55 protein-coding genes, 2 tRNA genes and 1 pseudogene (2 of these 58 cut by a window edge) are annotated in these 56,137 nt (G+C 72.3%); 37 read left to right on the top strand and 21 right to left on the bottom strand.

Translation table 11 applies throughout. From position 1 onward, the window contains the following. Positions 1-20 carry the start of an IS481 family transposase gene (locus tag J8M51_RS26795; RefSeq protein WP_107473673.1) on the bottom strand. It extends 937 nt beyond the left edge of the window, so only the first 20 of its 957 coding nucleotides appear in the window; its start codon is at positions 18-20; its stop codon lies off the left edge, out of view. 211 nt (positions 21-231) lie between these two features. Between J8M51_RS26795 and J8M51_RS26800 the strand changes: the two genes are divergently transcribed. Both J8M51_RS26800 and J8M51_RS26805 read left to right on the top strand, forming a co-directional pair. Next, complete coding sequence (locus tag J8M51_RS26800) at positions 232-948, top strand: DUF6250 domain-containing protein (protein WP_086755147.1); 717 nt, start codon at positions 232-234, stop codon at positions 946-948. Between the two features lie 143 nt (positions 949-1,091). Next, positions 1,092-1,877 (top strand): SGNH/GDSL hydrolase family protein, encoded by a 786-nt coding sequence (locus tag J8M51_RS26805; protein ID WP_086755146.1) that lies wholly within the window; start codon positions 1,092-1,094, stop codon positions 1,875-1,877. A gap of 123 nt (positions 1,878-2,000) precedes the next feature. On the opposite strand, the gene J8M51_RS26810 is transcribed toward J8M51_RS26805, so the two are convergent. After that, positions 2,001-2,621, bottom strand: a complete 621-nt coding sequence (locus tag J8M51_RS26810) for a TetR/AcrR family transcriptional regulator (protein WP_179203042.1) — start codon at positions 2,619-2,621, stop codon at positions 2,001-2,003. A gap of 284 nt (positions 2,622-2,905) precedes the next feature. Next, positions 2,906-4,087: a Glu/Leu/Phe/Val dehydrogenase dimerization domain-containing protein gene (locus J8M51_RS26815; RefSeq protein ID WP_267299532.1), complete on the bottom strand. Its 1,182-nt coding sequence runs from the start codon at positions 4,085-4,087 to the stop codon at positions 2,906-2,908. 215 nt (positions 4,088-4,302) lie between these two features. On the opposite strand from J8M51_RS26815, the gene J8M51_RS26820 reads away from it, so the two are divergent. The 11 genes and pseudogenes from J8M51_RS26820 (at position 4,303) to J8M51_RS26870 (ending at position 14,531) form a co-directional block, all read left to right on the top strand. Next, positions 4,303-5,478, top strand: coding sequence for an MBL fold metallo-hydrolase (locus tag J8M51_RS26820; RefSeq protein WP_179203040.1), 1,176 nt, complete (start codon positions 4,303-4,305; stop codon positions 5,476-5,478). Positions 5,479-5,936: 458 nt separating this feature from the next. Further along, positions 5,937-8,261 (top strand): sensor histidine kinase, encoded by a 2,325-nt coding sequence (locus J8M51_RS26825; RefSeq protein ID WP_267299533.1) that lies wholly within the window; start codon positions 5,937-5,939, stop codon positions 8,259-8,261. Positions 8,262-8,371: 110 nt separating this feature from the next. Beyond that, positions 8,372-8,803 carry a roadblock/LC7 domain-containing protein gene (locus J8M51_RS26830; protein WP_086764998.1) on the top strand — a complete coding sequence of 144 codons (432 nt, stop codon included), beginning with the start codon at positions 8,372-8,374 and terminating at the stop codon, positions 8,801-8,803. 2 nt (positions 8,804-8,805) lie between these two features. Continuing rightward, positions 8,806-9,177 carry a DUF742 domain-containing protein gene (locus tag J8M51_RS26835; RefSeq protein WP_086748613.1) on the top strand — a complete coding sequence of 124 codons (372 nt, stop codon included), beginning with the start codon at positions 8,806-8,808 and terminating at the stop codon, positions 9,175-9,177. Beyond that, positions 9,155-9,754 carry a GTP-binding protein gene (locus tag J8M51_RS26840; protein WP_216590651.1) on the top strand — a complete coding sequence of 200 codons (600 nt, stop codon included), beginning with the start codon at positions 9,155-9,157 and terminating at the stop codon, positions 9,752-9,754. Before J8M51_RS26835 ends, J8M51_RS26840 begins: the two co-directional genes overlap by 23 nt. Further along, positions 9,751-10,308 carry a GAF domain-containing protein gene (locus J8M51_RS26845; RefSeq protein WP_086764481.1) on the top strand — a complete coding sequence of 186 codons (558 nt, stop codon included), beginning with the start codon at positions 9,751-9,753 and terminating at the stop codon, positions 10,306-10,308. The genes J8M51_RS26840 and J8M51_RS26845 overlap by 4 nt, the downstream gene beginning before the upstream one ends. Positions 10,309-10,535: 227 nt before the next feature. After that, a complete protein-coding gene (gene tdh / locus J8M51_RS26850; RefSeq protein ID WP_086764484.1) occupies positions 10,536-11,564 on the top strand; it encodes an L-threonine 3-dehydrogenase in 1,029 nt (342 codons plus the stop codon). A 191-nt stretch (positions 11,565-11,755) separates the two neighbouring features. Next, positions 11,756-12,955, top strand: coding sequence for a glycine C-acetyltransferase (locus J8M51_RS26855; protein ID WP_086764487.1), 1,200 nt, complete (start codon positions 11,756-11,758; stop codon positions 12,953-12,955). Between the two features lie 57 nt (positions 12,956-13,012). Next, complete coding sequence (locus J8M51_RS26860) at positions 13,013-13,912, top strand: LysR family transcriptional regulator (protein ID WP_216590653.1); 900 nt, start codon at positions 13,013-13,015, stop codon at positions 13,910-13,912. Beyond that, positions 13,906-14,001 (top strand): annotated as a pseudogene (locus J8M51_RS26865) (helix-turn-helix domain-containing protein); the annotation flags it as partial. The gene J8M51_RS26860 and the pseudogene J8M51_RS26865, both read left to right, overlap by 7 nt. A gap of 170 nt (positions 14,002-14,171) precedes the next feature. Then, a complete protein-coding gene (locus J8M51_RS26870) occupies positions 14,172-14,531 on the top strand; it encodes an MmcQ/YjbR family DNA-binding protein (protein ID WP_216590654.1) in 360 nt (119 codons plus the stop codon). Between the two features lie 40 nt (positions 14,532-14,571). Here the strand turns inward: J8M51_RS26870 and J8M51_RS26875 are convergent, their stop codons facing one another. After that, complete coding sequence (locus tag J8M51_RS26875; RefSeq protein WP_086764319.1) at positions 14,572-15,477, bottom strand: transketolase family protein; 906 nt, start codon at positions 15,475-15,477, stop codon at positions 14,572-14,574. Between the two features lie 78 nt (positions 15,478-15,555). Continuing rightward, positions 15,556-16,257: a thiamine pyrophosphate-dependent enzyme gene (locus tag J8M51_RS26880; protein ID WP_086764321.1), complete on the bottom strand. Its 702-nt coding sequence runs from the start codon at positions 16,255-16,257 to the stop codon at positions 15,556-15,558. A 152-nt stretch (positions 16,258-16,409) separates the two neighbouring features. Between J8M51_RS26880 and J8M51_RS26885 the strand changes: the two genes are divergently transcribed. Then, positions 16,410-16,483 (top strand) — tRNA-Pro (locus J8M51_RS26885). Positions 16,484-16,620: 137 nt separating this feature from the next. Here the strand turns inward: J8M51_RS26885 and J8M51_RS26890 are convergent. Continuing rightward, positions 16,621-17,607: an alpha/beta fold hydrolase gene (locus tag J8M51_RS26890; RefSeq protein WP_216590656.1), complete on the bottom strand. Its 987-nt coding sequence runs from the start codon at positions 17,605-17,607 to the stop codon at positions 16,621-16,623. 248 nt (positions 17,608-17,855) lie between these two features. Further along, positions 17,856-18,233 (bottom strand): MerR family transcriptional regulator, encoded by a 378-nt coding sequence (locus tag J8M51_RS26895; RefSeq protein WP_086758338.1) that lies wholly within the window; start codon positions 18,231-18,233, stop codon positions 17,856-17,858. 75 nt (positions 18,234-18,308) lie between these two features. Between J8M51_RS26895 and J8M51_RS26900 the strand changes: the two genes are divergently transcribed. Together J8M51_RS26900 and J8M51_RS26905 are read left to right on the top strand one after the other, a co-directional pair. Further along, on the top strand, positions 18,309-19,037 hold the full coding sequence (locus tag J8M51_RS26900) for an SDR family oxidoreductase (RefSeq protein WP_086758336.1): 729 nt from the start codon (positions 18,309-18,311) through the stop codon (positions 19,035-19,037). Positions 19,038-19,304: 267 nt separating this feature from the next. Then, positions 19,305-20,774 (top strand): tetratricopeptide repeat protein, encoded by a 1,470-nt coding sequence (locus J8M51_RS26905; RefSeq protein ID WP_086758334.1) that lies wholly within the window; start codon positions 19,305-19,307, stop codon positions 20,772-20,774. Between the two features lie 30 nt (positions 20,775-20,804). Here the strand turns inward: J8M51_RS26905 and J8M51_RS26910 are convergent, their stop codons facing one another. From J8M51_RS26910 to J8M51_RS26940, 7 genes are all read right to left on the bottom strand, one after another. Continuing rightward, positions 20,805-21,332, bottom strand: a complete 528-nt coding sequence (locus tag J8M51_RS26910; RefSeq protein ID WP_179203222.1) for an NUDIX hydrolase family protein — start codon at positions 21,330-21,332, stop codon at positions 20,805-20,807. Between the two features lie 142 nt (positions 21,333-21,474). After that, complete coding sequence (locus J8M51_RS26915; protein WP_086758330.1) at positions 21,475-22,158, bottom strand: GntR family transcriptional regulator; 684 nt, start codon at positions 22,156-22,158, stop codon at positions 21,475-21,477. A gap of 10 nt (positions 22,159-22,168) precedes the next feature. After that, a complete protein-coding gene (locus J8M51_RS26920; protein ID WP_086758328.1) occupies positions 22,169-23,170 on the bottom strand; it encodes a proline racemase family protein in 1,002 nt (333 codons plus the stop codon). Between the two features lie 26 nt (positions 23,171-23,196). Next, positions 23,197-24,093, bottom strand: coding sequence for a dihydrodipicolinate synthase family protein (locus tag J8M51_RS26925; RefSeq protein ID WP_086758326.1), 897 nt, complete (start codon positions 24,091-24,093; stop codon positions 23,197-23,199). A 65-nt stretch (positions 24,094-24,158) separates the two neighbouring features. Further along, entirely contained in the window at positions 24,159-25,622 is a 1,464-nt protein-coding gene (locus J8M51_RS26930; protein ID WP_086758324.1) for an FAD/NAD(P)-dependent oxidoreductase, read from the bottom strand. Continuing rightward, on the bottom strand, positions 25,612-25,911 hold the full coding sequence (locus tag J8M51_RS26935) for a (2Fe-2S)-binding protein (RefSeq protein ID WP_086758322.1): 300 nt from the start codon (positions 25,909-25,911) through the stop codon (positions 25,612-25,614). The genes J8M51_RS26930 and J8M51_RS26935 overlap by 11 nt, the downstream gene beginning before the upstream one ends. Beyond that, positions 25,908-27,077 carry an NAD(P)/FAD-dependent oxidoreductase gene (locus J8M51_RS26940; RefSeq protein ID WP_086758320.1) on the bottom strand — a complete coding sequence of 390 codons (1,170 nt, stop codon included), beginning with the start codon at positions 27,075-27,077 and terminating at the stop codon, positions 25,908-25,910. The genes J8M51_RS26935 and J8M51_RS26940 overlap by 4 nt, the downstream gene beginning before the upstream one ends. Before the next feature lie 165 nt (positions 27,078-27,242). Here J8M51_RS26940 and J8M51_RS26945 point away from each other — a divergent pair, with 165 nt between their 5' ends. Then, entirely contained in the window at positions 27,243-28,196 is a 954-nt protein-coding gene (locus J8M51_RS26945; protein ID WP_267299534.1) for a formylglycine-generating enzyme family protein, read from the top strand. Between the two features lie 86 nt (positions 28,197-28,282). On the opposite strand, the gene J8M51_RS26950 is transcribed toward J8M51_RS26945, so the two are convergent. Further along, complete coding sequence (locus J8M51_RS26950; protein WP_267299535.1) at positions 28,283-28,588, bottom strand: hypothetical protein; 306 nt, start codon at positions 28,586-28,588, stop codon at positions 28,283-28,285. A 315-nt stretch (positions 28,589-28,903) separates the two neighbouring features. Between J8M51_RS26950 and J8M51_RS26955 the strand changes: the two genes are divergently transcribed. The 17 genes from J8M51_RS26955 to J8M51_RS27030 all read left to right on the top strand — a co-directional run bounded on the left by J8M51_RS26955 (position 28,904) and on the right by J8M51_RS27030 (position 46,697). Then, positions 28,904-30,784 carry a glycoside hydrolase family 15 protein gene (locus J8M51_RS26955; RefSeq protein WP_267299536.1) on the top strand — a complete coding sequence of 627 codons (1,881 nt, stop codon included), beginning with the start codon at positions 28,904-28,906 and terminating at the stop codon, positions 30,782-30,784. Positions 30,785-30,787: 3 nt separating this feature from the next. Further along, positions 30,788-31,258, top strand: a complete 471-nt coding sequence (locus J8M51_RS26960) for a potassium channel family protein (protein ID WP_086758432.1) — start codon at positions 30,788-30,790, stop codon at positions 31,256-31,258. 344 nt (positions 31,259-31,602) lie between these two features. After that, positions 31,603-32,517, top strand: coding sequence for a glutathione S-transferase C-terminal domain-containing protein (locus J8M51_RS26965; protein WP_086758430.1), 915 nt, complete (start codon positions 31,603-31,605; stop codon positions 32,515-32,517). A gap of 458 nt (positions 32,518-32,975) precedes the next feature. Further along, positions 32,976-33,959 (top strand): amino acid ABC transporter permease, encoded by a 984-nt coding sequence (locus J8M51_RS26970; RefSeq protein ID WP_086758429.1) that lies wholly within the window; start codon positions 32,976-32,978, stop codon positions 33,957-33,959. Beyond that, positions 33,956-34,759, top strand: a complete 804-nt coding sequence (locus J8M51_RS26975) for an amino acid ABC transporter ATP-binding protein (RefSeq protein WP_267299537.1) — start codon at positions 33,956-33,958, stop codon at positions 34,757-34,759. The genes J8M51_RS26970 and J8M51_RS26975 overlap by 4 nt, the downstream gene beginning before the upstream one ends. 88 nt (positions 34,760-34,847) lie before the next feature. Continuing rightward, entirely contained in the window at positions 34,848-35,882 is a 1,035-nt protein-coding gene (locus J8M51_RS26980; protein WP_086751997.1) for an ABC transporter substrate-binding protein, read from the top strand. 70 nt (positions 35,883-35,952) lie between these two features. Further along, positions 35,953-36,699, top strand: a complete 747-nt coding sequence (locus J8M51_RS26985) for a GNAT family N-acetyltransferase (RefSeq protein WP_086751999.1) — start codon at positions 35,953-35,955, stop codon at positions 36,697-36,699. Positions 36,700-36,764: 65 nt separating this feature from the next. After that, on the top strand, positions 36,765-36,842 hold the full coding sequence (locus J8M51_RS46150; protein ID WP_317852991.1) for a putative leader peptide: 78 nt from the start codon (positions 36,765-36,767) through the stop codon (positions 36,840-36,842). 151 nt (positions 36,843-36,993) lie between these two features. Next, a complete protein-coding gene (locus tag J8M51_RS26990; RefSeq protein WP_398857414.1) occupies positions 36,994-38,205 on the top strand; it encodes an LLM class flavin-dependent oxidoreductase in 1,212 nt (403 codons plus the stop codon). Between the two features lie 21 nt (positions 38,206-38,226). Then, positions 38,227-39,573, top strand: a complete 1,347-nt coding sequence (locus tag J8M51_RS26995; protein ID WP_086752003.1) for an NtaA/DmoA family FMN-dependent monooxygenase — start codon at positions 38,227-38,229, stop codon at positions 39,571-39,573. A gap of 114 nt (positions 39,574-39,687) precedes the next feature. Next, the gene (locus J8M51_RS27000) at positions 39,688-40,326 is read left to right on the top strand and encodes a helix-turn-helix domain-containing protein (protein ID WP_086752005.1); all 639 of its coding nucleotides are present in this window, start codon (positions 39,688-39,690) and stop codon (positions 40,324-40,326) included. 33 nt (positions 40,327-40,359) lie between these two features. Beyond that, positions 40,360-41,712, top strand: coding sequence for a M24 family metallopeptidase (locus J8M51_RS27005; RefSeq protein WP_086752007.1), 1,353 nt, complete (start codon positions 40,360-40,362; stop codon positions 41,710-41,712). 68 nt (positions 41,713-41,780) lie between these two features. After that, on the top strand, positions 41,781-42,749 hold the full coding sequence (locus J8M51_RS27010; RefSeq protein WP_086752028.1) for a thiamine pyrophosphate-dependent dehydrogenase E1 component subunit alpha: 969 nt from the start codon (positions 41,781-41,783) through the stop codon (positions 42,747-42,749). Next, entirely contained in the window at positions 42,737-43,717 is a 981-nt protein-coding gene (locus J8M51_RS27015) for an alpha-ketoacid dehydrogenase subunit beta (protein WP_086752009.1), read from the top strand. The genes J8M51_RS27010 and J8M51_RS27015 overlap by 13 nt, the downstream gene beginning before the upstream one ends. A 54-nt stretch (positions 43,718-43,771) precedes the next feature. Next, positions 43,772-45,133, top strand: a complete 1,362-nt coding sequence (locus tag J8M51_RS27020) for an amidohydrolase family protein (protein WP_086752011.1) — start codon at positions 43,772-43,774, stop codon at positions 45,131-45,133. Then, complete coding sequence (locus J8M51_RS27025) at positions 45,130-46,017, top strand: cupin domain-containing protein (RefSeq protein ID WP_086752014.1); 888 nt, start codon at positions 45,130-45,132, stop codon at positions 46,015-46,017. The genes J8M51_RS27020 and J8M51_RS27025 overlap by 4 nt, the downstream gene beginning before the upstream one ends. Then, positions 46,014-46,697, top strand: coding sequence for an SDR family NAD(P)-dependent oxidoreductase (locus tag J8M51_RS27030; protein WP_086752016.1), 684 nt, complete (start codon positions 46,014-46,016; stop codon positions 46,695-46,697). Before J8M51_RS27025 ends, J8M51_RS27030 begins: the two co-directional genes overlap by 4 nt. A 21-nt stretch (positions 46,698-46,718) precedes the next feature. On the opposite strand, the gene J8M51_RS27035 is transcribed toward J8M51_RS27030, so the two are convergent. The 3 genes from J8M51_RS27035 to J8M51_RS27045 form a co-directional block, all read right to left on the bottom strand. Continuing rightward, the gene (locus J8M51_RS27035; RefSeq protein ID WP_086752018.1) at positions 46,719-47,204 is read right to left on the bottom strand and encodes a Dps family protein; all 486 of its coding nucleotides are present in this window, start codon (positions 47,202-47,204) and stop codon (positions 46,719-46,721) included. Continuing rightward, the gene (locus J8M51_RS27040; protein WP_086752020.1) at positions 47,204-47,509 is read right to left on the bottom strand and encodes a WhiB family transcriptional regulator; all 306 of its coding nucleotides are present in this window, start codon (positions 47,507-47,509) and stop codon (positions 47,204-47,206) included. The genes J8M51_RS27035 and J8M51_RS27040 overlap by 1 nt, the downstream gene beginning before the upstream one ends. 75 nt (positions 47,510-47,584) lie before the next feature. Next, complete coding sequence (locus J8M51_RS27045) at positions 47,585-48,394, bottom strand: alpha/beta hydrolase (RefSeq protein WP_086752022.1); 810 nt, start codon at positions 48,392-48,394, stop codon at positions 47,585-47,587. A gap of 241 nt (positions 48,395-48,635) precedes the next feature. Between J8M51_RS27045 and J8M51_RS27050 the strand changes: the two genes are divergently transcribed. Then, positions 48,636-49,409, top strand: coding sequence for a sulfite exporter TauE/SafE family protein (locus J8M51_RS27050; RefSeq protein WP_086752024.1), 774 nt, complete (start codon positions 48,636-48,638; stop codon positions 49,407-49,409). 27 nt (positions 49,410-49,436) lie between these two features. Here the strand turns inward: J8M51_RS27050 and J8M51_RS27055 are convergent, their stop codons facing one another. Both J8M51_RS27055 and J8M51_RS27060 read right to left on the bottom strand, forming a co-directional pair. Beyond that, positions 49,437-51,536: an MDR family MFS transporter gene (locus J8M51_RS27055; RefSeq protein WP_086752026.1), complete on the bottom strand. Its 2,100-nt coding sequence runs from the start codon at positions 51,534-51,536 to the stop codon at positions 49,437-49,439. A 257-nt stretch (positions 51,537-51,793) separates the two neighbouring features. Further along, positions 51,794-52,312 (bottom strand): DUF309 domain-containing protein, encoded by a 519-nt coding sequence (locus J8M51_RS27060; protein ID WP_267299538.1) that lies wholly within the window; start codon positions 52,310-52,312, stop codon positions 51,794-51,796. Positions 52,313-52,411: 99 nt separating this feature from the next. Here J8M51_RS27060 and J8M51_RS27065 point away from each other — a divergent pair. Together J8M51_RS27065 and J8M51_RS27070 are read left to right on the top strand one after the other, a co-directional pair. Continuing rightward, a tRNA-Pro gene (locus J8M51_RS27065) sits at positions 52,412-52,485 on the top strand. Between the two features lie 156 nt (positions 52,486-52,641). Beyond that, positions 52,642-55,131 carry a SpoIIE family protein phosphatase gene (locus J8M51_RS27070; RefSeq protein ID WP_086752395.1) on the top strand — a complete coding sequence of 830 codons (2,490 nt, stop codon included), beginning with the start codon at positions 52,642-52,644 and terminating at the stop codon, positions 55,129-55,131. A 16-nt stretch (positions 55,132-55,147) separates the two neighbouring features. On the opposite strand, the gene J8M51_RS27075 is transcribed toward J8M51_RS27070, so the two are convergent. Beyond that, positions 55,148-56,137 carry the 3' portion of a branched-chain amino acid ABC transporter permease gene (locus tag J8M51_RS27075; RefSeq protein WP_086752393.1) on the bottom strand. The gene runs 27 nt beyond the window's last position, so the window shows 990 of its 1,017 coding nt (coding positions 28-1,017); its start codon lies beyond the right edge, outside the window; it ends in the stop codon at positions 55,148-55,150.

Consider the following 56,137-nt stretch of genomic DNA (forward strand, 5'->3'; position numbering starts at 1 on the left):
CGGGCATTACGGTGGGACACGAAGACCTCCGAGCGGTGTGTTCCTAGACAGCTCCACCACATCGGAGGTCTTCGCCATGTTCAAGACCCGCCAGTGTCAACAACGCTCATGCTCAATACACCTAGCGGCGTGTTGCGGTCCTGTGGCATGGCCGATCGCGGTCTCGACAGCACCGTCCGGCACGGGGACAGTGATCCTTGTAAGCGCTTTCTGTCCGCGCGAAGGAGCCTCATGACCACCCGCAGAGCTTTCGGAACCCTCGCCGCCGGCGCCGCCCTCGCGGCGCTCGCCCCGGCGGGCCCCGCGTCCGCGCACACGCCCCGGCGGCGCGGCCGGCTGATCGCCGCCGACGACTTCCGGCACGGGCTCCGGCAGTGGGCCGTGGAACTGGAGAGAGGCGGCACCGTCACGGCCGCGCGGGGCGTGCTGGAGGTGGATGTACCGGCCGGGGCCACGGTCTGGTTCAGGCGGAGGCTGGAGGGGCCGTACGTCGTCGAGTACACGGCCACGCCGGTCTCGGCGGGCGGGGTCAACGACCGGGTCTCCGATCTCAACAACTTCTGGAACGCCGTCGACGTGCGCTCACCCGGTGATCTCTTCGCCACTCCGCGCGGCGGCGCACTCGCCGAGTACGACTTTCTGAAGACCTATTACGTCGGGTACGGGGCCAACACCAACACGACGACGCGGCTGCGCCGGTACGTGGGGGAGGCGGGTGTGCGGCCACTGATCCACGACTACACCGAGCCGCTGCTCGTCGCGAACGAACCGCATCATGTCCGGATCGTCTCCGACGGGTCGACGGTGCGGTGGTGGAACAACGGGCGGCTCGTGTTCGACTACGTCGACCCCGCGCCGTACACGGGTGGGCACTTCGCCTTCCGGACCACCTGGAGCCACTTCCGGATCGAGGACTTCAGGGTGTGGAGGCCGGCCGGGCGGCACTGACCGACCTGGTGTATTCCGGGTTGACCAACACTTGACGCGTGGTCTATCTCACCGTCCGTCAAGCCCTTATTACGGTCGCGTAGGTCACATCGGAAGGTGAATCATGGGCCGATGTGGCAGACGATTCGAATGACAGCGGAACGATGATCGGGTCGTACGTGGCGCTGGGGGACAGCTTCACCGAGGGCGTCGGCGACCCCGGGCCCGATGGACGGTTCGTCGGCTGGGCCGACCGGTTCGCGGTGCTCCTCGCGGACCGGCTCCCCGAAGGCGACTTCGACTACAGCAACCTGGCCGTGCGGGGGAAGCTCCTCGACCAGATCGTGGAGGACCAGGTACCGCGGGCGCTGGAACTCGCGCCGGACCTCATCTCCTTCTGCGCGGGCGGCAACGACATCATCCGGCCCGGCACCGATCCCGACGAGGTCGCCGAGCGGTTCGAGCGGGCCGTGGTCCGGCTCACCTCCGCCGTCGGCACGGTCATGGTGACCACCGGGTTCGACACCCGTGACGTACCGGTGCTGAAGCATCTGCGGGGCAAGATCGCCACGTACAACCTGCATGTACGGGCCATCGCCGACCGGTACGGCTGCCCCGTGCTGGACCTGTGGTCGCTGAAGACGGTCCAGGACCGGCGGGCCTGGGACCTGGACCGGCTGCATCTGTCGCCGGAGGGGCACACCCGGGTCGCGCTGCGGGCCGGACAGGTGCTCGGCGTCGACATTCCCGCCGATCCCGATCAGCCGTGGCCGCCGCTGCCGCCGCGCGGCACGCTGGAGATGCGGCGGGACAACATCCAGTGGGCGCGGGAGTTTCTGGTGCCGTGGATCGGGCGGCGGCTGCGCGGGGAGTCGTCCGGGGACCATGTGTCGGCGAAGGGGCATCTGTCGCCGGACGACATCAAGATGCGGATCGAGGCGGTGGCCTGAGGGCAGCTCACACGGCGGGCGGTGCGTCTCCGCCGTGGAGCCGCCCCTTGCCGGGGGCCTTCCGTGCGTCGTGGTCGCGCGCGTGGTTCCCCGTGTCCCTCACTGGGCGGGCCCTGGCTTCGCTCAGCGCGTCGACGCCGTCAACGTCTCCCGGGTCAGGCCCAGTTCGCGGGCCAGGGCCTCGTCGGCCCAGTCCTGGGCGCGGCTTCGGGAGACGGCTCCGTCGTAGGCGGTCAACTGGACGGCCAGGCCGTCCAGGAGGGCGGTGAGACGGAGGGCCGTGGCCGCGGGATCGGGGCAGTGGAACTCGCCGGCGGCCACACCGGCTTCGATGACCTCGGTGAGGGCGGCCTTCCACTGCCGGTCCAGGTCGCGGGTGACCTCACGCAGGGCCGGTTCGCGCAGGGCCGCCGCCCAGCCCTCGATCCACAGGCGCCAGCCCTTGGCCTGACCGGTCGGGGCGTACCAGCGGACCGCCGTGCGGAGCCGGCGCAGGGCCGTGGTGCGGCGGCCCAGGAGTTTGCGGAGGTGGGCGAGGTCGGCCTCGGCGGCGTGGCGGAACGCCTCGGCCACCAGCCGCTCCTTGGTCGAGAAGTGGTACAGCACCAAGGCGTTGCTCACCCCGAGGACGGCGGCCACGTCGGCGATCCGTACCGCCGCCACGCCCCGCGCCTCGATCTGCTCGATGGCGGCCCGGAGCAGCTCCGTACGCCGCTCGGCCACACTCAACCGCACCCTGCCCACGCGGCAACCCTACCGAGGCCCAGGGACGGTCGCCGCCGCGATCCGGCCACCTAGGTCGTGTCCGCAAAGTCCCGTCGTCCGTCCGGAGGGCGGGTCCCGCGGCGTCTGGTGCGTGCGCTCGGCGTGCCGGGCGGAAGCCCTCGTACTGGATGTACTTGGGTTTTCGCCCGGTGCGGTGGTGGGGCCCCTCCCGCTCGGGCGCAGCCGGGAGCGGGGGAGCGTGCCAGGCGTCGCGGGGCAGGCGGGACTTTGCGGACACGACCTAGGGCCGTGGCGGCGGCCGGTCAGCGGTGCCAGCCGAAGCGGTCCGTGATCGTCGGCAGGCGGTCCGCGGCGATCGCGTGGGCGGCGGCCCGGGGCGTCGTGCCGTCGCTCTCGGCCCGGGTGAGCATCAGGTCGACGAGGGCGCGCATGGAGCGGCGGGTGTGGGCGAACGCCTCCTCCGCGGTGGGGCCGATGTCGCCGAACAGGGTCCACCACCACCAGGCGTTCGTCCCGGAGTTGACCACGACGTCCGGCAGGACGGTGACCCCGCGCGCGGTGAGCGCCTCCTCGGCCGCGGGGAGCACGGGCATGTTGGCCGCCTCGACGATCAGCCGGGCGGTGACACGGTGGTGGTTGGTGGTGTCGATGGCGTACGAGACGGCCGCGGGGACCAGCACGTCGGCCCCGGTGGTCAGCCAGGCGTCGGCGGACGCCTCCTGGTCGTCCGGGCGGAGCGCACCGCGGTCGATCGTGCCGTGCGGGTCGCGGGCGGCGAGCAGGGTCTCGACGTCCAGCCCCGCCGGGTTGGTGATCGTGCCCTTGATGTCGGCGACGGCGACGACCGTGAGGCCGGCGCGGGCGAGGAAACGGGCGGTCGCCCCGCCCATGGTGCCCAGGCCCTGTACCGCGACCCGCGTCCCGGCGTACGGCGTGCCGGTCCGGTCCAGGGCCGTGAGGACGGACTCGGCGACCCCGCGGCCGCCGACGAGTTCGTCCAGGCCGATCCCGTCCACCTGGACCGCGAAGGCGTCCGCGAGGCGCCGCCGGGCCGCCCCCTCGTCGTCGAGCAGGGGGTACACCGCCTGGATCGTCGACACGAGCCCCGCCTCGGCCGCCGCGCGGTCGATCAGGTCCTGGGTGAGGCCGAGGTCCTCGCCGGTGGTCCAGAGGCTCTCGATGTACGGGCGCATCGCGCGCAGGTAGCGGACGAGGACGCCGTACGCCTCCGGGTCCCGGGGGTCGCAGTCGATGCCGCCCTTGGCGCCCCCGAGCGGGACGTACCGGCCCTCGGGCTCGTAGTGCAGCGCCTCTTTCATGGTCATGCCACGGGCGAGCCCGGCGACCTCGTCGAGCGTGCAGCCGGGACGCATCCGCAGCCCACCGCTGGCGACCCCGCGCACCAGCCGGTCCACCACGAGAAAGCCCCGCCGGCCGGTGACGTGGTCGGTCCAGGCGAGGGAGAGGAAGGGGGGCGTGGTCATGGGGCTCCTCGGTACGGCGCGGCGAGGCGGGCGGGGGCGGAGTAAGGCGGGGAAGGCGAGGGAGAGGGGGACGTGGATCCGGGTGCGGTCGGCGGGAACAAAGGCGGCTACTGAATAGTTGGTCAGTATTGCATCGCATGGGGACGGGTCGGACCCGGCGCTGTCACAGGGGCGGCCCATAATGGGATGCCTGAGCGAATTCACCTGGAGGTGCCGTGTCCGGTTCCGGATCCCGTTCTCTCAGCTCGGGGCTGCGCGCCGCGCGGCCGGCCGCGTTCGGCGCGGACCCGAGCGGTGCCCGGCTGGAGCGGATCCGCAGATCCCCGCATTTCGCGAACGGGGTCTTCGTGAATCCCGAGGGCGCCAGGATCCGGCCCTCCGGCAATGCCGCGATGGAGATGGCGAAGAGCTACTTCCGCAAGGACGAGCGGGTGCGGCGGGCCCCGGCGGGCCTGATCCCCGTCCACTCCACGACCCTCGCCGACCTTGCCCGGCCCCCGGCGAGCGGGCTGCGGATCACATGGATGGGTCACTCCAGTGTGCTCGCCGAGATCGACGGGCACCGGGTGCTCTTCGATCCGGTCTGGGGCGAGCGCTGCTCGCCGTTCGCCTTCGCCGGTCCCAAGCGGCTGCACCCCGTGCCGGTGCCGCTGGCCGCGCTCGGCCCGGTCGACGTGGTCGTCATCTCGCACGACCACTACGACCATCTGGACATGCCGTCGATCAAGGAGCTGGCCGGTACGGACACGGTCTTCGCCGTGCCGCTCGGCGTCGGCGCCCATCTGGAGCACTGGGGCGTCTCCGCGGACCGTATCCGCGAGCTGGACTGGCACGAGACCACCAAGATCGGCGGCCTCACCCTGACCGCGACCCCCGCCCGGCACTTCTGCGGCCGGGGCCTGCGCAACACCCAGCACACGCTGTGGGCCTCCTGGGTCGTCGCCGGTGACGAACACCGGATCTACCACAGCGGCGACACCGGGTACTTCGAGGGCTTCAAGGACATCGGCGCCGCGCACGGCCCGTTCGACATCACCATGATCCAGGTCGGCGCCTATTCGGAGTTCTGGCCCGACATCCACATGACGCCCGACGAGGGGCTGCAGACCCATCTCGACCTCCAGGGCGAGCCCGGCGGCGTGATGATGCCGATCCACTGGGCCACGTTCAATCTCGCGATGCACGCCTGGGCAGAGCCGGGCGAGCGCATGATGTGGGCCACGCACGGCGCGGGGGTCACCATGGCCGCGCCGCGGCCGGGGGCGCCGTTCGAGCCGGGGAGCACACCACCGGTCGACCCGTGGTGGCGGGCGGTGTCCCAGCAGCCGGTCGGCGGCTGGGCAGCCTGGCCGCCCGTGGGGGAGCGCCTGGACCTGGTGGCCGAGGGCTGAGCAGCCGGGGACCCGGAAGCCGAGGGTTGAGAAGCCGGGAGTCGGGGGCCGGGAGTCGGGGGTCGGACGCCGGAGGACGGTCGGGAATTCTCCCGACAGGGTGATTTTTCGATTGACGTCGAGGGCCGGGGAGCAATGCGCTCCCCGGCCCTCGACGTATGTTCTCGCCCTTTTCTGACCGCCTCTGATCGAAATTCAGGCGTAGAGAGAATTCGTCAGGAACAAGCGTCCGAAGAATTATCGGACTGTCGCACGAAGCCTCATACCAGAGCGGGACGCATTGCGGAGGTATTTGTCAACTGCGCACCGCACATGACGCGTTGGCGACTACTGTGAGTTGCCGTCGGGCGACGCTGTGCCGAATTCTTCGACTCTCGCGACCGACACGCGATGGCGCATGCCCAAGTCGCCCAGACGCGGCACCCCCCACGCCCAGACGGACCAGTTCGAGGACGCTGATGTCTCACCTTCGCGCACCGGCCGCCCGCGCAGACCGCCGTGAGGGCGGGCGGCACGGGCGATCGGCCCCCCGCGCCGTCCCCTCGCTGCCCGAGTCACTGCCCGAGATCCACATACGGCCACAGCTGGTGCGTCTCGCGGTCCTGCCCCCCACCGCGGTCGCCCTCAGCGCCTGCGCCGCCGTCCTGTTCACCTTCCGCGCCGGCGGCGCCCGCCCCAGCCTCACCCTGTGGGCGGTGCTCGCCGGAGCCACCGCGGTCGCCCTCGCCGGGATCGCGATCGCCGCCGTGGCCGCCACCCGCACCGCCAGGTCCGTCCGGGAACGCCTGGGTGCCCTGCGGCAGGCCAGCACCAGGAGCGCGGACGACCTGCGCGACCTCGTCGACGCGCTCCGGCGCGGCGACCAGCCGCCCGCGCGCGGCCCCCGCGTCAAACCCGCCGCGGGCGCCGACGACTTCGAACTGCTCACCGCCGACCTGACCCGGGCACACGACAGCGCCGTCACCGCCGTCGTCCAGGCCTCCCAGCTCTCCAGCCAGGCCGGCAGCGAACAGAAGCTCGAAGTCTTCGTGAATCTGGCGCGCCGGCTCCAGTCCCTCGTCCAGCGCGAGATCACCATCCTGGACGACCTCGAGAACGAGATCGAGGACCCCGATCTCCTCAAGGGCCTCTTCCACGTCGACCACCTCGCGACCCGCATCCGCCGCCACGCCGAGAACCTCGCCGTCCTCGGCGGCGCCGTCTCCCGCCGCCAGTGGAGCAACCCCGTCTCCATGACCGAGGTGCTGCGCTCCGCGATCGCCGAGGTCGAGCAGTACTCCCGGGTCAAGCTGGTGCCCCCGGTCGACGGCACCCTGCGCGGGCACGCCGTCGCCGACGTCATCCACCTCCTCGCCGAACTCGTCGAGAACGCCACGGTGTTCTCCGCCCCGCACACCCAGGTCCTGCTCCGGGCCAACCTCGTCACCTCCGGGCTGGCCGTCGAGGTGGAGGACCGGGGTCTCGGCATGCCCGTCACCGAGCAGAACAAGATGAACGCCCTGCTCGCCGACCCCGACCAGGTCAACGTCGCCAGCCTCCTCCAGGACGGCCGCATCGGCCTCTTCGTGGTCTCCCAGCTGGCCCGCCGCCACGGCATCCAGGTCCGGCTGCAGACCAACATCTACGGCGGGGTCCAGGCCGCGTTCGTCGTCCCGCAGGGCCTGCTGGGGGCCGAGCCGGGCGACCTGCCGCAGCACCAGCCGCACACCGGGCAGAGCATCGGCGTACGCCACCCGGACGCGCCGCGTCACGCGCAGCCCGTCACACCCCTGCGGGCCCCGGGCACCGGCACCGGCCCCGCCGACCGTGCGGCCACCGACCGGTCCGGCCGTACCACCGCGGGCCGATCCGCTCCCGCGCAGCCCGGCCGCCCGGCGCCCGTGCGGCCCCTGCGCCCCGAGTCCGGCCACCGCTCCACCCCGAACCCGACCCGCGCCTCCGTGCCCCGGCAGCAGGGCCCCGGCCGGAGTGACGACCGGCAGAGCCCGGGCAGAGGCGGCTCCGGGCCGACCCCGCTGCCGGTGCGCGGCGCCCGGGACGAGCGGCCCAACCCGGCCGAGGCCGTGCCCGGCATCCGCCCCGACGACCGGCGGACCGTCGCCGACCACGCCGGGACGCCCCCGACGCCCCGCGTCGGCGGCGCCGTCCGCGGCACCATGGGCAAGCCCCAGCTGCCCCGACGCCGCGCCCAGCAGCACATCGTGCCCCAGCTCCGCGGCGGCCCCGTGCCCACGCCCCGCCAGGACCCCGACCACTACGTCGGCCACGATCCCGGGCTCATGGCCGCCTTCCAGCGCGGTATCGGGCTCGCCGAGGCCCGTCAGCTGGAGGGCTCCGACTGGGACACCTCGTCGCTCGACACGGCCTCGCTCGACCCCGCCCCGCTCGACCCGACCCCGCCCGGCATCACGTCGATCGACACGGCCGGCACGGCGTCCGCGGACCTGACACCCCCGGCACCCGACGCCGCGTCCCGCATCGACACGGGACAGCTGAACACAGGACCGCTGAACACAGGACCGCTGAACGCAGCACCGCTGAACACCGGACCGCCGCACACGGGACCGTCGAACACGGGATCACCGAACGCGGACCGGCCGAGCGCGGGACGCGCCGACGCCCTCCGCATGGAGCTGGCCCACATGGACGCCCCCCACAAGGACGCCGCCCAGCCCCGGGCCGGACACCCCAGGGGCATCGCCCCCATAGCCGTACCGCCGTCGGCCCTCGACGCGGTACAGGACCTCACGCCCCGGCAGGACGGGAGCACACCGGCCGGATGACCACTCCCCACGGCACGACCACCCCATGGACCACCCCCCGCCCCACCCCCACCACGGTCCCCACCCCCTCCGCTCCCGCAGACCAACGCACCCCAAGGAGTCGATCCACCATGGCGAGCGATGCGCCGACCAGCCAGGTATCCGATCTCGACTGGCTGATGAGCGGCCTCGTCCAGCGCGTACCGCACACCACGAGCGCGGTGCTGCTCTCCTGCGACGGGCTGGTGAAGTCGGTCCACGGCCTCGATCCGGACAGCGCCGACCACATGGCGGCCCTGGCCTCCGGGCTGTACTCCCTCGGACGCAGCGCGGGCGTCCGGTTCGGCGACGGCGGAGACGTCCGCCAGGTCGTCGTCGAACTCGCCTCGACCCTGCTGTTCGTCTCCACCGCGGGCTCCGGCACCTGCCTCGCCGTGCTCGCCGGCCGCGAGGCGGACGCCGCCGTCCTCGGCTACGAGATGGCCATGCTGGTCAAGAGCGTCCGCCCCTACCTGGTCACCCAGCCCCGGCAAGCCGCCGAACCCTCCGCGATGAGGCCTTGAACGTGCCCGCGGCCGGCGACGGACCTCTGTACGACGACGCCGCCGGGCGTCTGGTGCGCCCCTACACCGTCATCAACGGCCGGACCCGGCCGACCACCGCGCTGGATCTCCTCTCACAGGTGATGGCCACCGGGGCGACCCCCCTCGGCTATCTGGGCCCCGAGCACGCAACCGCACTCGACCTGTGCCGGGCACCCGTCTCGGTCGCCGAGGTCGCCGCTCACCTGAAGCTGCCGGCGGCGGTCACGAAGGTGCTGCTGTCCGACCTCGTCGACTGCGGGGCCCTCACCACCAAGCCCCCGGTTTTCCACCACAACCCGACAGACCGGTCTCTTCTGGAGGCAGTGCTCGATGGACTACGACGACAGCTCTGACCCCTTTCCCACCGCACTCAAAATCCTGGTGGCGGGCGGGTTCGGGGTCGGCAAGACGACCTTCGTCGGCGCGGTGAGCGAGATCGCGCCGCTGAGCACGGAGGAACTGCTCACCACAGTGAGCGAGGCCACCGACAATCTCGAAGGCATCGAGAACAAGGTCGAGACGACCGTCGCGATGGACTTCGGCCGCATCACCCTCGACCCGCGCCATGTGCTCTATCTGTTCGGAACCCCCGGACAGCAGCGGTTCTGGTTCATGTGGGACGAACTCTCCGAGGGCGCCCTCGGCGCGGTCATCCTCGCCGACACCCGGCGCCTGGAGGACTGTTTCGCCGCGGTCGACTTCTTCGAGCAGCGCGGCCTCGGTTTCATCGTCGCCATCAACGAGTTCGACGGCTCCTACCGCTACGACGCCGACGAGGTCCGCGCGGCCCTCGACCTCGACCCCGAGGTCCCCGTCGTCTGCTGCGACGCCCGTATCTCCAGCTCGGGCGTGCAGACCCTGCTCACCCTCGTACGGCACCTCCTCGCCCACACCCCGGCCCAGCTGCCCAGCCACGGAGCCCACACGTGACGTACGACCCGCCGCGTCCGGTCGGCCGGCTGCTGCTCACCCCCGAGGACCCGGGCGCCCCCGAACGCGTGGCGCGGCTGCGGCTGCTGGGGCTCGGTGAGTTCGCGGAACCGTCCTTCGACGCCTTCGCGGACCGCCTCGCCGAGGTCGCCGCGGTGCCGTACGCGATGGTCAACTTCATCGACGAGAGCCGGCAGTTCTTCGTCGGGCTGCATGTGTCGGCGGAGCCCACCGCGACCACCACCGTGCTCGGGGTGGACCGGCACCTCGCCCGTGACCACGGCTTCTGTCCCTATGTGGTGGTCCGCCGCAAGGGGCTCGTACTCGAAGACGTGCGCGAATACCCGAAGTTCGCCGGGAACCCCGTGGTCGACGACCACGGCATCCGCTCCTACCTCGGCGCCCCGCTCCTCGACCGTACCGGCATCGCCCTCGGCACCGTCTGTGTCATGGACGTCCAGCCACGCCCCTGGCGCCGGGCCGGTCTGGAGACCATCAAGTCCATGGCCGCGGAACTCGCCGCCCGGATCGAGGGGCGGGAGGCGTTCCCGTGACACCGGGGCGCCCGGCACTTCATGGCGGATCGACGGCCGGCGGTGGGGCCGTTCCGCAGGGGGCGCCCGGCGGGGTGTGAAGGAAAGCTGCGGCGGAGCTTAAGAAAACCTCGATGGACCCGGGGCGCCGCCGTACGGCAGATTGATCGGCGATCCCACCCCTCTCCCCGGTACGGGCCCGTTCGTCATGCCCGGCGCCGGGGGCGCACCCCACAGGAGCCGTAGCGTTGAAGGCGCTGGTCAAGGAGAAGGCGGAGCCCGGGCTGTGGCTCGTCGACGTCCCGGAGCCCGAGATCGGCCCCGGCGACGTACTGATCAAGGTCCTGCGGACCGGGATCTGCGGCACCGACCTGCACATACGGTCGTGGGACGGCTGGGCCCGGCAGAGCATCCGGACCCCGCTCGTGGCCGGTCACGAGTTCGTCGGCGAGGTCGTGGAGACCGGCCGTGCCGTCGCCGACATCCGGGCCGGGGACCTGGTCAGCGGCGAGGGCCATCTGGTGTGCGGGAAGTGCCGCAACTGCCTCGCCGGCCGCCGTCATCTGTGCCGCGCCACCATCGGCCTCGGCGTCGGACGCGACGGCGCCTTCGCGGAGTACGTCGCCCTGCCCGCGACCAATGTCTGGGTGCACCGGGTCCCCGTCGACCTCGACGTGGCCGCGATCTTCGACCCGTTCGGCAACGCCGTGCACACCGCGCTGTCCTTCCCGCTGGTCGGTGAGGACGTACTGATCACCGGCGCGGGGCCCATCGGTCTGATGGCGGCGGCGGTGGCCCGGCACGCGGGGGCCCGCAATGTCGTGATCACCGATGTGAGCGAGGAGCGGCTGGCCCTGGCCCGCAAGATCGGTGTCAGTCTCGCGCTGAACGTGGCGGAGTCCCGGATCGCCGACGGGCAGCGGGAACTGGGCCTGCGGGAGGGCTTCGACATCGGCCTGGAGATGTCCGGCAACCCCGCCGCGATGCGCGACATGATCGCCAACATGACACACGGCGGCCGGATCGCCATGCTCGGGCTGCCGTCCGAGGAGTTCGCCGTCGACTGGTCCCGGATCGTCACCTCCATGATCACCGTCAAGGGCATCTACGGCCGCGAGATGTTCGAGACCTGGTACGCGATGACGGTGCTCCTGGAGGGCGGCCTCGACCTCGCCCCCGTCATCACCGGCCGCTACGGCTACCGCGACCACGAGGCGGCGTTCGCGGACGCGGCGAGCGGCAGCGGCGGCAAGGTCATCCTCGACTGGGCAGTCTGAATTTTGGCTCGGTTCGCCTCCGGGGCGCCCAAGCCTGTGTCGAGAGGCCGATCGTGCTCGACCCTCCTTCGTCGGGCCTGCGCGCTCCCCCACTCTCGGCTGCGCTCGAGCGGGAGGGGCCCCCATGCCCTCTCGACACAGGCGCGCCCCTTCGGCTCACTCGCTCTTCATCGCACCCTAGGAGCCCCCTGATGTTCGACTCGGTCCGCGACGACCTGCGCACCACCCTCGACGAGATCCGCGCCGCCGGGCTGCACAAGCCCGAGCGGGTCATCGGCAGTCCGCAGTCCGCGACTGTCGCCGTGACCGCCGGTGGGCGTCCCGGTGAGGTCCTCAACTTCTGCGCCAACAACTACCTGGGCCTCGCCGACCACCCCGAGGTGATCGCCGCGGCCCACGAGGCCCTGGACCGCTGGGGTTACGGCATGGCCTCCGTCCGCTTCATCTGCGGTACGCAGGAGGTGCACAAGGAGCTGGAGGCGCGGCTTTCGGCGTTCCTCGGCCAGGAGGACACGATCCTCTACTCCTCCTGCTTCGACGCCAACGGCGGTGTCTTCGAGACCTTGCTCGGCCCCGAGGACGCGGTGATCTCCGACGCCCTCAACCACGCCTCGATCATCGACGGCATCCGGCTCTCCAAGGCCCGCCGCTTCCGCTACGCCAACCGCGACATGGCCGACCTGGAACGGCAGTTGAAGGAGGCCGCCGAGGGCGGCGCCCGCCGGAAGCTGATCGTCACCGACGGCGTCTTCTCCATGGACGGCTATGTGGCGCCGCTCCGTGAGATCTGCGACCTCGCCGACCGCCACGACGCCATGGTCATGGTCGACGACTCCCACGCCGTCGGCTTCACCGGCCCCGGCGGCCGGGGCACCCCCGAACTGCACGGCGTCATGGACCGCGTCGACATCATCACGGGCACCCTCGGCAAGGCCCTCGGCGGCGCCTCCGGCGGTTACGTCGCCGCCCGCGCCGAGATCGTCGCCCTGCTGCGCCAGCGCTCCCGTCCGTACCTCTTCTCGAACACACTCGCCCCGGTGATCGCGGCGGCCTCCCTGAAGGTGCTCGACCTCCTGGAGTCGGCCGACGACCTGCGGGTCCGCCTCGCGGAGAACACCGCGCTGTTCCGCCGCCGGATGACCGAGGAGGGCTTCGACCTCCTCCCCGGCGACCATCCCATCGCCCCCGTCATGATCGGCGACGCGGCGCGGGCGGGCCGCCTGGCCGAACTGCTCCTGGAGCGGGGCGTGTACGTGATCGGCTTCTCCTACCCGGTCGTCCCCCAGGGGCAGGCCCGCATCCGGGTCCAGCTCTCCGCCGCCCACTCGACGGCGGACGTGAACCGCGCGGTGGACGCGTTCGTGGCGGCACGGGCCGAACTGCCGGCCTGAGCGCCGGGCCCCGGGCGGCCGGCTCAGGGGGTACGCGGCATTTGAGAGAATCGATCCATGATCGAGGCACGGCGGCTCCACATCCTCCGTGCGGTGGCCGACCACCGCACGGTCACGGCGGCGGCCGCCGCGCTCTATCTCACCCCGTCCGCCGTCTCCCAGCAGCTGACCGCCCTGGAACAGGAGACCGGCCACCGCCTGGTCGAGCGCGGCGCCAGGGGCGTACGGCTCACCCCGGCCGGTGAGATCCTGCTCGGCCACACCAACGCGGTCCTCGCCCAGCTGGAGCAGGCGGCGGCGGAACTGGCCGCGTACGGCTCGGGCGAGGCCGGCACGGTCACGGTCGCCTCCTTCGCCACCGGGATCGCCCAGGTCGTGGCGCCCGCGCTGGCCCGCCTCGCCGACTCCGCGCCCGGCATCCGCCTCCGCGTCCAGGACGCCGAGGGCGACGCGAGCCTCCCGATGGTCCTGGACCGGCAGGTCGACATCGCCGTGGCCGTCGAGTACCGGGGCGCCCCGGCCGCCGACGACCCGCGCCTCACCCATGTCCCGCTGTACGCCGAGCCCTTCGACGCGGTCGTGCCCGTCAGCCACCGCCTCGCCGACGCGGCCGAGGTGCCGCTCGCCGAACTCGCCAAGGACCCCTGGATCGGTCCCTATCCCGGCAACCCCTGCCATGACGTGGTCGTCCTGGCCTGCGAGAGCGCCGGATTCCAACCTCGCCTCGAACACTCCTCCGACGACTTCCGGGCCGTCGTCGCCCTCGCCTCCGCCGACGCCGGCGTCGCCCTCGTCCCCCGCTCGGCGCTGCGCGGCACGGACCTCACGGGCGTGGTCGTACGCCCCGTGGACGGAGTGGCCCCCACGCGCCGTGTCTTCGCCGCCGTACGCCGGGGCGCGGAGGGGCATCCGCTGATCCGGCCGGTACTGGAGGCGCTGGGGGAGGCGGCGGAGTGAGCCGCTCCACCCTCTCCCGGGCCGAGCGCGCGGAGACCAGCCCCACGGCCGCCCTCCTCAACCGCCTCTGCCGGCCCTACGCCGGGACCGGCTGGACCCGGATCGGGACCATCCCCGACTTCGCGGCGGACCCCCTGGGACGCTGCGGCCCACGTCGATCTACTACAAGAGGCCGGGGACGGGGCCGGAGGCGGGGGCGGGGGCGGGGGCGGCCGAACCCGCTCCGTGATTGTCAGTGGTCACCGCTACCGTGCGTCCCATGCCCGATGCAGAAGACGTACGACGTGTCGCCCTCTCCCTCCCCGACACCACGGAGAAGGAGGCCTGGAGCATGCCCACCTTCCGGGTGGCGGGGAAGATGTTCGTGACCCTCCCCGAGGACGAGACGTCCATGGCCGTGCGCTGCCCCAAGGTGGAGCGGGACGAGCTGGTCCTCGCCGAGCCCGACAAGTTCTGGATCGCCGAGCACGAGGCGGGGTTCGCCTGGGTGCGGGTGCGGCTCTCCGCCCTGGAGGACGAGCCGGAGCTGCGCGACATCCTCGCCGACTCCTGGCGCCAGGCGGCCCCGACCAAACTCCTCGACAGTTACCCGGAGTTGGGGCTCCCGGACGCCGACTGACCCGACCGCCGGGCGGTCCGCCCCCGGGCCTCCCGGTCGGCTAGCGCAGGAAACCCGTGATCCGCTTCCGCAAGGTGGCCGCGTCCAGCCCGTGCGCGGCCACGTGTTCCTCCAGCTGCCCGTAGCGCCGCAGCTCCCGCCGCCCCACACCCAGTCCGAGCACCCGGTGGGGCACATCGGCGAGCGCGTCGTTCGCGGCGGCCGTCGAGGTGCCCGCCAGATACGGCTCGACCAGGACGACGTCCGGGCCCGCCGCCTCGGTCGCCCGGCGCAGCGCGGCCGAGTCGAAGGGGCGGACGGTGGTCGCGTACAGCACGGTCACATCGAGCCCCTCCGTGGCCGCGAGGACGGGGTCGAGCATCGGCCCGACGGCCACGACGACCCCGCGCCGCCCCTCGCGCACGGTGAGGAACCGCTGCCCGTCCACCGGGAGCGACCGCTCGTTGGACTGCGCGGACAGCCGTACGTACACCTTGTCGTCCTTGGCCTCGCCCGCGCCGACCGCGTGCCGCAGCAGGGTCTCGGCCTCGTCGGGGTGGCCCGGCACCTGCACGGTCCAGCCGTCGAGCGTGTCGAGCAGGGCCACGTCTCCGGGTGCCATGTGGGTGAAGCCGCCGGCGGGCCAGTCGTAGGAGGCGGCGGCGCTGACCAGTACCGCGCCCACGTCCTGGTGCCCGAGATCCAGCTTCACCTGCTCGAAGGGGCGTTCCACCAGGAAGCTCGCGAAGGTGTGCAGTACGGGCCGCATCCCGGTCAGCGCCAGGCCCGCGCCCGCGCCGATCAGCAGCTGTTCCCGGATGCCGACATTGAGCACCCGGTCCGGATGCCGGCGCGACGCCTCCGTGAAGCCGTCCCTGCCGATCTCGGCGAGGACCACCGCGACCCGGGGATCCTCGTCGAGCAGCCGGGAGACGACGGGGGCGAGACGGTCCCGCATGGTGTCCATGAAGTCTCTTTCCTTTCAAGGGAGTTGGGGCCCCGGTCGGCGGGGCCGGGAGAGTGCCGGAACGGCCGCGCCCCGGTCTCAGGCGTTCTTCGGCTCCACCTGGGCCACCACCACCCGCGGCCGGCCCGGGTGCGGGGCGGTGAAGGCGGCGTACAGCGCCTCGTGGTCGCGGCCGTCCACGGTCGTGGCGGACCAGCCCGCCACCTCGAACCGCGCGGCGATCCCGCCCGGCCGGGCATGGCTGGCCGAGGAGTTGTCGATCACGACGGTGTGCAGCCGGTCGAGCCCGGCGGGACCGGCGTACGCGATCGCCTCGTGATTGCTGCCCTCGTCCAGCTCCGCGTCCCCGACCAGCACCCACACCGCCGGGTCGACCCGCCCCTGGGCGCGCAGCCCGAGCGCGGTCCCGACCGCGATCGGCAGCCCGTGCCCGAGCGATCCGCTGCCGATCTCCGCGCCCGGCACCAGCACCCGGTCCGGGTGGTGGCCGAGCGGCGAGTCGTACGACCCGAACTCGGGCAGCCAGTCGACGGGCAGGAACCCCTTCGCCGCGAGGACCGCGTAGTACGCCATCGGCCCGTGCCCCTTCGACAGCAGGAACCGATCCCGTTCCGGGTCGTCCAGCCGCCCCGGCGCCACCCGCAGCACCCGGTCGTAGAGCACCCACAGCACATCCAGCGTGGACGTGGCCGCCGGTCCGTGCTTCTCGGCCCCCGTCATCAGCCCCATCAGCCCGGGCAGATCCGGGAACCGGTACATACGCTCCGCTGTCGTCGTCATACGCACGAGCCTGCAACCTCAACCGAGCTTCAGGTCAAGCGACGGCCCTCGCGCCCTCTCCTCCCACATAAACGAGTGCGCGACCACCGGCCCGAGTGCGGTATTGTTTCCGTGCGCGTTCAACCAGGGGAAACCCCAGGTCAGACGGGCAACGGGACGTGGCGCAGCTTGGTAGCGCACTTGACTGGGGGTCAAGGGGTCGCAGGTTCAAATCCTGTCGTCCCGACTGGAGACAGTCGCAGTTCAGGGCCGGTTTCGGAGACATCCGAAACCGGCCCTTGACCGTTCTTGGGGACCGGTCGGGGACCAGGTGCTCCCGGCCGCCGCGCAGGACGTTCTCCCCGCGTGAGGGCGCCCGGCGGTTCAGCCCGCGAGGGTGTTCAGCCAGCCGGTCAGCAGACGGTTGATCTCCTCGGGGCGTTCCTGCTGGATCCAGTGGCCGCAGCCCTCCAGAAGGTGGGAGGCGGTCAGGCCGGGGAGGGTGGTGGGGAAGGCGTCGACAGCGTCGGACATCCAGGTGGTGGAGGCGTCCAGGGTGCCGCCGATGAACAGGGACGGCTGTTCGATCGGGGCTCCGCGGTGGGCGGCGAGGTCTTCCCAGTCGCGGTCCATGGTGCGGTAGCGGTTGAGGGCGCCGGTCAGACCCGTGCGCTCGAACTCTCCGGCGTAGACGTCGAGATCGTCCTCGGTCAGCCAGGCGGGGAGGACGCCGACGGGAAAACGGTCACGCAACTGGCCGCCGTGAGCGACGAAGTGGGGGTCGGGCTTGTCCTGGGCGGGCATGGTGTCGGCGGACAGGGCCGCGTAGAAGCCCGCGAGCCAGCCCCGGACGTCGGGCTCGATCTCCGTCTCGGCGCGGCCGGGCTCCTGGAAGTACGAGACGTAGAACTCCTGCTCGGGGCCGCCGATCCGGCCGAAGATCTCGGTGGGGCGGGGACCGCCGGGCGGCGCGTACGGGACGCTCAGCAGGGCGACGGCCCGGAAGACCTCGGGGTGGAGCAGGGCGGAGGTGGCGGCGATGCCGGAGCCCCAGTCATGGCCGACGACCACCGCGGTCTCCTCGCCGAGGGCGTGCACGAGGGCGACGTTGTCCGCCACCAGGTCGAGCATCCGGTAGGCGTCGGTCGCCGCGGGCCTGGACGAGCGGCCGTAGCCGCGCACGTCGAGCGCCACCGCCCGGTAGCCGGCCGCGGCGAGGGCCGGGAGCTGGTGTCGCCAGGAGTACCAGGACTCGGGGAAGCCGTGCACGAGCAGGACCAGCGGACCGGTGCCCTGCTCGACCATGTGCAGGCGCCCGGCGGGGGCCTCGACGGTGCGGTGGCGGAGTGCGGCGGACAGCTCGGGCTGCATGGGTCTTCTCCTCGGGTCGCGGGCGGACGCGGGTACCCGTCGATCATGCGGCGCGGCGACCGGCCGACGCGATCAGCCTTGCCACTCCGGCAAACTCGCAGGACGGGACGGGGGGAGCGGCCCGTCCGGAAGGGGCAGGGCGGGTCCTGAGTGCCGGGGATGTCGCCTGGTTCGGCACCCGCGATCCGCACGGGGTCGCGAACGCCGGCCCAAGACCGCTGGTGTGCCGTCCGAACGGACCGCGCCGCCTACGGGTGCGTGTCCGTGATCGCGATGACCTCGTCGAGGCGGTCCAGGGCGGCCTGAAGGTCGTCGACCTTGGCCTGGATACGGTCGCGCTCGGCGCGCAGCATGGCGCGTTGCTCGGCGTCGGTGTGCCCGGACTCCCAGCATGGGAGGAGTTCGGTGATCCTTCGGCTGGTCAGGCCGGCGGCGAACATCTGCTGGAAGAAGCGCACCAGGGTGACGGCGTCCTGCCGGTAGAGGCGCTGGCCGGACGGGCTGCGCTCCGCGACGAGCAGTCCCTGCTGCTCGTAGTAGCGCACGGCGCGTACGGAGACGCCGGCGCCCCGTGCCACCTCGCCGATGCGGACCAGTCGCTCGGCCGCGGGCTCCGTGACGGTCATGGTGATTCCCCTCGCCCCGGTCCTGACGGCCAGCACTTGCCTCTGACGTCAACGTCAGGTTCTAGCGTACCGGGCATGGATATCGACAACTCAGTCGCCCTTGTCACCGGAGCCAACCGTGGCCTGGGCCGTGCCTTCGCCCAGCGCCTGCTGGAGCGGGGCGCCCGCAAGGTCTACGCGACGGCCCGCCGACCGGAGACCGTGGACCTGCCCGGGGTCGAGGTGCTGCCCCTCGACATCGCCGATCCCGCGTCCGTGAGGGCCGCCGCCGAGGCCGCCCCGGATGTCTCGCTGCTCGTCAACAACGCGGGGATCCAGACGGGAACCGACCTGGTGACGGGCTCGCTGGACGCGGTACGCCGCGAGCTGGAGACCAATGTGTTCGGCCACCTGGAAATGATCCGGGAGTTCGCCCCGGCGCTCGCCGGGAACGGCGGGGGCGCGATCGTCAACGTCCTCTCCGCCATGTCGTGGTTCGGGGGCAGGGGCGCCAACGCCTACCACCTGACCAAGGCCGCCGCCTGGGCCATGACCAACGGCGTCCGCCTGGAACTCGCCGAGCAGGGCACGCTCGTGACAGCGGTGCACCTCGGCCTGGCCGACACCGACATGGCCGCGGGCTGGCCCGTGGACAAGCTCGCGCCGTCGGACCTGGCCGACGCGGTGCTCGACGGCGTCGAGGCGGGCTCCGCCGAGGTCCTCGCCGACCAGTGGAGCCGGGACGTCAAGTCCCGGCTGCCGCTGGCGCCGGAGGAGTTCAACGCCGCGATGGGCCGGGCCCTGGCGGCGCTGACGGCCGGCTGAGGGCCCTCGGGCCCGCCGGCTTCGGCCGGTCGCCTCGGCCGGTCGCCTCGGCCGGTCGCCTCGGCCGGCGGGGTCCGGCGCATCGCACGGGTGGTGCGCGGGAGTGGCGTGCGTGCGGCGCACAGTGGTGATTCGGGGTGTGTCGGGGGTGCTCGGTGGACTGGGCGCGGGAGTGGTCGGTTGGATGGGGACGCGGGGTGGTCCGTGGTGTCACGGGTCGACGACCGCGGGCCCACGACACCCGACACGCGCCGGAGATGAGCTGCCATGGTGACCGACCGGTACGGCAACCGCCTGCACGAGTGCACCGCCGAAGGGGCGGGGCACCTGGACCGGGCCGTGGAGGGGCTGTTGTTCTTCCGGCCGGACTTCCCGGCCGCCGTCGCGGGCGCGGTCGCCGCGTCTCCGGCCGCACCGATGGCACAGGTGTTCTCGGCCTATCTGGGGGTCCTCGGGACCGAGTCCCGGGACGCGGCCGAGGCGCGCCGCCGGTTCACGGAGTTCGGCGCCGCACTCGACCGCTCGGCGCTGCCCCGGCGGGAGCGGATGCACATGGCGGCGGCGGAGGCCTGGCTCGGCGGCGATCTGGGCCGGGCCGGACAGGTCCTGGAGGAACTGGTCGAGGAGTGCCCCCGCGATCCGCTCGCCCTGGCCGTGGGCCATCAGCTCGACTTCTTCACCGGTGACGCGACCCGGCTGCGGGACCGGATCGGCGGGGCCCTGCCCGCCTGGGACGAGGACGATCCGCATCGCGGTCCGCTGATGGGCATGTACGCGTTCGGTCTGGAGGAGTCGGGGCACTACGGCAGGGCCCAGGAGGTGGCGCGGGCCGCCGTCGAGCGGAACGGCCACGACATCTGGGCCATCCACGCCGTCGCCCATGTGCACGAGATGCAGGGGCGGTTCGCCGAGGGGATCGACTTCTTCGACGCCCATCTCGACGGCTGGGCGAGCGGCAGCCTGCTGACCGTGCACAGTTGGTGGCACTACGCCCTGTACGCGCTGGAGGCGGGCGACACCGGCACGGCCCTGCGGATCTACGACGCCGTCCTGCACCACAAGGACTCGTCGGGGTTCGTCATGGAACTCCTCGACGCCGCCTCGCTGCTGTGGCGGTTCCTGCTGGACGGCTCGGAGCAGGAGGCCCGTTGGCGGGCCCTGGCCGACGCGTGGGCCGCGCGCGAGGACCCGCCGTTCTACGCCTTCAACGACGTGCACGCCGTCATGGCCTTCGCGGGAGCGGGCCGGCTGGACACGGCCGACGAGTTCGTCGCCGACCGGCGGCGCTGGCTGCGGGCGGCCCGCGAGGACGGGCGGCCCCGCGCGCACGGCACCAACCGTGTGATGACCGGGGAGATCGGCCTGCCCGTGTGCGAGGCGCTCGTGGCGTACGCCCGCGAGGACCACGCGACGGTGGTGGAACTGCTCTGGCCGATCCGGCGCCGGCTGCACACCTTCGGCGGCAGCCACGCCCAGCGGGATGTGATCCAGCGGACCCTGCTGGAGGCGGCCCTGCGCGCACGCCGGGACGACCTGGCCCGGCTCCTGCTCGGCGAACGCACCGGACTGAGCCCGCACAGCCCCTACAACTGGCTCGGGCAGGCCCGGCTCGCCGACGCCCTCGGCGAAGCGGGCCGCGCGGCTCTCGCCCGGGACACGGCGACCGGACTGGCGGCACCCGCGGCGCGCAGGCTGAGCCGCGACCCGCACGGCACGCTGCTCGACCGCAGGTCCTGACCCCGGCCCCGGCCGCCGGGTGCGCCCCCGCTAGGACAGACAGCCCACGTGGGCCAGGGCCTGCTTCAGCAGGACTCCCTGGCCGCCCGGCATCTCGCCCTGGACCGACGCCGACGCCGCGTCCTGGGGGCTGAACCACACCAGGTCGAGCGCGTCCTGCCGGGGGGCGCAGTCGCCGGCCACGGGGACGATGTAGGCCAGCGACACCGCGTGCTGACGCGGGTCGTGGAACGGGGTGATGCCCTGCGTCGGGAAGTACTCGGCGACGGTGAAGGGCTGCAGCGCGGACGGGACGCGGGGCAGCGCCACCGGACCGAGGTCCTTCTCCAGGTGGCGCAGCAGCGCGTCCCGTACCCGCTCGTGGTGCATCACGCGGCCGGAGACCAGATTGCGGCTGACCGTCCCGTCCGGGCCGATGCGCAGCAGCAGCCCGATGCTGGTCACTTCGCCGCTGTCGTCGACGCGCACGGGCACGGCCTCGACGTACAGGATCGGCATCCGGGCGCGCGCCGACTCGAGCTCGTCGGACGGCAGCCAGCCGGGCGTGGTTTCGGTCATGTCAGACATTGGCCGATCATACTTTCAACGTCAGGCGGAGCGCGCGTCGCTCCGATCACACCTGTCAGAGATGCCCCGGCCGTCCCGTTCGCATGCGCGGCTTCGGTGACCGGTCGTGCGGTGGTCGTCCGGCGGTCGTGGATCAGCCGTGCGCGGCCCACATGCCGCGGACATGACCGAGGTGGCGGGTCATCACCGTGTGCACGGCCGCCTCGTCGCGGGCCAGCAGGGCGTCCAGGAGTTCCAGGTGCTCCTGGGCCGAGGACAGCAGCAGGCCCGACTCGGCGAGCGCGGTCAGACCGTAGAGACGGGCCCGTTTGCGCAGGTCGCCGACCACCTCGACCAGATGCGCGTTGCCCGCGAGGGCGAGCAGCCCCAGATGGAAGCGGGTGTCGGCCTCGACGTACGCGATCAGGTCACCGGCGGCCGCGGCGGCGACGATCTCCCGGGCGGCCGGACGCAGCGCCTCCAGGGAGACCGGGTCGGCGGTCCGGGCCAGGCCGACGGTGGTCGGGATCTCGATGAGCGCGCGGACGTGGGTGTACTCGTCGAGCTGCTTCTCGGTCACGGCGGTGACCCGGAACCCCTTGTTGGGCACGGTGTCGACCAGGCCCTCCTTGGCCAGATCCAGCATCGCCTCCCGCACCGGTGTCGCCGAGACACCGAAGCGGGAGGCGAGCCCTGGCGCGGAGTACACCTCGCCCGGCCGCAGCTCACCGGCGATCAGCGCGGCCCGCAGCGCGTCGGCGACCCGCTCGCGGTAGCTGCTCTTCTTGCCGCCGAGCACGGGCAGGGCGGGGCCGGCGGCAGGGGCTGGCAGGGCCATCGGGCCACTCCTAGAGGACGAACCCGGACGGGAACGGGTCGGACGGGTCGAGCAGGTACTGGGCGGTGCCGGTGATCCAGGCGCGGCCGGTGAAGCTGGGCAGCACGGCCGGGACGCCGGCCACCTCGGTCTCGCCGAGCAGTCTGCCGGTGAAGTGGGTGCCGATGAAGGACTCGTTCACGAACTCGGTGCGCAGTGGGAGTTCACCCCGGGCGTGCAGCTGCGCCATGCGCGCGCTGGTGCCCGTACCGCAGGGGGAGCGGTCGAACCAGCCGGGGTGGATGGCCATGGCGTGCCGGGAGCGCCGGGCGGTGGCGCCGGGGGCGTACACATGGACGTGGTGGAGGCCGTGGATCGACGGGTCCTCCGGATGGACGGGCTCCGCCTCGGCGTTGACGGCGTCCATCAGGGCGAGGCCCGCCTTCAGGATGTCGTCCTTGCGGTCGCGGTCGAAGGGGAGACCGAACTGCTCCAGCGGCAGGATGGCGTAGAAGTTGCCGCCGTAGGCGAGGTCGTAGGTCACCGTCCGCCCGTCGGCGAGCGTGGCCTTGCGGTCGAGGCCGACGGAGAACGACGGCACGTTCTGGAGGGTGACCGACTTCGCCGCGCCGTCCTCCACCGCCACCTCGGCCACGACGAGGCCCGCCGGGGTGTCCAGACGGATGGTGGTGACGGGTTCGACGACCTCGACCATGCCGGTCTCGACGAGGACGGTCGCGACACCGATCGTGCCGTGGCCGCACATGGGCAGATAGCCGGAGACCTCGATGTAGACCACGCCCCAGTCGCAGTCGGGGCGGGTCGGCGGCTGCAGGATCGCGCCGCTCATCGCCGCGTGCCCGCGCGGCTCGTTCATCAGCAACTGCTTGATGTCGTCGCGGTGTTCGCGGAACCACAGCCGGCGTTCGTTCATGGTCGCGCCGGGGATCGCGCCGATTCCGCCGGTGATCACCCGGGTGGGCATGCCCTCGGTGTGCGAGTCGACGGCGTGCAGGACGAGTCTGCTGCGCATGGACGGTCGTACCTCTCTGTTCCGGGTTACGCGAGCCCCGCCGCGACGGCCTTCTCGGTGGCCGCGCGGATCGCGGTCTCCTGCTCCGGCAGCAGCTCCACACGCGGCGGACGGCAGTGTCCTCCGTGCCGCCCCACGATGTCCATCGACAACTTGATCGCCTGCACGAACTCGACCTTGGAGTCCCAGCGCAGCAGCGGGTGCAGTTGCACGTAGAGATCCTTGGCGGTGGCGAGGTCGCCGCCCACCGCCGCGTGGTACAGCTCCACCGTCGCCGCGGGCAGCGCGTTCGGGTAGCCCGCCACCCAGCCCTTGGCGCCGGCCAGCGCCAGTTCCAGCAGGACGTCGTCCGCGCCGATCAACAGGTCCAGTTCCGGGGCGACTTCGCCGAGCTGGTAGGCCCGGCGGACATCGCCCGAGAACTCCTTCACCGCCTGGATGTACCCCTCGCCGTGCAGCTTGGCGAGCAGTTCGGGGACCAGGTCGACCTTGGTGTCGATCGGGTTGTTGTACGCCACGACGGGGACGCCCGCCTTCGCGACCTCGGCGTAGTGCGCCAGCACGGACCGCTCGTCGGCGCGGTACGCGTTCGGCGGCAGCAGCATCACCGAGGCGCAGCCCGCGTCCCGCGCCTGCTCGGCCCAGCGCCGGGACTCGGCGGACCCGTACGCGGCCACCCCCGGCATCACCCGGCTGCCGCCGATCGCGGCGACGGCCGTCTCGACGACCTTGGCGCGCTCCTCGGGCGTCAGCACCTGGTACTCGCCGAGCGAGCCGTTCGGCACGACACCGTCGCAGCCGTTCTCGACCAGCCAGGCGCAGTGCTCGGCGTACTTGTCGTAATCGACGGAGAGATCGTCGCGCAGGGGGAGCGCGGTGGCGACGAGGACGCCGCGCCAGGGGCGGTCAGGAGTGCGGGTCATTTCAGGGTCCCTCTCGGTCTCGGTGAGGTGGGGCAGGGGAGGCGTGACGGGTGAGGTGTGACATGTCACTGATGGTGATCGGTGTCGCGGGCCAGCACACCCAGCGGCACCGGCTGGGCGAACGGCCGCCGGGCCACGGCCGGTTCGCAGCCGGTGAGGCCGGCCACCGCGGGCTCGCACATCCGGCCCTGGCACCAGCCCATCCCGGCCCGGGTGAGCAGCTTGACCGTGCGGACGTCCCCGGCGCCCAGTTCCCCGAGGGCCTCGCGGACGGCCCCGGCGGTGACCTCCTCGCACCGGCAGACGACCGTGTCGTCCGTGACCTGCTCGATCCAGTGCGCCGGCGGAACGTACACGGAGTCGAGCACGGCGAAGAACTCCCTCAGTTCCGCACGGGACTCGGCGGCCCCCGCCCACGCGGCCGGGTCCGGTACCCGTCCCCGGAGTCGGGCGGCGGCCGACCGTCCGGCGATGTGCCCCTCGGCGAGGGAGAGTGCCGCGCCGCCGATCCCGGTGGTCTCGCCCGCCGCCCAGACCCCCGGCACATCGGTGCGCTGTTCCTCGTCGACCCGGACGCGCGGCCCGGCGGGCTCGATCCGGCAGCCCAGCGTCTCGGCGAGGTCCGTGTGCGGGAGCATGCCGTGCCCGACGGCTAGCGTGTCGCAGGGGACGCGCCGCTCGCTGCCGGGCCGGACCCGGCCCTCGGCGTCCAGTGCGGCGACGGTCACGGCCGCCAGGCGGTCGTCGCCGTGCGCCTCGACGACGGTGTGCCGGACGAGGGTCCGCACCCGGCGGCGCAGCAACTCGGCGGCGTACCCGGCCCCTTCGACGAGTTTGTCCGCCCGGCTGGCCAGCGCTCCGGCCCGGCGCACCAGGGCCCTGGGGTCGGCGGACTCCACCAGCGCGGTCACGGTGACGCCCGCCGCCGCGAGACCGGTCGCCACCGGCAGCAGCAGCGGTCCGGTCCCGGCGACGACCGCCGTACGGCCGGACACCACCAGTCCGCCCTTCAGCATGGCCTGCGCGCCCCCGGCCGTGACCACACCGGGCAGGGTCCAGCCGGGGAAGGGCAGCACCTTCTCGTAGCCACCGGTCGCGAGCAGGACGGCGTCCGCGCGCACCTCGACGGCGGTCTCCTGGCCGGGGCCGAGCAGGGCGTGGACGGTGAAGCGCGGGGGGTGGACGGTGGTGCGCCGGGGGCCGTCGCCCCCGGGATGCCGTTCCACGCACCACACATGGTGGTCCGGGAGATGGGTGACGCGCCCGGCGGCGATCTGCCGGTCGAGGCCGGCGCGCAGCCGCCGCCAGGTGCGCCACTGGTGGTGCAGGGCCTGCGGGCGTCGCGCCCCGAGCCCGGCGGCGGGCTGCCGGTAGAACTGCCCGCCGGGTGCCCGCGCCGAGTCGATCACCGTGACCCGGATGCCCTGTCCGGCCGCCGCGAGGGCCGCGGCGAGCCCCGCGGGGCCGGCGCCGACGATCGCCAGGTGGGGCGGCCCGGGGGCGGTGGCGGCGGTGGCTTCAGTGCTCATGGCCCGTGCCCTCCTGTGTGTCGATGGCGTCCCCCGGTCGCACCGGGACCAGACAGGCCCGTTGGTTGGGCCGGCCGTTGACGGTGACCAGGCAGTCGAAGCACACGCCGATGCCGCAGAAGATCCCGCGCGGCCGGCCCTCGCCCCGGGTGCTGCGCCAGGAGGTGACTCCGGCGGCCCAGAGCGCGGCGGCGACCGTCTGGCCGGGCAGCGCCGCCAGCTCATGACCGTCCAGGGTGACGGTGAAGGCGGGCTCCGGCTCGGCCCGTGCCAGTTCGTGCGGGTTCACGTCGGCTCCCCCTCCTCGTACTCCGCGAACCGGTCCGGACGGAACGGCGCAAGGTCCAGCTCGGGCGCCTCGCCCCCGATGGTCTGGGCGATCAACTGCCCGGTGCCGGTGGCGAGTCCGATCCCGGCGCCCTCGTGCCCGCAGGCGTGGAACAGGCCCGGGACCCGGGGGTCGGGACCGATCGCGGGCAGATGGTCGGGCATGTACGGCCGGAAGCCGATGTACGTCCGCATCGCCCGCACCCGCTCCAGGAACGGGAACAACCGGGTCGCGCCGGCCGCCAGCGCCCGGACGACGGGCAGGGAGAACGAACGGTCGAAGCCGACCCGTTCGCGGCTCGCGCCGATCAGCACCGGCCCGGCGGCGGTTCCCTCGACGACCGGGGAGGTCTGCAGCGCCGCCGAGTCGCTCGCCACGTCGGCCACGTAGTCGGCGGCGTACACCTTGTGCCGCACCAGCGGCGGCAGGGGTTCGGTGACGAGGACGAAGCCGCGCCGGGGGAGGACGGGCAGGGCGACCCCGGCGAGCGCGGCCAGTTCGCCGCCCCAGGTCCCGGCGGCGTTCACCACGGCCGGGGCGTGCACATCGCCCCGGTCGGTCCGGACGCCCCGTACGGCACCGTCCGGCGTGCGCAGCACCTCGGTCACCGTACGGCCGGTGAGCAGTCGGGCGCCGGAGGCCCGCAGGAGATGGGCGGCGGCCAGGGTGGGCATGACCTGCGCGTCCTGGGGGTAGTGGACGCCGCCCGCGAGGGAGGGCGCCAAGTGCGGCTCCAGAGACGGGAGTTGCTCTGCCGTGACGGTGTGCGCCTCGACGCCGGCGGTGCGTTGCCCGGCCGCGAACGTCTCCAGCGCGGCGAGCCCGTCCGGGGTGGAGGCGACGACGAGGCCGCCCTTCGCCTCGTACTCGAACGCCGCGCCCAGGCCCGGTTCGGCGGCCAGCTCCGCCCACAAACGCTGGGACAGCAGGGCGAGTTCGAGTTCGGGGCCGGGCTCCTTGTCGGAGACCAGCAGATTGCCCTCACCGGCGCCGGTCGTGCCGCCGGCCACCGGGCCACGGTCCACCACGACGACGCTCAGACCCGCTCGGGCCGCGTACAGGGCGCAGGCCGCGCCCACCATTCCCGCTCCGACAACCACGACGTCGCAGGTCAGTCGCTCGGTCACGCCAGTACTATGTCACATGGCGCTGAGCCGTGGAATACCCCGCGCGGCAGCCCCGGGTGGAGCGCGGACTACGCTGCGGGCCGTACCCCATCCCTCATCCCCTTCGCCCTGCCGCCCCCCGTCTCCCGGCTCACCCCGCCCCCGTCTCCCGGCTAGGACACCGCGATGGCACACGACAAGCCCTGCTGCGCCCCCGGACGCGAGCCGGTGGCCGGGGCGCTCGGTGGTCCCGTCGATGTCCCGTCCGGCGCCGCGCCGGCACGCGGCGGCGAACGGCTGCTGCCGCTGCCCGGCGGGGTGTTCCTGATGGGCACCGAGGACGAGGCGGGCTACCCGGCGGACGGGGAGGGGCCGGTCCGGGAGGTCCGGGTGAGGCCGTTCCGTATCGCCGCGACGACCGTCACCAACGAGCGGTTCGCCGAGTTCGTGGACGCGACCGGCCATGTGACCGAGTCCGAACTCTTCGGCTTCTCCTTCGTCTTCGAGGGCTTCCTGCCCGCCGACGTGCGTGCCGTCTCCCCGCGCGTCCCCGGCACCCCGTGGTGGCGCGGTGTCCGGGACGCCACCTGGCGGCGGCCGGCCGGGCCCGGTTCCTCCGTGGACGCGCTCCTCGACCACCCGGTGGTGCACGTCTCCTGGAACGACGCGCAGGCCTACTGCGCCTGGTCCGGCACCCGGCTGCCCACCGAGGCCGAGTGGGAGTACGCGGCCCGCGGTGGCCTGGCCGGGAAGCGCTACCCATGGGGCGACGAACTCGCCCCCGGTGGCCGGCACCTCTGCAACATCTGGCGCGGCACGTTCCCGACCGACAACACCGCCGCCGACGGCCACCGTTCGACGGCCCCGGCCGACGCCTTCGAGCCCAACGGCTTCGGCCTGTACAACACCGTCGGCAATGTGTGGGAGTGGTGCGCCGACCGGTTCAGCCCGGATTTCCATGTCACCGGCCCGCGTACAAATCCGACGGGCCCGCCCGACGGCCCGGCCCGGGTCATGCGCGGCGGCTCCCACCTGTGCCACGCCTCCTACTGCAACCGCTACCGGGTGGCCGCGCGCTCCTCCAACACACCGGACAGCGCCGCCGGGAACATCGGGTTCCGGGTGGTGGCAGGGGGCTGACACCGCCTGCTCATGACACCGGCCTTCGACTCGGGCGGGACCGTCCCGGCGTCAGCGGCGGCGGAAACGGTCTTCGGCCCGGCCGATCAGAGCCCGAGTCCCTGCACCATCTCGTCGACCACGACCCGGCACCGGGGCAGCGGACGACGGCCCCCTCGTGCGGGTGCGGGTGCGGGTGCGGGCGCGGACAGGTCGTCGGCGCGGCCCGCTCCGGGCGTCGGCGAGGCCACCGGGATCTCCCGCAGCCACCGCTGGACGACCCGTACCGGAAGGGCATGGCGGCGGGCGGCGTCCCGTGCCGTGAGGGTGCCGGAGAGGATGTCCGCGAGGATGCGGATCCGCTCGGTCGGGGAGATCTCCCAGGTTTCCGAGGTTTCCGAGGAGGCCTTCAAGAGTGGGTCCTTTCCATGGACGTTCACCTGTGTGGGGGTCGAACCGTCGGTACTCGGTACTCGGTGCTGGGATTCGGAACGTGCCGCTCGGTACCCGGCAGCTTCGGCCCGGACGGGGGAGCGGCCCTTGCCGTGGCATGGCCCGCGACCGTCCGGAAGATGAAGAGCCTGGCTCGCGCGTTCCAGGAGCACCGGTCACGCGGTCACTCTCCCGGCCGAGTACCGGGCCGGCCCCGGTGCAGTCCTCCCGCCCGCAGGGAACTCGAACGCCCCACCCCACATGCCGGGAACCCGGAACCCCCCGACACTGACCCCATGCCAGGACCCGCCCCCGACCCCCGCATCGACCCCCGCGCCAAACCCGGCCGCATCGAGGACTACGCCCTCATCGGCGACCTCCTGACCGCCGCCCTCGTAGGCAAGGACGGCAGCATCGACTGGCTCTGCCTCCCCCGCTTCGACTCGCCCGCCTGCTTCGCCGCCCTGCTCGGCGACGAGGACAACGGCCGCTGGCGCATCGCCCCGGCGGAGGAGCACGGTCCGTACTCCCGCCGCCGCTACCGGGACGACACGGCGATCCTGGAGACGGAGTGGGAGACGACCCGCGGCCAGGTCCTGGTCACCGACTTCATGCCGTGCCGGAAGACCGGCGCCCCCAGCCTCGTCCGTATCGTCGAGGGCATCTCCGGCACCGTCGACATGCGCATGGACCTGCGGCTCCGCTTCGACTACGGCCGGGTCCTGCCCTGGATGCGGCGGCGCGGCGGCGCGCTCACGGGCACCGCGGGGCCGGAGTCGGTGTGGCTGCGCACCCCCGTGCGGCCGGTCGCCCACGGCACGGCCCACACCGCCGTCTTCCCGGTCACCGCGGGCGAACGCGTCCCCTTCGTGCTGACCTGGCACCCCTCCCATCTGTCCGCGCCGCGCCAGGTGGACGCCTTCGAGGCGCTGCGCAGCACCGAGGCGTACTGGCGCCGCTGGCTGCGCAGACTGACGTACGACGGGCCGTACCGGGACGCCGTCGCACGCTCCCTGATCACGCTGAAGGCGCTGACGTACCAGCCGACCGGCGGCATCGTCGCCGCGCCGACCACGTCCCTGCCGGAGGAGATCGGCGGCGTACGGAACTGGGACTACCGGTTCTGCTGGCTGCGGGACGCCGGTATGACACTGGAGGCGTTGCTGCGCAGCGGCTTCAAGGCGGAGGCGGACGCCTGGCGGGGCTGGCTGGAGCGGGCCGTGGCGGGGCGGCCCGAGGACGTGCAGATCATGTACGGCATCGCGGGGGAGCGGCGGCTCACCGAGTGGGAGGCCGACTGGCTGCCCGGGTACGAGGGGTCGCGGCCGGTGCGGATCGGCAACGCGGCGGCGGCGCAGCGGCAGCTGGACGTGCCCGGTGAGGTGATGGACGCCGTTCATCTGGCCATCGGCTGCGGACTGCGGCCCCGCAAGCATCTGGCCTCGCTGCAGACGGTGTTCCTGGAGCATCTGGAACAGGTCTGGGTCGAGCCCGACCAGGGGCTGTGGGAGATGCGCGGCGCCCCCCGCCACTACACGCACTCCAAGGTGATGTGCTGGGTGGCCTTCGACCGGGCGGTCAAGCTGGCCGAGTCGCACGCCCGCCCCGGCCCGGCGGAGAGATGGCGGGAGGTCCGCGACCGGATCCACCGCGACATCTGCGAGAAGGCCTACGACCCGGAGCGGAACACCTTCACCCAGTCGTACGGCTCCCGCGAACTGGACGCGGCGCTGCTGCAGATCCCGCAGACCGGGTTCCTGCCGCCGGACGACCCGCGCGTCATCGGCACCGTCGAGGCCGTGCAGCGCGAACTCCTCCACGACGGGCTGGTGGCCCGCTACTCGGTGGGTACCGCCGACTCGCCCGACGGCCTGACCGGCGGTGAGGGTGCCTTCCTCGCCTGCTCCTTCTGGCTGGCGGACGCCCTGCGGCTGATCGGCCGCGAGGACGAGGCCCGTGAGCTGTACGAACGGCTCCTGGAGCTGCGCAACGACGTGGGCCTGCTCTCCGAGGAGTACGACCCCCGCGCCGGACGCCAACTGGGCAACTTCCCGCAGGCGTTCACCCACGTCCCGCTGATCCGGGTCGCCTACGAACTCGACCGGCACGCCCTGCACGCCCGCCGTGAGGACCCCAAGGCGCCGCCCGGCGGACCCTCCGGCGCGAAGGAGGGGTGAGCCGTGCTTCCCGGATTCTTCACCAGGGCCGTCGAACTGCTGCTCGGCCGGGACGGCCGGGGCCGCCCCCTCCACTTCCAGGCGGCGGGCGGCGCCACCCTGCTGCTCGTCGTGGTGATGCTGCTCGGCTCCTGGGCCGTGATCGTCGCCGAGCACGGCGCGCCGCGCGCCAATCTGACCTCGTACCCGAAGGCCCTGTGGTGGTCCATCGAGACGGCCACGACCGTCGGGTACGGCGACTTCTTCCCGGTGACGCTCTGGGGCCGGGTGGTCGGCGCGGTCGTCATGGTCGTCGGCATCACCACCTACGGCATGGTCACCGCCGCCATCGCCACCTGGTTCGTGGGCCGGGAGCAGAAGCGCCACGAACTCACGCACAGGGCGCATGAGTTGTGCGACGAGACCGCGCACGCCCTGCATGAGCGGTTCGACCGGCTGGAGCGGATGCTCGGAGCGAAGGGCAAGGGCGACTGACCGGCGGGTGTCCACACCTCGGACGATGTTCCCATTTCCTGGACAGCCTCTTGACGCGGGGCGGGGTCGGATCGACACTCCAGGTGGGGTATTTCCTAGTGAACAGGTAGGGAATGATGGGGCGCCTGGAGCCGGTCGTCACTCATGTGCCGCGCGCACGCCGGCGGTCCCTTCTGCTGACCTCCCGCCGTCACATCGATCTGCTGCGCGTCTGCAGCGCGAGAAGCCCCCTGAGCTGAGCCGCCGGCGGGGCGCTCCATCGGGCCCGAGCCCGCGCCCGAGCCCGCGCCGTTCCGTGTACTCGCGTCACCACGCGACCGCGCACCAGAATCCCGGGGAGACACATGTCCGCCATGCCCGTCCACGCCCTGAACGCCGTTCCGTCGCCGCGGCCCCTGCCCTCCTTCCGGGGCAGGATCGGCTGCGACGCGCGCAGCGGCCACTACGCCGTGCCGCGCCGCTACCGGCTCCATCTGTCGCTGTCCTGTCCGGGTGCCCTGCGCATCGCCATCGTGCACAGCCTCCTCGGGCTGGCCGACGCCTGTCCCGTGACCCTCCTGCCCGCCGTGCCCGACGGCCCGGACGGCGAGCACTCCGCGCTGCGCCCGCTGTACGAGGCGAGTGCCCACCGCTACCCCGGAGCGGCCGTGGCGCCCGTCCTCAGCGACGACTGGTCCGGACGCATCGTCAGCACCCACGCCCCCGACATCATGCGCGACCTCGCCCGGCGCTTCGGCGGCGGCCGGCCGGAGATGTACCCGAAGGGCGCGGAGGCCGAGATCGAGGGGGTCGCCCGCCTCTGCGAACAGGGCATGGACGGGGCCGCCCAGCGCGCCGGACGTGTCGGCGCCGACGACCTGGAACGCGGCGACGCGCTGCGCTCCCTGCTGCGCACCCTGCGCTCCCTGGACGCCCGGCTCGCCGGGCAGACGTATGTCCTCGGCGACCAACTCACCGCCGCCGACGTCGAGTTGTGGGTCGCTCTGGTACGGCTCGACACCGTGCACCGCTGGCACCTTGACGCCTCCGCCGTGCACCGGATCGCCGACCACCCCCACCTGTGGGCGTACGCCCGGCGACTGGCCGCCCACCCCGCCTTCGGCCCGCACCTCGACCTCGACGGCATCGCCCGCCGTCACCACGCCCACTGCCAGGGCCTGGAGGCGGCCGGTGCGGCCGTACAGATCCTGGACTGGGCCTCGCACGTCCCGGACCAGGGCGTATCGACAGACGGACGAGCGTCCCATGTGCTGGACTGACGTTGACAGCGGCCCGCCGGGCCTGAGTTACTTACGGCCACCCGAAGAGCGCGAGGCCCCACCGGGCCGGAAGACCGCCGGAAGACCGCCGGAAGAACGATGGTGACGGACATGTACGCATCCCCGAGGCCCGCCGCATGGCGCCGCCAGGGCTGCGTGCCGCTCTGCGCCGACCGCGCCGTCGATCTGCTCCGGGTCAACAGCGCACTGTGTAGCGCACGTTAGCGCGCCGTCCGGGCCCGACCCGGCGCCGCGCTCCCGTCGAGGCTGACGGTTCCCCGAACCTCCGAGACACCGCACCGGCGGTCGTCTCTCTCCGCCAGCCCCGGTGCCGTGCGCATCCCGTGACTCCCTTCCGTGCCTCCGTACGGCGAGCGGCGCCCCGTCGCCCGCCGTACCCCGTCACGGCCGAAGTCGCCCGCGTCGCCTGGGGTTTCGACACTCCTCCGGAGCCCTTGATGAGTGAACCCCCAGGCGCCGCCGTGTCCTTGACCGAGGCACCGCCGCCCGCCGACACCCCGTCGAAGCAGCTCGCCGCCCAGCGCGTACTGCCACTGCGCCGCCCCGGCCGCTGGATCGCCACCGCCCTCGTCCTGGTCCTCGCGGCCCAGTTCGTCCACGGACTGATCTCCAACCCGTTCTACCAGTGGGACCGCTTCGCCTACTGGTTCCTGCGGCCGACCATCCTCGACGGACTGCTCATCACCCTCGAAGTCACCGCCTACAGCGCGGTGCTGGGCCTCCTCGGCGGCATCCTTCTCGCCCTGGCCCGGCTCTCCGACAGCCCGGTCCTGCGCTCGGTCAGCTGGGTCTACATCTGGGCCCTGCGCTCGATCCCGCTGATCGTCGTCCTGCTGTTCCTCTACAACTTCAGCGCCCTCTACCAGACGCTCAGCCTGGGCGTGCCCTTCGGCCCGGCGTTCTTCACCTTCGACGAGTCACGGCTCGCCACCGACATGGCCGTCGCCGTCATCGGCCTCTCCCTCAACGAGGCCGCCTACGCCGCCGAGGTCGTCCGCGGCGGCATCCTCTCCGTCGACCAGGGCCAGCACGAGGCGGCCTCCGCCCTCGGCCTGCCGAAGGGCTACCAGTTCCGCAGGATCGTCTTCCCGCAGGCCCTGCGCTCGATCACCCCGAACTACGTCAACCAGCTGATCGGCCTGATCAAGAGCACCTCCCTGGTCTTCTACGTCTCGCTGCTCGACCTCTTCGGCACGGCCCAGGCCATGGGCTCCACCTACCCCGGCGACATCGTGCCGCTGCTGATGGTCTCCACCGTCTGGTACCTGATCCTCACCAGCGTCGTCTCCGTCATCCAGTTCTACGTCGAGCGGTACTACGCCCGGGGCGCCACCCGCACCCTCCCGCCGACACCGCTGCAGAGACTGCGGACCGGGGTCACCGACCTCCGCGCCCGCGTCCGCGAGGAGGCCGCCGTATGACCGCCACGACGCGCGAGAGCGCCAAGGCGCTCGACCAGCCGGCCGCCACGGTCGAGGTGCACGACGTGCACAAGTGGTACGGCGCCCACCGGGTCCTCAACGGCGTCGACCTGACCGTCCGCCCCGGCGAGGTCACCGTGATCCTCGGCCCGTCCGGCTCCGGCAAGTCCACGCTGCTCAGGGTCATCAACCACCTGGAGAAGCCCGAGATCGGCCATGTCAGCGTCAACGGCGAGCTGATCGGCGTACGGCGTCACGGCGACCGGCTGAAGGAGCTGAGCGAACGGGCGATCCTCACCCAGCGCTCCCGGATCGGCTTCGTCTTCCAGAACTTCAACCTCTTCCCGCACCTGACCGTGCTGGAGAACGTGGCCGCCGCCCCGGTGGCGACCGGCAAGCTCGGCCGCGCCCGGGCCGACGACCTCGCCCATGAACTCCTGGACCGGGTGGGCCTCGCCGACAAGGCCGCCGCCTACCCACGGCAGCTGTCGGGCGGACAGCAGCAGCGTGTGGCCATCGCCCGCGCCCTCGCCCTGCGGCCCGGCGTCATCCTCTTCGACGAGCCGACCTCCGCCCTCGACCCCGAACTCGTCGGTGAAGTCCTCGCCGTCATCAAGGACCTGGCGCGCGGCGGCACCACGCTGGTGATCGTCACCCATGAGATCGGCTTCGCCCGGGAGATCGCCGACCGGGTCGTCTTCATCGACGACGGCCGCATCGTCGAACAGGGCCCGCCCGCCGAGGTCCTGGACAGGCCGCGCCACGAGCGCACGAAGGACTTCCTCAGCAAGGTCCTCTGACCGCGCCCGCCCCCTTGGGACTTCCCCCACGGCCCCCCACACGCACGCACATCACCGTCCACACCCTCTCGACACGACAAGGACAGCCATGCCCACGCACACCCGGTTCTCCCGGCGCAGCCTGCTGCGCGGCATCACCGCGGCGACCGCCGCCGCCACCCTCGCCACCGGGCTCGCCGCCTGCGGGGGCGACACCGAGGCCGCCACCACGACCGGATCGGCCTCCGCCGGCACGGTCACCGTGGGGCAGCTGTCCAACGGCGCCGCCAAGGAGACCAGGATCAAGGTCTCCGAGGTGAAGTCCATCAGCGCCAAGCTGCCCGCCGCGATCAAGAAGAGCGGCAAGCTGGTGATCGGATCCGGCACACTGCCGTCAGGCAGCCCGCCGCTCGGCTTCATCGGGAGTGACCAGAAGACCGTCACCGGCTCCGAGCCGGACCTCGCCAGACTCGTGGCGGCGGTGCTCGGCCTCGAACCCGAGGTGCGCCAGTCGACCTGGGAGAACCTGTTCATCGGGATCGACAGCGGCAAGGTCGACGTCGGCTTCTCCAACATCACCGACACCGAGGAACGCAAGCAGAAGTACGAGTTCGCCTCCTACCGCAAGGACGACCTGGCCTTCGAGACGAAGAAGGACAACGCCTGGAAGTTCGACGGGGACTACGAGAACCTCGCCGGGAAAACGGTCTCCGTCGGCAACGGCACCAACCAGGAGAAGATCCTCCTGGAGTGGAAGGCCAAGCTGGCGAAGGAGGGCAGGAAGCCTCTCACCGTCAAGTACTTCCAGGAGACCAACAGCCTCTATCTGGCGCTGAGCAGCGGCAAGATCGACGCCTACTTCGGGCCCAGCCCCAACCTCGCGTACCACGCGGCCAAGACCGCCGGTACGCCCCAGGCGACCCGGATCGCGGGGCAGTTCTCCGGCGCCGGTGAGTCCCTCCAGGGCCTGATCGCCGCGACCGCGAAGAAGGACAGCGGCCTCGCCGAACCGCTCGCCGAGGCGATCAACCATCTGATCGACAACGGCCAGTACGCCGAGTGGCTGAAGGCCTGGAACCTCTCCAACGAGTCCGTGGAGAAGTCCGAGGTCAACCCGCCGGGCCTGCCGCTCACCAACTCCTGACCAACCGTCACCCCAACCGCACGGCACACCCGTTGAACACTCCGCCGAAGAGGGAGAGGACTCCGTCCCCGTGGCCCATCCGACCGAACCGCACGGGGGCGGAGCCCCGCTCGCACCGGACACCTCGGTTCTCGACAACGCCGTATGGACCTCCCTCGACGGCCCGCACGCCCGCTTCGCCGAACGGTTCGGCAGGGCCGCCCGCTACCGGACCGACGTCTACGCCTTCGCCGCCCTCGCCGACCCGGCGGACCCGGCCGCCTGGGCCGACCTGCGCACGCTCGTCGGCCCGGGAGCCGTCGTCCGGGTCAAGCCGGTCGACCGGGTCCCCGACGGCTGGGAGGTACTGGGCGGTGGACAGGGTGTCCAACTCGTGGACGCAGGTCTCCGGGCCGAGCCCGCCCCCGAAGCGGTGCCGCTCGGTCCGGACGACGTCCCCGAGATCCTGGACCTCGTCGCCCGTACCGAACCGGGCCCCTTTCTGAAGCACACCGTCGAACTGGGCACCTATCTCGGCATCCGGGACAGGGGGCGGCTCGTCGCCATGGCGGGGGAACGCGTCCATCCGCCCGGCTGGACCGAGATCAGCGCGGTCTGCACCGACCCGGAGTACCGCGGCCGGGGCCTCGCCACCCGCCTGGTCCGCGCGGTCGCCGCGGGCATCCGCGCACGCGGCGAGACCCCCTTCCTGCACGCCGCCGCCGACAACGTCCCCGCGATCCGGCTCTACGAGTCCCTCGGCTTCACCCCGCGCCGCCGTTCCACGATCCTGGCGGTCCGCAGTCCGGGAACACCCGGTGGGGGCGCGATGTTGTGACGCACGACGAGATCCGCGAGGCGCCGTCGCGCGCCCGGACGAGGGAGGTGCCGGCCGTGCCCCGTGTGCCGCGCGCCGTCCGCCTCCACTCCCGGCCCCATATCGATCTCCTGCGCGTGGCCGGCGCGCTCTGTCGCTCCTGACCCTGATCCCAGCCGCCGTGCCCCGTGCCGTCCCCGGGGCCGGTGACGGCCGTCGTACGCACCTCCAGGAAGGCGCCCACCCGTGTCCCCCTCCGCCGCTTCGCCCGCGCCCGCATCCCCGACTCCCGCATCCCAGACTTCCGCCTCCTCCATTCCCGCCTCCCCGACTCCTCCTCCCGCCGCCCTGCACCTCGCCGTCGCGCTGGACGGCACCGGCTGGCATCCCGCCTCCTGGCGCGAGCCGGTCGCCCGGCCCCGCGAGGTGTTCACCGCCGGATACTGGGCCGACCTCGTCGGCGAGGCCGAGCACGGACTCCTCGACCTCGTGACGATCGAGGACGGCCTCGGCCCGCAGTCCGCGCACTTCCTGGACCCGGACGAGCGCACCGACCAGCTCCGCGGCCGGCTGGACGCCGTCCTCGTCGCGGCCCGGATCGCCCCTCTCACCCGGCACATAGGCATCGTGCCGACCACCGTGGCCACCCACACCGAGCCGTTCCACATCTCCAAGGCGATCGCCACCCTCGACCACGTCAGCTCCGGCCGGGCCGGCCTCCGTGTGCAGATCACCGCCCGGCCGAACGAGGCCGCCCACTTCGGCCGCCGTACGGTCCCGCGCATCGAGGCCTACGACAGCCCGGACGCCCAGGAGCTGGTGGCCGATCTGTTCGACGAGGCCGCCGACTACGTCGAGGTGGTGCGCCGCCTCTGGGACAGCTGGGAGGACGACGCCGAGATCCGGGACGTGGCCACCGGACGGTTCGTCGACCGGGACAAGCTGCACTACATCGACTTCCAGGGTCGCCGGTTCAGTGTCAAGGGCCCCTCCATCACCCCCCGTCCGCCGCAGGGCCAGCCCCTCGTGGCCGCCCTCGCGCACGCCACCGTCCCGTACCGGCTGGTGGCCCGCCAGGCGGACATCGGCTTCGTCACCCCGCACGACACCGACCAGGCGCGCGCGATCGTCGCCGAGATCCGCGCCGAGCAACGGGCCGCCGGGCGCGCCGACGAACCCCTGCACGTCTTCGGCGACCTGGTCGTCTTCCTCGACGACGACCCGGCCGAGGCGGCGGCCCGCCGGGAGCGTCTCGACGCGCTCGCGGGGGAGCCGTACACGAGCGACGCCCGGATCTTCACCGGCACACCCGCCCAACTCGCCGACCTGTTGCAGGAGTTGGCGACAGCCGGGCTGACCGGCTTCCGGCTGCGGCCCGCCGTGGCCGGCCACGACCTCCCGGCGATCACCCGGGGCCTGGTTCCCGAACTCCAGCGCCGCGACGCCTTCCGCCACGCCTACGAGGCCGACACCCTGCGCGGACTGCTGGGACTGGCCCGCCCCGCCAACCGCTACACCGCCGCCTGAGCGGGCGGGAGAGGACACCCCATGAGCAAGCCGCTGAAGCAGATCCACCTGGCCGCCCACTTCCCGGGCGTCAACAACACCACCGTCTGGAGCGACCCGAAGGCCGGCAGCCACATCGAGTTCAGCTCCTTCGCACACTTCGCGCGGACCGCCGAACGCGCCAAGTTCGACTTCCTGTTCCTCGCGGAAGGCCTGCGGCTGCGCGAACAGGGCGGCCGGATCTACGACTTGGACGTCGTGGGCCGCCCCGACACCTTCACCGTGCTGTCCGCGCTCGCCGCCGTCACCGACCACCTCGGCCTGACCGGCACCATCAACTCCACCTTCAACGAGCCCTACGAGGTGGCCCGCCAGTTCGCCAGCCTCGACCACCTCTCCGGCGGGCGCGCCGCGTGGAACGTCGTCACCTCCTGGGACGCCTTCACCGGCGAGAACTTCCGCCGGGGCGGCTTCCTGCCGCAGGAGGAGCGCTACTCCCGCGCGAAGGAGTTCCTGGCCACCGCGAACGAACTCTTCGACTCCTGGGACGGGGACGAGATCGTCGCCGACCGGGAGACGGGCGTCTTCCTGCGGGACGCCAAGGCCGGGGCCTTCGTGCACAGCGGGCAGCACTTCGACATCGAGGGCCGGTTCAACGTCCCGCGCTCACCCCAGGGCCGCCCGGTGATCTTCCAGGCCGGGGACTCCGACGAGGGCCGCGAGTTCGCCGCGTCGAGCGCCGACGCCATCTTCAGCCGGTACGCCGACCTGGATTCGGGCCGCGCCTTCTACGCCGACGTCAAGAACCGTCTCGCCCGCCACGGCCGCCGCCACGACCAGCTGCTCATCCTGCCCGCGGCGACCTTCGTGCTCGGCGACACCGACGCCGAGGCCGAGAAACTCGCCAAGGAGGTACGCCGCCTCCAGGTCAGCGGGGCCACCGCCCTCAAGCACCTGGAGTTCGTCTGGAACCGGGACCTGTCCTCCTACGACCCGGACGGCCCGCTCCCCGACGTCGACCCCGATGTCAGCGACACCCATATCTCCAAGGGCCGCGCCCAAGTCCGCATGTACCGCGACCCGCTCGCCACCGCCCGCGAATGGCGGGAGCGCGCCGAGGCCAACAACTGGTCCATCCGCGACCTCGTCATCAACACCGGCAACCGCCAGAACTTCATCGGCAGCCCGCAGACGGTCGCCCGCACGATCGACGAGTACGTCCAGTCCGACGCCGCCGACGGCTTCATCCTCGTCCCCCACATCACCCCCACCGGCCTCGACCCCTTCGCCGACAAGGTCGTCCCCCTCCTCCAGGAACGGGGCGTCTTCCGCACGGAGTACGAGGGCACGACCCTCCGCGACCACCTGGGGCTGGACGCGCTCACGTAGAGGGTGGGCGCGGCGGCTCCCGGCGGGGGCGGCAACCCGCCCCCGCCCAACCTCCGAACCGGGTACCTTCTGTTCAACAGAGCTGTACAGAAGCCGACATCAGAGGGGAGCCCCGTGTCCCCCGCCGCCGCTCCCCCCGTAGGAGCCCGCATCCGGCAGGCCCGCCTGGCGCGCGGCATGAGCCTGCGCGCCCTCGCCCGGGACGTCGGCGTCTCGGCGAGCCTGGTCTCCCAGATCGAGACGGGCAAGAGCCAGCCCTCGGTCAGCACGCTGTACGCGATCACCACGGCCCTGTCGATCTCGGTCGAGTCGCTCTTCGACAGCGAGACCGACGAGCCGAAGCGTGCGCCGGTCACCCCGCCCACCACCGTCCCCCACGCCCTCGCCACCATCGCCGCCGACCACGCCCGCCGGATCGGCCCCCTGGTCGGCGCCGGGGACCGCGAACGGCTGGAGCTGGACTCCGGGGTCGTATGGGAACGCCTCGGTCATGTTCCGGGCGCGGACGTCGACTTCCTGCTCGTCACCTACCGTCCCGGCGGCTCCTCCTCCGGCTCGGGCGGCCTCATGCGGCACACCGGCACCGAGTACGGCTGCCTCACCTCGGGCGAACTCGTCCTGACCCTCGGCTTCGAGGAGTTCACCCTGCGCCCCGGCGACGCGGTCTGCTTCGAGTCGGCGACCCCGCACCGCTACCGCAACGACGGCGACGAACCGGCCGTCGGTGTCTGGTTCGTGTTCAGTACCACTTGACACCCGGCCCGCGCGGTCGTTCACTCCGCAGTGATGGGGGTGGTCGCCGTGGCGATCCGCACATTCGGACCCAACGCCGTCGACTGGGAAGAGCGCGTCGATCTGGACCGGCTCCGCAAGGAGCGTCTGGCCCGCCTGCACACCGCACTGAACGGCTCCTCCCTCGGCGCCGTCCTCACCTTCGACTTCGCCAACATCCGCTATATGTCCGCCACCCATATCGGCACCTGGGCGATGGACAAGCTGATCCGCTTCGCCCTCCTCGTCCGCGGCGGTGAACCGGTCGTCTGGGACTTCGGCTCGGCCGCCCGCCACCACCAGCTGTACAACCCGTGGCTGGACCACGGGAACGGCAAGGAGGGCGGCCCGCCGAGCGGCGCCCGCGCCGGTATCTCCACCCTCCGGGGCGCCTTCCACCCGGACGCCGGGATCGCCGCCGACGTGGCCGCGAAGATCGCCGCCGAACTGCGCGAACACGGCCTGGCGGACGCGCCGTTGGGCGTCGACATCGTCGAGATGCCGATCCTGGCCGCGCTGCGCGCCGAGGGCATCGACGTCGTCGACGGCCAGCAGGTCTTCCTCGCCGCCCGCCGCACCAAGACCCGCGACGAGATCTCCCTGCTCACCCAGGCGTGCTCGATGGTCGACGCCGCGTACGAGGAGCTGTACGGCTTCCTGCGCGCCGGCGTACGCGAGAACGAGTGCGTGGGGCTCGTCAGCAAGGTCCTCTACGACCTGGGCAGCGAGTACGTCGAGGGCGTCAACGCCATCTCGGGGGAGCGCTGTTCACCCCACCCGCACGTCTACAGCGACCGACTGATCCGCCCCGGCGACCCCGCCTTCTTCGACATCCTGCACAGCCACCTCGGCTACCGCACCTGCTACTACCGCACCTTCGCCGTCGGCAGCGCCTCGACCGCCCAGCGCGACGCCTACGTCCGCTGCCGCGAGTACATGGACGCCGCCATCGCCCTGGTCCGCCCCGGCGCGACCACCGCCGACATCGTCGAAGTCTGGCCGCGCGCCCAGGAGTTCGGGTTCCCCGACGAGACGGCCGCCTTCGCGCTGCAGTACGGCCACGGCGTCGGCCTGTCGATCTGGGAGAAGCCGATCTTCAGCCGTCTCGTCTCCCTCGACCACCCCGAAGTCCTCGAAGAGGGCATGGTGTTCGCCCTGGAGACGTACTGGCCGGCCGCCGACGGCTGGTCCGCCGCCCGCATCGAGGAGGAGATCGTCGTCACCGCCGACGGCTGCGAGGTCATCACCAAGTTCCCCGCCGAGGAACTCCTCGTGGCCGGCCGCCGCTACTGGACGGTCGACGGCCCCCTGAACACCCGCCGCGAGGCCCAGTCCCACCTCAACACCCGCCCGAACGGGGGCACATGATGGCCGACGGCCTGGACGACCTGGCGGACCCACGGGCCACGAGGGGCACCGCCGACATCGACGACACCGTGGACGCGGACGAACTCCTCGCGCTCTACGAGCAGATGGCCCTGATCCGCCGCACCGAGAAGGCCGCCCACGACCTGTTCCTCTCCGGCCTCGTCAAGGGCACCACCCATCTCGCCGCCGGACACGAGGCCGTCGCCGTCGGCGCGAGCGCCGCCCTGCGCCCCGACGACTACGTCTTCGCCACCTACCGGGGCCACCACCACGCCCTCGCCCGGGGCGCGACCCCCGAGGAGTGCCTCGCCGAACTCATGAGCAGGGCAACGGGGTTGTGCCGGGGCAAGGGCGGCTCGATGCACCTCACGAAGGCCTCGGTCGGCATGCTCGGCTCGTACGCGATCGTCGGCGCCCATCTCCCCATGGCCGTGGGCGCCGCCTGGTCCGCCCGGCTGCGCGGCTCCGGGCAGATCGCGGTGGCCTTCTTCGGCGACGGCGCCACCAACATCGGTGCCTTCCACGAGGCGCTCAACCTGGCGGCCGTGTGGAAGCTGCCGGTGCTCTTCGTCTGCGAGAACAACCTGTACATGGAGTACACGCCCATCGCCGACGTCACCGCCGTGCCCCGGCCCGCCGCCGACCGCGCGCCCGCCTACGGCATCGACGGCGAGGTCGTCGACGGCAACGACGTGGTGCTGGTGCGCGACGCGGTGGCGCGCCTCGCGGACCGGGCCCGGGCGGGAGACGGGCCCGGTCTGCTGGAGGCGCGGACCTACCGGCACTACGGGCACAGCCGCGCCGACCCGGCCACCTACCGGCCTGCCGACGAGGTCGAGCACTGGCTGAAGCACGACCCGCTCGATCTGGCGCGGGCCCGGCTCGCCGCCCTCGGCGAGTCCACCCTCGACGCCGACGCCCGCGTGGAGCGGACCGTGAGCGAGGCCGTCGACGCGGCCAAGGGCGCGCCCGGCCCCGACCCCGCCGAGGCGCTGACCGACGTATGGGCCGACGGAGGTGCCGTATGGCGGACGTGATCACCTACCGCGAGGCGGTCGCCGAGGGCCTGGCCCGGGAGATGCGCCGCGACCCGACCGTGGTGTGCCTGGGCGAGGACATCGCCGAGGCCGGGGGAGTGTTCAAGACGACCGTCGGGCTGCTGAAGGAGTTCGGGCCGGAGCGGGTGTGGGACACGCCCATCTCCGAACAGGCCATCGTGGGCGCGGCGATGGGCGCCGCGATGACCGGGATCCGCCCGGTCGCCGAGATCATGTTCTCCGACTTCCTGGCCTGTTGCTGGGACTACCTCGCCAACGAGATACCGAAAGTACGCTATATGACGGGCGGTCAGGTCACCGTCCCGCTCGTCGTCCGCACCGCCAACGGCGGCGGCCTCGGCTTCGGCGCCCAGCACTCGCAGTCCACCGAGAACTGGGCGCTCACCGTCCCCGGCCTGAAGATCGCGGCACCCTCGACCCCGGCCGACGTCATCGGCATGATGGCCGCCGCCGTCCGCAGCGACGACCCGGTGGTCTTCTTCGAGCACAAGGCCCTCCTCGCCACCAAGGGCCCGCCCCCGCCACCGGACCACGTGGTCGAGCTGGGCCGCGCCCGCATCGTCCGCGAGGGCGGCGACATCACCCTCGTCGCGCTCGCAGCCATGGTCCCCGTCGCCCTCGAAGCCGCCCGGCGGCTGGCCGAGGAGGGCGTCGAGGCCGAGGTGATCGACCTGCGCGGACTGATCCCGCTGGACACGGCCACCGTGCTCGCCTCGCTCGCCCGGACCTCGCGGCTGGTGACCGTCGAGGAGAACCCGTACCAGGGCGGCTGGGGCGCGACCCTCGTCTCCGTCGTCGCCGACGAGGGCTTCGGCCTGCTGGACGCGCCGGTCCGGCGGGTGGCGGGGGAGTGCGTACCGCTGCCGTTCGCCGACACCCTGGAGGAACGGGTCGTGCCCACCGTCGGCCGGGTCATGAGGACGGTCCGCGACCTCGCCGCATACTGACTCCCCTGACTGATCGTCAGCTTTCATACGGACCCACCTCTGGGAGGAACGGCGATGACCAAACGGATGCTCCTGCGCTCGGGCCATGTCGTCACGATGGACCCGGTCATCGGCGACCTGCCCGAGGGCGACGTCCTCATCGAGGACGGCACGATCACGGCCGTCGCGCCCGCGATCGACGCGGACGTGGACGCCGAGGTGCTCGACATGACCGGCCGTATCGTCATCCCCGGCTTCGTCGACACCCACCGCCACACCTGGGAGGCGCCGATCCGCGGCTGCGCCCCCGACGCCACCCTCGACGACTACTTCGTCGACGTCCTCGACACCTTCGCGCCCGTCTACACCCCCGAGGACGTGTACGCGGGCAACCTCGCCGGCACCCTGGAGTGCCTCAACGCGGGCATCACCACCCTCGTCGACTGGTCGCACATCAACAACACGCCCGAGCACCCCGACGCCGCGATCCAGGCGCTGCGGGAGACCGGCATCCGCGCCCAGTACGCGTACGGCAGCGCCAACACCTCCCTCGCCGACTACTGGTTCGACAGCAAGATCGCGGTCCCCGGCGACGACGTACGCCGGATCCGTGCCGAGCACTTCACCTCCGACGACGGTCTGCTGACCATGGGGCTGGCCACCCGGGGCCCCGGCTTCTGCACGAACGACGTGGTCACCCAGGAGTGGGCCCTCGCCCGTGAACTGGGCATCCCGATCACCGTCCATGTCGCCATGGGCCGCCTCGCCGGACGCTTCGGCATGGTCAGACAGCTGCGCGATCTGGGACTGCTCGGCCCCGACACGACCTACGTCCACTGCTGTCACCTCAGTGAGGACGAGTGGCGCATGGTGGCCGACAGCGGCGGCACGGTGTCCATCGCCGCCCAGGTGGAGACCCAGATGGGCCACGGCTGGCCGCCCGTGATGCAGGCGATCGAGCACGGGCTGCGGCCGTCCCTGAGCATCGACGTCGTCACCACCGTCCCCGGCGACATGTTCACCCAGATCAGGGCCGCCTTCGGCGCGGAACGCGGCCGGGTCAACGCCGACTGCTGGCACGCCAACCTGCCCGTCCCGAACACCATGCTGACGGCCCGTCGGATGCTGGAGATCGCCACCGTCAACGGCGCCCATGTGGCCGGACTGGAGGACCGCACCGGCTCCCTCACCCCCGGCAAACGGGCGGACATCGTCGCCCTCGACGCCACCGCCCTCAACATGGCACCCGTGCACGACCCGGTGGCCGCCGTGACCCTCAGCGCCGACGTCTCCAACGTGGACACCGTCATCGTCGACGGCGTGGTCCACAAGCGCGACGGCCGGCTGCTCGCGGACACCGGCCGGGCCCGCCGCCTGGTCGAGGAGTCACGTGACCGCCTGCTCGCGGCCGTGGCGGCACGGAAGCCCGACGCATGACCCACCACGTGATACGCCGGGCCGCCGAGATCCCCCAACTGCCTTACGACAGCGGGGGGTTCCGGCGGCAGGCGCTCATCGGCGAGACGGACGGCGCCGTGCACACCGGCTTCGGCATCTGCGAACTGCGGCCCGACGGCACGGTCGGCGCCCACGTCCACTCCTACGAGGAGAGCTTCCACCTCCTCTCCGGCACGGCGGTCCTCGACACCCCCGAGGGCTCGTACCTCCTCGAAGAGGGCGACTACGGCCTCCTCCCGGCCGGCGTCCCGCACGCCTGGCGCGGCGCCGGGGACGCCGTCGCCCGCTGGGCCGACATGCTCGCCCCCGTGCCCCGCGCCCGCTACGGCCACGACACCCAGCCGGTGCCCGCGCTGCCGGAACGCGAGCCCGTCCGCATCGACGTACGGGACCCGCGCACCCGCTCCTTCGGGCACTTCGAGGCCGCGCAGATGGACCCCGGGAAGCAGTCGCAGGACCTCCTCGCCCTGTCGGCGAGCATGCGGACCGCGCTGCTCGTCTACAGCGGGATCACCGTGAAGATGATGGTGGACACCGACCTCGGGGCGGTCGCCTCGACCATGTTCATGGTCGGATACACCCCCGAAGGGGTCGCCGGCACCCACGACCACCCCTTCGAGGAGACGTATCTGATTCTCGAAGGGGTCGTCGACGCGACGTTCGACGGACGGAGTTACCGGCTCGGCGTGGGCGATGTCGCCTGGGCGGGCGCCGGTTGTGTGCACGGATTCGCCAACGCCGGTGACACACCGGTGCGTTGGCTGGAGACCCAGGCACCGCAGCCGCCGTCACGCCACTCGTACCGCTTCACCCGTGACTGGGAGTACCTGGATCGGATCCTCGGAGAGGGGGAGCGGCCATGAGCGGTGTGGTCGTCGTCGGCGGCACGTCCGGGATCGGCCGGGAGTTCGCCCGGCACCGCGCGGAACGCGGCGACGAGGTGATCCTCACCGGCCGGGACCCGGACCGTGCCGCCGCCGTCGCCAAGGAGGTCGGCGCGGCCCGCGGCCTCGCCCTCGACCTGTCCCGGCCGCACGGGATCGCCGGAGCCCTGACGGACGTCGGCCCCGTCGACCACCTGGTCCTCGCCGGTGTCTCCCGCGACCACAACCGGGTCGACGACTACGACATCGACGCCGCCCTCCACCTCGTCACCCTCAAACTCGTCGGCTACACCGAGGTCGTCCACGCCCTGCGGACCCGGCTGGACGACGACAGCGCCGTCGTCGTCTTCGGCGGCCAGGCCAAGGAACGCCCCTACCCCGGGGCGACCACCGTCGCCACCGTCAACGCGGGCGTCACCGGCCTGGTCCACACCCTCGCCACCGAACTCGCGCCCGTCCGCGTCAACGCCGTCCACCCGGGAGTCGTCGGCGACAGCCCCTTCTGGTCGGACAAACCCCTCGGCGCCCTGATCGACAGGACACCGACGGGCCGCCTCGCGACCATGGGGGACGTGGTCGACGCCGTGGACTTCCTCCTCCGCAACCGCTCGGTCAACGGGATCGGCCTGAACATCGACGGAGGCTGGCTCCTGCGCTGACCCCGAGCGGCCCCCGCACCGTCAGGTGTCCTCACGCGGCCAGTTCTCGGCCTCGAACATCCAGTGCTGCTTCTCCAGTTCGTAGGTGACCGAGATCAGCAGATCCTGGGTGACCTTGTCGGCCTCCTCCGTGGCGTCGATCCGCCCACGCAGCCGCCCGATCGCCGTCTCCAGCGCCTCGACCAGCAGCCGTACGACCTCGGTGTCCCGCAGCCGGCCCTCCTTCGGGCCCTGCAGCGCGCACCGCGCCGCCACGGTCTCCGGCCGTCCGTCGGGGGTGACCCCGAGCGCCGCCGCGCGTTCGGCGACCTGGTCGGCGTACGACCGTGCCGTGGACACCACCTCGTCGAGCTGGAGATGGATCGAACGGAACCTCGGTCCCACGATGTTCCAGTGGGCCTGCTTCCCGATCAGCGAGAGTCCCAGCAGATCCACCAGGCTCTCCTGCAGCGCGTCGCCCGCGATCCGGCGGGCGGGCTCGGGAAGGGTGCTCCTCACTGTCGTCATCAGGCGTAACTCCTCACAGCCGTAGTCTCCTGTCGCTCCGTACGGGCGCGCGCCGCGTGCCGGGCGGCGTCGGCGCTCCCGGCCCTCCGGAGCAGGTCGGTGCGCTCCTCCTCGCCCATGCCGCCCCACACGCCGGCCGTCTGCCCGCTGTCGAGCGCCCAGTCGAGGCACTCGCGGCGCACCGGGCAGCGGGCGCAGACGCGTTTGGCGGCGGCGACGTCGTCGAGCGCCGGTCCCGTGGTGCCCACGGGGAAGAACAGTTCGGGGTCCTCTCCCACGCAGGCCGCTTTCAGCAACCACTCCATGCGGGGCCGGGTGCCCAGGACGCATGGGGCAAAACGCGGCGTCCGGGCCGGGCGGTCCCGGTACGGCGGGTGAGCTCAGCGAGCCAGTACGCCGTCCACGAACTCCTTGACGTCCGCGAGCACTTCGCCCTTGTTCGTCTCGTTGAACACCTCGTGCCGAGCGCCCGCGTAGATCCGCTCGGTCCACTCGGCGCCCCGGAACTCCTCGATCCCCGTACGGCTGCCGGGCAGCGGCACGATCCGGTCGTCGTCGCCGTGCAGCCACAGCAGCGGGAGCGGACCGACCGACCCGCTCTTGGAGATCGTCTCCAGGGAGTGGTCGATGGCCTCCAGCGTCGGCCGCTTGAACGGGCCGTGCCACACCAGCGGATCGTTCGCGTACGTGGCGCCGACCGCCATGTCCCGCGAGAGCAGCTTCGGATCGAGCGGCACCTCGGGCACCTCCGGCGACGCGAGCAGGACCCGCAACGGCGCCCAGATCCCGATCAGCGGCCCGGACAGCACCACCGCGGCGAGCCCGGCGCCGTACCGCTGGGCGTAGCGCGCCCCGATCAGACCGCCCATCGAGTGGCCGATCAGCACCACAGGCAGCCCCGGATACGCGGCCCGCGCCAGCACCTCCACGGCGTGCACGTCGGTGACCACGGCCTCGAAGTCCTCGATCAGCACCCGCTCGCCCGCCGACCTGCCGTGCCCCATGTGATCGGGGCCGAACACCGCCGCGCCGTGCCGCACCAGGGCATCGGCCACATGCTCGTACCGGCCGATGTGCTCCCCGTAGCCGTGCACCAGGAGCACCACGTACCGCGCCCCCTCGCACGGCCATTCCCGTGCGGTGACACCGCCCCGCGTACCGGCGAAGCTGTGCTCGCGCGAGTCGGCCATGACTCCTCCAACCACGTCGGGGAAGGTACCCGGGGGATCTTGCCAGCCCGTCGGACGATGGTCCATGGGCCGTCCCGGGCGAAAGCCCGAACCTGTGAGCGAGAGATCGACCCTCCGGGTGGCGCCCGCACCTGGCGGCGTCAGGGGCGCCGACGAGGGCATGGGTGGGGGGCCGTGGCAGGGTCAACTGGCGAGACGGTCCTGTCGCGCGCCGATAGGTGCGCCTAGCATCGGTCTCCGCATGAACACGATGACTCTCTGGCAGCTGTCCACCGCCGAGTTCGCGGCCCTCGCCTTCGCCGCCCTGCTCGTCGGCTTCTCCAAGACCGCCGTGAGCGGTGCCAACACGGTCAGCCTCGCGATCTTCGCGGCCGTCCTGCCGGCCCGCGCCTCGACGGGCGTCCTCCTGCCGATCCTCATCGTCGGGGACGTCCTCGCCGTCCTCACCTACCGCCGCCACGCCCACTGGCCCACCCTGTGGAAGCTCTTCCCGGCGGTCGGCGCCGGCGTCGTCCTCGGCACGCTCTTCCTTGTCTGGGCCGACGACCAGATCGTCCGCACGTCGATCGGCGCGATCCTGCTGCTGATGACGGCCGTCACGCTCTGGCGCCGGCGCACGGTCGACAAGGACGACGAACCCGACGCGATCACCACCCGCGCCGGCCGCGCCAAGGCCCGTTCGTACGGCGTCCTCGGCGGCTTCACCACCATGGTCGCCAACGCGGGCGGCCCCGTGATGTCCATGTATCTGCTCTCGGCGGGCTTCCGGAAGCTCGGCTTCCTGGGCACCTCGGCGTTCTTCTTCCTCATCGTCAACGTCTCCAAGGTCCCCTTCAGCGTGGGCCTCGGCCTGATCGACAGACACTCCCTGCTGCTGGACGCCGCACTGGCCCTGTTCGTCGTACCGGGCGCCGTCCTCGGCAAGTGGGCGGTGAACCGCATCAACCAGAAGGTGTTCGAGCAGCTCGTGATCGCGGCGACGATCATCGGCGGCCTGCAGCTGCTGCTCCGCTGAACCCGGGAACGCCCACGCCCCCGGGGGCTACCGCTCCGCCGTAGCCCCCGCTACGGACGGCGCCGACTCCGGGTCCCGCGTGGGCAGTCCATGGGACAGGTCCTCCCGCAGCAGCCGCTTGGCGATGGTGTCGACCGCGGCCCGCAGATCCGCGTCGGCGGGCCGGCCGTAGTCCTTCTCCAGCCGCTGCCGCAGCCAGTCGCCCCACGCCGCGCTGATCACCCGCGCCTCACGGGCCCCGGCCTCGGTGTGGGTGAAGAGGGTGTCGGACCGGGTGAGATAGCCCTCCTCGACCATGCGCTGGAACACGGGCACGAGAACCTCGGCCGGCACATGCCGACGGGCCGCGATCAGCGTCAGACTGGCGTGCCCGACCATCCGGGTGAACAACTCCACCTGCATCACCGCCCAGGCGCCTGCGATGTCCAGCCGGGTGTCGGAGTCGAGGACGATCCGGCGGGCGGTCTCCAGCTCCGTACCGCCGATGATCTTTCCGACGGCCGACTCCAGGAGCCGCCGCGAGTCTCCGGCCGGCGGCCTCGCGAACCCCTCGCCCATGTCCGACGAACCCGCCCGCGCGCTGTCCCGCAACCGCACCTGTTTGAGGAAGAGCCCCACCACGAACCCGACGGCCGCGACCGGCACGGTCCACAGGAACACGGTGTGCAGGGTGTCCGAGTACGCCCGCACGATCGGCTCGGCGGCCCGCGCGGGCAACTCGTGCAGTCCCTCGGGGCTCTGTGCCGCCCGCGCGATCACCGCCGGATCCGCCGCGCCCGTCCGCGCCGCCTCCTCGACGGCGGCGGACAGCTTCGGGGCGAGCGTGTTGGCGTAGATCGTGCCGAACACGGCCGTGCCGAACGAACTGCCCAGCGTACGGAAGAAGGTGACGCCCGAGGTCGCCGTGCCCAGGTCGGCGTAGTCGACGGTGTTCTGCACGGCGATCGTCAGTACCTGCATGCACAGCCCGATGCCGGTGCCGAGCACGAACATGTACAGCGACTCCAGCCAGCTGTTCGTGCCCGGCTCCATGAGCGACAGCAGGAACAGCCCGACCCCCATGACGAACGAGCCGACGATCGGGAAGGTCCGGTAGTGCCCGGTCTTGCTGACCACGTTGCCGCTGGCCACGGACGCGATGAGCAGCCCGATGACCATGGGCAGCGTACGGACGCCGGACACGGTGGCCGAGTCGCCGTCCACGTACTGGAGATACGTCGGCAGATACGTCATCGCGCCGAGCATCGCGAAGCCCACGACGAAGCTGAGGATCGAGCAGACCGTGAAGACCGGGTTACGGAACAGCCGCATCGGCAGCATCGGTTCGGCCGCGCGCGTCTCCGCCCAGCAGAACAGCCCGAGCGCGACCGCGCCGCCCGCGAACAAGCCGATGATGACACCCGAGCCCCACGCGTACTCGTTGCCGCCCCAGCTCGTCGCCAGGATCAGCGCGCTCGCGCCGGCCGCGACGAAGCCGATGCCCAGGTAGTCGATGACGGGACGGGACGCCGACTTCACCACCGGGATCGTGCGGGCGGCGGCCACGACCACGAGGATCGCGATCGGCACGTTCACATAGAAGCACCAGCGCCAGGTCAGATGGTCGGTGAACAGCCCGCCGAGCAACGGCCCGATCACCGTCGCCACCCCGAACACCGCGCCGATCGCGCCCTGGTACTTCCCGCGCTCCCGCAGCGGGATCACATCCGCGATCAGCGCCATCGCCGTCACCATGAGCCCGCCCGCGCCGACGCCCTGCAGACCCCGCCACACGATCAGCAGCGTCATGTTCGAGGCCAGGCCGCACAGGAACGAGCCCGTGATGAACACGACCGCCGACACCTGGAAGACGACCTTCCGGCCGAACAGGTCGCCGAACTTGCCCACCAGCGCCGTGGACACCGTCTCCGCCAGCAGATACGCCGTCACGACCCACGACATGTGCTCCGCACCGCCGAGGTCCGACACGATCGTCGGCAGCGCCGTCCCCACGATCGTCTGGTCGAGGGCCGCGAGCAGCATCCCCAGCATGATCGTCACGAACACGACGTTCCGCTGCCGCTTGCCCAGCACGGGCGCCTGCGCGGCGGGCGTGGCGGGTGTGGCGGCGTCTTGGGTGGTCGTCACAGGGTCACGATCACACCTGCGTTCCGAGCCTGCACGCGGAGTGGTGCTGGGGGGTGCGTCGGGGTGCCTTCGGGGTGGGGTGTCCGGGGTGCGCCGGCGGGTGCGGGTGCGTGGGGCTTCTCGCGCAGTTCCCCGCGCCCCTATATCGGGCGGGGGAAAAGCACGGGGCGCAGCCCCTGCTTTTCAGGGGCGCGGGGAACTGCGCGACCAGCCCCCACCCACCCGCACTCGACAACGCACCCCAGACACCCCTCCGCCTAGTCGCCCCGCAACCGCGGCGCCCACACCCCCGCGTCGACCGCCCGCCCCTCCCCCTCCACGACATCGGCGAGCCCCCGGGCCCACACACCGACCCCCACCAGATCGATGCCGTACGGGCGCAGCCGCCCGCTGTCCGCCCCCCATTCCCCCACCGCACCCGCCCCGCGCCGCAGCAACAGCGCCCCGCCCTTCACATTCCCGCGTGCCGAGTGCGTGAGACCCACCGCGAGCTGGGCGAGGCCCCGCCACAGCGCGCGCTCCTCGTCCGGTCCGGACTTCCACGCGTCCTCGAAGACCTCGTGCGCGTGGAACGGCTTCCCCGCGTCCAGCAGCGCCTGCGCCTCCACGACCGTGGCCTCGGGTGCCCGCACCACCCCCTCGGGCTGCCGCTCGACCCCCGACGCCCCGTACGGCAGCGGGCGCCCGAGCCCGTCCCGGGGCCGCGCGCTCCGCGCCCGCCCCTCCTCGTCCCGGTCCCGTCCCCGCGCCGTCCCGTCCTCCGCTGTACCGCTCATCCCTCGATTCTCCCCCGCCCTCACCGGCTGCGGGGCAGTGGCAGACGTACGGTAAAGTGCTCACTGCGCGATCACGCGGTTTCACCGCGGACAGCGCACCGGGACGTGGCGCAGCTTGGTAGCGCACTTGACTGGGGGTCAAGGGGTCGCAGGTTCAAATCCTGTCGTCCCGACTCGTGAGAGTCGTAGGTCAGGGCTGGTTTCAGAAGCATTCGAAACCAGCCCTCGATCATTTTCTGGGGACCCGTGGGGGACCCAGGACCGCGGCCGGGGCGCCCGGGCGGAAGCCCCAGTTGAACATGGGAACGCCGGGTATCACGCTGAGCGGTATGGATGCGTATGACCCGGCTTCCCGCGAACCGGCCGATCATCCGGCGGAGGGGCCGCCCACGGCGCTCATCCGGGTGGACGCGTGGGGACACGTCGAGGAGTGGGGCGACGGGGCCGAGCGCCTGCTCGGTCACACCGCCGCCGAGGCGGTGGGGCGTGACGCCTCCGACGTGCTGGGGACGACGACGATGCCGCGCCCGCCGGGAGGGCGGGACTGGCACGGGACGCTGCCGCTGAGACACCGGGACGGCCGACGTCTGGACCTTTCCGTGACCGTCCGTGCCGTCCAAGCCGTCCATGCCGCGGAGAGCGGGCACGGAGGCTCGGGCGCCCACGAGTGGCTGCTGAACGCAGAGGGGAACGCAGAAGGGAAGGCGGGGGTGCACGCCGGAGAGAGCGTGCCGCTGTCCGCCGACATCGAGGACCAGGCCCTGGTCGACTGGGTGCTCCACCGGTCTCCGGTGGCCGTGACCGTCTACGACCGTGACCTGCGCTGCGTACGTCAGAACGCCGCGATGCGGCGGGTGACGGGAGTGTCCGAGGAGGATCGGATCGGCAAGGGACTGGGCGCGGTGCTGACCGGTCGCGATGTGGCCGCTTTCGAGGAGCGGATGCGCAGGGTGCTGGAGACGGGCCGGCCGGAGGTCGACTTCCTGATCCGAGGACGTACCCCCGCGGACACCGACCACGACCATGTGTTCTCGACCTCGATGTCGCCCGTCCGCCGCCATGACGGGCGGGTCCTGGGGGTGTGCACGACGGTCATGGACATCACCGAGCAGCACCGGAGCCGGGAACGGCTGGACCTGCTGAACCGGGCCAGCACGTACATCGGCAGCACACTCGATGTGACGCGCACGGCGCAGGAACTGCTCGAACTGGCGGTTCCGCGGCTCGCCGACTTCGCCAGCGTCGATCTGTCGGAGAGCCTGCTGAGCGGCGAGGAGCCCACCCCGGCGCCCGCGACCGGTTCCGCGGTGCTGCGCAGGGTCGCCCACCGGTCCGTGCTCGCCGGGACCCCCGAGGCGGTGGTCGCGGTGGGCGAGGTCGACGTCTACCCCGAGACCTCGCCGCCCGGGCGCTGTCTGGCCACCGGACGGTCCGTCCTGAGCAGGAGGATGGACTCGGCCGTCGGACGCTGGCTGGCGGAGGACCCGGTACGCGCCCTCAGGACCAGCGCCTTCGGTATCCACTCCTGGCTTCATGTGCCGATCACCGCCCGGGGCAGGATCATGGGGGTGGCGCTCTTCGTGCGCTGGCGGCGCGACGAGCCCTTCGAGGAGGACGACCTCACGCTCGCCGAGGAACTGGTCGCGCGGGCGGCCGTCTGTCTCGACAACGCCCGGCGCTTCACCCGTGAACGGACGGCGGCCCTCGCGCTGCAACGCAGTCTGCTGCCCCGGAGGCTGCCGGAGCTGTCCGCCGTGGAGGCCGCGTCGCGCTACCTGCCCGCACAGCCCGGTCTGGGGGTCGGCGGGGACTGGTTCGACGTGATCCCGCTCTCCGGTGCCCGGGTCGCCCTGGTGGTCGGCGACGTGGTGGGCCACGGCATCGAGGCCGCCGCCGCGATGGGCCGGCTGCGCACCGCCGTCCGGACCCTGGCCGACGTGGACCTCACCCCCGACGAACTGCTCACCCAGCTCGACGACCTGGTCATCAGGCTCTCGGACGGGTCCGAGGGGACCGACGGGTCCGAGGATCCCGGCGGAACCGGGGTGACCGGGGCCACCTGCCTGTACGCCGTCTACGACCCGGTGTCCGGCCGCTGCACCCTCGCCCGCGCCGGCCACCCCGCTCCCGTCCTGGTCCTCCCGGACGACGGGCCCCGGGTCCTGGACATCCCGGCCGGACCCCCACTGGGGCTGGGCGGGCTGCCGTTCGAGACCGTCGAGGTGGATCTGCCCGAAGGGAGCCTGCTCGCCCTCCACACGGACGGCCTGGTCGAGTCCCGCAGCCGCTCCATCGACGCCGGGCTGGACGCGCTGGGCCGCGCGCTGACCCGTCCGGCGGGCTCGCTGGCCGAACTCTGCGACCACGTCGTACGGGACCTGCTCCCGGAGCATCCCGACGACGACGCGGCTGTGCTGCTGGTCCGGCCGCGCCTGCTCGACGCCGCCAGGATCGTCTCCTGGGACATCCCCGCCGATCCGGCCGCCGTGGCGCGGGCCCGCGCGGACGCGGTCCGGCAACTGGAGGCCTGGGACCTGGCGGACGTCGCCTTCGTCACCGAACTCGTCGTCAGCGAACTGGTCACCAACGCCCTCCGCTACGGGGCCGACCCCGTCCGGCTGCGGCTCATCCGGGACCGCACCCTGATCTGCGAGGTCTCCGACGGCAGCAGCACCGCCCCGCACCTGCGCCGGGCCCGGGTCTTCGACGAGGGCGGCCGGGGCCTGCTGCTCGTGGCCCAGCTCACCGACCGCTGGGGCAGCCGTCAGCACCCCACGGGCAAGACGATCTGGTGCGAGCAGACGCTGCCCGACGGGTGACGGCGGTCCGGCGGGGTCAACGGCCGACCGTGTGGCGCACCGGGAACACCGCCCACCCCGCTCGGTGCGCGAGCGTTCCCCACAACCCTCGCGGCAGATACAGCGAGACCACGATGGCCACCGCACCGACCACGACGAGGTACCAGACACCGCTCTGCGCGAAGTACTTGTCGAGCAGGAAGTACGCGAGGGCGCCGATGACCGGGCCCTCGACGGTGCCGATGCCGCCGATGATCACCATGAAGACCATCAGGGCGGAGTACTGCACACCGAAGATCTGTGTGGGGGAGGCGACGCCCAGGCTGTTCACGCAGATCACCGCGCCCGCCGCCGCGCAGCCCGCCGCCGCCGTGATGTAGACGATCCGCTTGCCCCGGGTGACGTCGACGCCGAGCGAGCCGGCCGCCGTGTCGTCGTCCCGGATCGACTGGAGGCCCAGACCGAGACGGCTGCGCAGCACCGCGTACGTGCCGAGCACCGCCGCCGCCATCACGGCGAGCGCCAACCAGTAGGTGAACGCCCGCCGCAGCACGGGGTCGGCGGTGACGTCGGACAGGCTGCGTCCGCTCGCCGCGCCCAGCGAGTCGAAGCGGACCACGATCAGACGGACCACTTCGGCGATCACCCAGGTCCCGACGGCGAAGTAGCCGCCGCGCAGCCGGAAGGCGAGATACGACAGCGGCCAGGCGACGAGCGCGACGAGCGCGGCGACGACGAGTGTGCCCGCGTAGACGTTCACCCCGTGGTCGTTGACGACGAAGAGCAGATAGGCACCCAGGCCGATGAACGCCTGCTGGCCCATCGACATCATGCCCGCGTAGCCCGCGAGCAGGTTCCACATCGAGGCCAGCGCCACCAGATAGCAGAGTTTGACCAGTTGGGCCGTGACGCCGGAGTCGACGAGGTAGGGCAGGGCCGCCATGGTCAGCAGGACGACGGCAGTGCCGGTCAGGCCGAGAACCGTCGCGCGACCGCCGCGGTGGACGGTCGGCAGCGTGGTCGCCGT

The organism is Streptomyces griseiscabiei, assembly GCF_020010925.1.
Classification (GTDB): Bacteria; Actinomycetota; Actinomycetes; order Streptomycetales; family Streptomycetaceae; genus Streptomyces; species Streptomyces griseiscabiei.

Excerpts from the sequence above, each read along its gene's own strand:
- J8M51_RS26965 (WP_086758430.1), top strand. The coding sequence starts at position 31,603 with ATGTCCGCCATGCCCGTCCACGCCCTGAACGCCGTTCCGTCGCCGCGG.
- J8M51_RS27020 (WP_086752011.1), top strand. The coding sequence starts at position 43,772 with ATGACCAAACGGATGCTCCTGCGCTCGGGCCATGTCGTCACGATGGAC.
- J8M51_RS26890 (WP_216590656.1), bottom strand. The coding sequence starts at position 17,607 with ATGCAGCCCGAGCTGTCCGCCGCACTCCGCCACCGCACCGTCGAGGCC.
- J8M51_RS26805 (WP_086755146.1), top strand. The coding sequence starts at position 1,092 with ATGATCGGGTCGTACGTGGCGCTGGGGGACAGCTTCACCGAGGGCGTC.
- J8M51_RS26825 (WP_267299533.1), top strand. The coding sequence starts at position 5,937 with ATGTCTCACCTTCGCGCACCGGCCGCCCGCGCAGACCGCCGTGAGGGC.
- J8M51_RS27050 (WP_086752024.1), top strand. The coding sequence starts at position 48,636 with ATGAACACGATGACTCTCTGGCAGCTGTCCACCGCCGAGTTCGCGGCC.
- J8M51_RS26955 (WP_267299536.1), top strand. The coding sequence starts at position 28,904 with ATGCCAGGACCCGCCCCCGACCCCCGCATCGACCCCCGCGCCAAACCC.
- J8M51_RS26860 (WP_216590653.1), top strand. The coding sequence starts at position 13,013 with ATGATCGAGGCACGGCGGCTCCACATCCTCCGTGCGGTGGCCGACCAC.
- J8M51_RS27015 (WP_086752009.1), top strand. The coding sequence starts at position 42,737 with ATGGCGGACGTGATCACCTACCGCGAGGCGGTCGCCGAGGGCCTGGCC.
- J8M51_RS27060 (WP_267299538.1), bottom strand. The coding sequence starts at position 52,312 with ATGAGCGGTACAGCGGAGGACGGGACGGCGCGGGGACGGGACCGGGAC.
- J8M51_RS26920 (WP_086758328.1), bottom strand. The coding sequence starts at position 23,170 with ATGCGCAGCAGACTCGTCCTGCACGCCGTCGACTCGCACACCGAGGGC.
- J8M51_RS26830 (WP_086764998.1), top strand. The coding sequence starts at position 8,372 with ATGGCGAGCGATGCGCCGACCAGCCAGGTATCCGATCTCGACTGGCTG.
- J8M51_RS26800 (WP_086755147.1), top strand. The coding sequence starts at position 232 with ATGACCACCCGCAGAGCTTTCGGAACCCTCGCCGCCGGCGCCGCCCTC.
- J8M51_RS26995 (WP_086752003.1), top strand. The coding sequence starts at position 38,227 with ATGAGCAAGCCGCTGAAGCAGATCCACCTGGCCGCCCACTTCCCGGGC.
- J8M51_RS26895 (WP_086758338.1), bottom strand. The coding sequence starts at position 18,233 with ATGACCGTCACGGAGCCCGCGGCCGAGCGACTGGTCCGCATCGGCGAG.
- J8M51_RS27025 (WP_086752014.1), top strand. The coding sequence starts at position 45,130 with ATGACCCACCACGTGATACGCCGGGCCGCCGAGATCCCCCAACTGCCT.
- J8M51_RS26880 (WP_086764321.1), bottom strand. The coding sequence starts at position 16,257 with ATGACGACGACAGCGGAGCGTATGTACCGGTTCCCGGATCTGCCCGGG.
- J8M51_RS26910 (WP_179203222.1), bottom strand. The coding sequence starts at position 21,332 with ATGACCGAAACCACGCCCGGCTGGCTGCCGTCCGACGAGCTCGAGTCG.
- J8M51_RS26930 (WP_086758324.1), bottom strand. The coding sequence starts at position 25,622 with ATGAGCACTGAAGCCACCGCCGCCACCGCCCCCGGGCCGCCCCACCTG.
- J8M51_RS27005 (WP_086752007.1), top strand. The coding sequence starts at position 40,360 with ATGGGGGTGGTCGCCGTGGCGATCCGCACATTCGGACCCAACGCCGTC.
- J8M51_RS26980 (WP_086751997.1), top strand. The coding sequence starts at position 34,848 with ATGCCCACGCACACCCGGTTCTCCCGGCGCAGCCTGCTGCGCGGCATC.
- J8M51_RS26925 (WP_086758326.1), bottom strand. The coding sequence starts at position 24,093 with ATGACCCGCACTCCTGACCGCCCCTGGCGCGGCGTCCTCGTCGCCACC.
- J8M51_RS26815 (WP_267299532.1), bottom strand. The coding sequence starts at position 4,087 with ATGACCACGCCCCCCTTCCTCTCCCTCGCCTGGACCGACCACGTCACC.
- J8M51_RS26900 (WP_086758336.1), top strand. The coding sequence starts at position 18,309 with ATGGATATCGACAACTCAGTCGCCCTTGTCACCGGAGCCAACCGTGGC.
- J8M51_RS26905 (WP_086758334.1), top strand. The coding sequence starts at position 19,305 with ATGGTGACCGACCGGTACGGCAACCGCCTGCACGAGTGCACCGCCGAA.
- J8M51_RS26840 (WP_216590651.1), top strand. The coding sequence starts at position 9,155 with ATGGACTACGACGACAGCTCTGACCCCTTTCCCACCGCACTCAAAATC.
- J8M51_RS26915 (WP_086758330.1), bottom strand. The coding sequence starts at position 22,158 with ATGGCCCTGCCAGCCCCTGCCGCCGGCCCCGCCCTGCCCGTGCTCGGC.
- J8M51_RS27030 (WP_086752016.1), top strand. The coding sequence starts at position 46,014 with ATGAGCGGTGTGGTCGTCGTCGGCGGCACGTCCGGGATCGGCCGGGAG.
- J8M51_RS27040 (WP_086752020.1), bottom strand. The coding sequence starts at position 47,509 with ATGGAGTGGTTGCTGAAAGCGGCCTGCGTGGGAGAGGACCCCGAACTG.
- J8M51_RS26970 (WP_086758429.1), top strand. The coding sequence starts at position 32,976 with ATGAGTGAACCCCCAGGCGCCGCCGTGTCCTTGACCGAGGCACCGCCG.
- J8M51_RS27035 (WP_086752018.1), bottom strand. The coding sequence starts at position 47,204 with ATGACGACAGTGAGGAGCACCCTTCCCGAGCCCGCCCGCCGGATCGCG.
- J8M51_RS26945 (WP_267299534.1), top strand. The coding sequence starts at position 27,243 with ATGGCACACGACAAGCCCTGCTGCGCCCCCGGACGCGAGCCGGTGGCC.
- J8M51_RS26975 (WP_267299537.1), top strand. The coding sequence starts at position 33,956 with ATGACCGCCACGACGCGCGAGAGCGCCAAGGCGCTCGACCAGCCGGCC.
- J8M51_RS26870 (WP_216590654.1), top strand. The coding sequence starts at position 14,172 with ATGCCCGATGCAGAAGACGTACGACGTGTCGCCCTCTCCCTCCCCGAC.
- J8M51_RS26855 (WP_086764487.1), top strand. The coding sequence starts at position 11,756 with ATGTTCGACTCGGTCCGCGACGACCTGCGCACCACCCTCGACGAGATC.
- J8M51_RS27045 (WP_086752022.1), bottom strand. The coding sequence starts at position 48,394 with ATGGCCGACTCGCGCGAGCACAGCTTCGCCGGTACGCGGGGCGGTGTC.
- J8M51_RS26875 (WP_086764319.1), bottom strand. The coding sequence starts at position 15,477 with ATGGACACCATGCGGGACCGTCTCGCCCCCGTCGTCTCCCGGCTGCTC.
- J8M51_RS27070 (WP_086752395.1), top strand. The coding sequence starts at position 52,642 with ATGGATGCGTATGACCCGGCTTCCCGCGAACCGGCCGATCATCCGGCG.